This window comes from Spirillospora sp. NPDC046719, assembly GCF_040645715.1.
Lineage (GTDB): Bacteria > Actinomycetota > Actinomycetes > Streptosporangiales > Streptosporangiaceae > Spirillospora.
This window is the reverse complement of record NZ_JBEYYT010000029.1, coordinates 1-45297: the sequence shown is the minus strand read 5'-3', so window position 1 is coordinate 45297 and position 45297 is coordinate 1. Positions and strand designations below refer to the sequence as shown.

Sequence of the window (45297 nt, the reverse complement as noted above, 5' to 3'; positions counted from 1 at the left end):
CCAGGGCCCCTCGGCGTTCGCTCGTCCTCCGGCCGCCGGGCTTCCGGCCGCCGGTCAGTTCTTCGCGGACGTGCCCTTGGCGGGCGCGTCCTTCGCGGGCTGCTCCTTGAGGCGGTCCATGAGCTTCTGGCCGAGGGACCGGTCGTCCCGGGGGCGCGGCTCCGCGGCACGGGGCGCGGGCTTCGCGCCGCCGGACGGGGCGCCGTCCTCCTCCTCGTCCTCGTCATGATCGTGGACGAGCCAGGCGGTGCTCGGCGGGCTCAGCACCGCGACCAGCGCGAGCACCGCGACGATCCCCATCGGCAGGGCGATCTCGGGCCGGTCGCTCTGCCAGAGGGACCAGGCGACGGGCAGCGCGAACAGCTGGGTCAGGACCGTGGGGGCGCGGCTGCCCTGGGCGCCGCGCAGCAGGCCGCGGGCGCAGGCGAGCATGCCCACGCCGCCGGCGAGGGCGAGGACGGTCACGCCGATCGCGCTCACCGGGTCGACGGCGGCGCCCGCGGCGGTCTCCACCCCGGTGTAGACGCCGAACGCGACGGCGCCGAGGCCCTCCGCGCCCTCCAGGGCGGCGGCGGCCCGCACGGTGTTGGGACGATCGGTCACAACGAAACCCTACTCGCCCGCCGCCGCGGCCGATGCGTGGGGAAACGCACGGGAAACGCTCGATACGCTGGCGCCGTGCGCGCCATGCTCATCGCCAATCCCAAGGCGACCTCCACCTCCCGGCGAGCCCGCGAGATCCTCGTCCGGGCCTTCACCGGCGATCTCGACCTCGAGATCGCCGAGACCGCCCACCGCGGGCACGCGACCGAGCTCGCCCGCGCGGCCGCCGACAAGGGCTACGACGCGGTGATCGCGCTCGGCGGGGACGGCACCGTGAACGAGACGGTGAACGGCCTGCTGGCGAACGGCCCGTCCCCGGACCTGCCCGCGCTGGCGGTCCTGCCGTCGGGGAGCGCGAACGTGTTCGCCCGCGCGCTCGGGCTGCCGAACGACCCGGTCGGCGCGACGCGGGCGGTGCTGGAGGCGGTGCGCGCCGGGCGGTACCGGACGGTCGGGCTGGGGGCGGCGTGCCTGCCGGACGGCGTGGAGCGCTATTTCACCTTCAACGCCGGCGTGGGGCTGGACGCGGAGGTCGTCCGGGAGGTGGAACGCCGCCGCGGCGCGGGCGCGAAGGCGGATCCGTCACTGTACGTGCGGGCCGCCGTCCGCCATTTCTTCACGGGCACGGATCGGCGCCATCCGGCCCTGACGCTGGAAGTGCCGGGACGCCCCCCGAAAGCGGGCCTGTTCCTCGCGTTCGTCTCCAATACGGCGCCGTGGACTTTCATGGGACGGCTGCCGGTGAATCCCAGTCCGAAGTCGAACTTCGCGCGCGGGCTGGACGTGTTCGGGATGCGCACGATGGCCGCCGGCCCCATCCTGGGGGCGCTCGCGCAGATGATGCTGGTGCGGACCCGTCCGGTGCAGGGGCGCGACGTGGTCAACGTGCACGACGCGACGGAGGTCACCCTGCGTGCGGACCGTCCGATCGCCTTTCAGCTGGACGGCGACTACCTCGGGGAACAGCGCAGCGTGACGTTCCGGTCGGTGCCGAAGGCGGTCCGCATCCTCATCTGAGACCGCCGTCACGCCATGCTGAGAGCCAAGTAACACGGCCGACCCACAGGTGTGACACATGCGACACCCATACTTTGAGAATCCTTTCTCAAAGGTCTTGCGTCTGCCCGCGCCCGGCTGACACGCTCAAAGTGCGCCAGCCGACAGGGGCCCCAACGTCGTCCGCCTCCTGATCGCAGCGCCGCGGAACAATCACCCTCGGATCGCCGGCCACCGCCGCTCCGGGCGTTCGCGACATGTGAAACCGTTCACAAACGTGGAGTGTCTCACACCACCTGACGAAGGAGTGGACCGCATGGACTGGCGCCACCGCGCTGCCTGCCGTGACGTGGACCCCGAGCTGTTCTTCCCGATCGGCAACACCGGGCCCGCGATCCTGCAGATCGAAGAGGCCAAGCAGGTCTGCCGGCGCTGCGACGTCACCGACGCCTGCCTGCGCTGGGCGCTGGAGTCCGGCCAGGACTCGGGCGTCTGGGGCGGGATGGGCGAGGACGAGCGCCGCGCCCTCAAGCGCCGCGCCAGCCGCGCCCGCGCCCGCGCCAACGCCGGTCTCTGATCCACTCGCACCACCCTCACCCCCCAGCACCGAGCGGCGCCGCCTCCGAACCCCCAGGGCCGGAAACCCCGGCGCCGCCCGCACCGCGCATCGACGTGCCCGCCGCCTGGAGACAGGCCGCGGGCACTCGGCGTCTCCAGGGGCGTTTCCCCAGGCCGGACCACCAGACCGAGCGCTGGACCGCGTCCTATGACTGGGCCGAGCGAGGCGCGTGGAGCCGGTTGCTGTAGTCGAGGGGGACGTCGACGATGACCTCGGTGCCGCCGCCGGGCCGGTCGCGGAAGTCGAGGCTGCCGCCCAGCTCACCGACGATCAGGGTGCGGACGATCTGCAGCCCGAGGCTGTTGCTGCTCTCCACGTCGAAGTCCGGCGGCAGGCCGACCCCGTCGTCGGCGACGATCGTGACGAGCCGCGGGCCGGAGACGGGCTCGCGCACCGCGGGCGGCTCCTCCCGGGCGCGCGGGTCGTGCGCGTCGGAGCCGGGCCACTCGCCCCAGACCGCCACGCCGGCCGGTTCGGGGGCCGCGCCGCCCTCGCCGTAGCGGTGCGCGACGACCTCCAGGGTGCCGAACCGGCTGGCGAGCCCGTGCTCCAGCGCGTTCTGCAGCAGCTCGGTGAGCGCCATCGCCAGCGGCGTCGCGACCTCGGCGGGCAGCACCCCGAAGCTGCCGGTCCGCTTCGGGGCGACCTTGGTCTCCGGGGTGGACACCTCCCCCGCCATCATGATCACCCGGTCCGCGATGTCGTCGAAGTCGATCAGCTCGTCCGGGGTGTGCGACAGCGTCTCGTGCACGATCGCGATCGACCCGACGCGGCGGACCGCCTCGTCCAGCGCCGCCCGCCCCTCCGGGATCCGCAGCCGGCGCGCCTGCAGCCGCAGCAGCGCCGCGACGGTCTGCAGGTTGTTCTTCACCCGGTGGTGGATCTCCCGGATGGTGGCGTCCTTGGTCATCAGCTCCCGGTCGCGCCAGCGCAGCTCGGTGACGTCCCGGCACAGCACGATCGCGCCGATCCGGGTGCCGCCGACCACCAGCGGGATCGTCCGCAGCTGCATGACCGAGCCGTTCGCCTCGACCTCCACCTCGCGCGGCGCCCGCCCGCTGAGCACGACGCTGAGCGCCTCCTCCAGCGGCTCGCCGGTGTCGCACAGGTCGGCGGTGACCTTGCCGAGCGACTCGCCGACCAGGTCGGACGGCAGGCCGAGGCGCCGGTAGGCGGACTGGGCGTTCGGGCTGGCGTAGACGACGCCGCCGCCGCGGTCGAGCCGCATCAGCCCGTCGCCGACGCGCGGCGAGCGGACCATGTTCGGCTCCTCGCCCGGCACCGGGAACCGCCCCTCGGAGATCATCTTCGCGAGGTCGCTGGCGCTCTGCAGGTAGGTCAGCTCCAGCCGGGACGGGGTGCGCGCCGAGCTGAGGTTGGTGCTGCGCTGGATCACCCCGAGGATCTTGGCGCCGCGGCGCACCGGGATCGACTCCTCCCGGACCGGGATGCCGCTGCCCCACTCCGGGTCGCCCTCCCGGACGATCCGCCGCTCCCGCCACGCCACGTCGATCAGCCCGCGCCGGCCCGTCCGGACGACCTTGCCGACCAGGTCCTCGGGGTAGGCGGTGGGGCCGGTCGTAGGCCGCATCTGCGCGATCGCCACCCAGCCCTGCACGGCCGCGCCGGTGTCGATCGTGCCGCCGCCGCGCCGTCCGCCCCGGGCGGGCGGGCCGTCGGCCGGGACCTTCGCGCCGGACCGCAGCGGCACCCACAGCAGCAGGTCCGCGAACGACAGGTCGGCGAGGAGCTGCCAGTCCGACACCAGTGCGTGCAGCCACTCCACATCGGTCTCGGTGAGGTCGGTGTGGTCGCGGACCAGATCGGTCAAGGTAGGCACACGACCATCATCGCCCATCCGTTCCGGTGCCCCGGCGCCGTGCCCGCCGCCCCCGACCTGGCAGGATTCGGGCATGACCGACGACCCCCTCGCCAGGCTCCGGGACGCCGCCGCCCGGCGCGCCGAGGCGGGCCTGCGGCGGACGCTGCGCCCCCGCGCCGCCGACCACGACGGCCTGGCCGACCTCGCGTCCAACGACTACCTGGGCCTGTCCCGCGACCCCCGGCTGGTGGCGGGCGCGGCCGCCGCCGCGCGCGAGTGGGGCACCGGGTCCACCGGCTCCCGGCTGGTCACCGGCACGACCGCGCTGCACGCCGAGCTGGACCGGCGGCTCGCCGCGTTCACCGGCAGCGCCGCCGGGCTGGTGTTCTCCTCCGGCTTCCTGGCCAACCTCGGCGCCGTCACCGCGCTGTCGGGGCCCGGCACGCTGGTGGTGTCCGACCAGGTCAACCACGCCTCGATCGTGGACGCGTGCCGGCTGTCGCGGGCCCGCGTGGCGATCGTCCCGCACCGGGACGCCGGGGCCGTCGAGCGGGCCCTCGCCGAACGTGACGAAGACCACGCGATCGTCGTCACCGACGCGGTGTTCTCCGTGGACGGCGATCTCGCGCCGCTGGCGGAGCTGCACCGCGCCGCGCGGGCGCACGGGGCGCTGCTGGTGATCGACGAGGCGCACGCGCTCGGCGTCGTCGGCGACGGCGGCCGCGGCGCCGCGCACGCCGCGGGCCTGGCCGGCGAGCCCGACGTGGTCCTCACGCTCACCCTGTCGAAGTCGCTGGCCGCGCAGGGCGGCGCCGTCCTCGGCGCGCCCGAGGTGGTCCAGGCGCTGCTGGACACCGGCCGCTCGTTCATCTTCGACACCGGCCTGAACCCGCCCGCCGTCGGCGCCGCCCTCGCCGCCCTCGACGTGCTGGAGGCCGACCCGGGCCTGCCCGGCCGGGCGCGTGCCACCGCCCGCCGGATGGCAAACCTCGCGGCCGGTTCCGGTCTGGAGACCGCCGACCCGGCCGCCGCCGTCGTCCCGGTGTTCCTCGGCGAGCCCGACGACGCGGTCCGCGCCGCCGGGATCTGCGCTGAGCACGGGCTGCGCGTCGGCTGCTTCCGTCCCCCGTCCGTTCCCAAGGGCCGGGCGTGCCTGCGGCTCACCGCGCGCGCTACGGTCGACGAGTCCGACCTCACAAGGCTGCGGACGGCCCTGGCGGAGATCGCCCTCTCTACCGGCCGTAGTCTTCACGCATAACATCGGGGGAAACCGATGATGAACGTGAGGAGATGCCGTGACGGAGGTCAGGGGCGGGCCCCGGCACGGGGACGGATTCGAGCGCGGATTCGATCGGGCGGTACTCGGCGACCTGGGCAAGCACCACACCAACCAGGCGCCGCGCATCCCGAAGTACTACAAGCTCAAAGAACTCCTCGTCGAACTCATCCAGTCGCTGCCGCCGGGCAGCCCGCTGCCTCCTGAGCGGGCGCTGGCGGAGAAGTACGAGACGTCCCGGACCACCGTCCGGCAGGCCCTCGCCGAACTCGTCGTCGAGGGGCGCCTGCAGCGCATCCAGGGCAAGGGCACGTTCGTCGCCAAGCCGAAGGTGTCGCAGGAGCTCCAGCTCGTCTCCTACACCGAGGACATGCGGCACCACGGGCTGCGCCCCGAGACCCGCATCCTGGACGCCGGCTACGTCAGCGCCGACGAGCGCCTCGCGTCGCTGCTGTGCATCCGGCCGGGCGGCCGGGTGCTGCGCGTCCACCGGCTCCGGCTCGCCGACGGGGAGCCGATGTCGGTCGACACCTCGCACCTCCCAGCCCGCCGCTTCCCCGGCCTGCGCCGCGAGCTGCCCCGGCACCGGTCCCTGTACGAGACCCTCGCGACCGCCTACGACGTCCACCTGACGGAGGCGGAGGAGACGATCGAGACGGTGCTGGCGACCCCGCACGACGCGCAGCTCCTCGGCGTCGACGTCGGCCTGCCGATGCTGCTGCTGTCCCGGCACGCGTTCGACACGACGGGCCAGCCCGTCGAGTGGGCGCAGTCCATGTACCGGGGCGACCGGTACAAGTTCATCACCCGCCTGCGCCGGGACTCCTAACCCGGCGGATCAGTCCATGCCGGGGGCGTGCGCCTCGCGGAAGGCGGCGGCGTCGAAGGAGCCGCCGAACGACGGGGCCAGGCCGCGGTGCGCGGCGACCAGGAACTCGGCCGGGTCCAGCGCGGACGCGCCGGCCGGGAGCGCGCCGGACAGCGGCCGCGCCGCGATGGTCTCCAGGTCCCGGATGTTGCTGCGCATCGCCAGGTCCGGGTCGTCCGGCCAGGCCCCGATGACCACGCCGGCGAGCTGCACGCCGCGGTGCGCCATCGCCTCCAGCGTGAGCGCGGTGTGGTTGAGGGTGCCGAGGTCGGGACGGGTCGCGACGACGACCGCGGCGCCGAGCCAGCGGGCGAGGTCGGCGATGGTGGTGCCCTCCTCGTCGTAGCGGACGAGCAGACCGCCCGCGCCCTCCACCAGCACGAGCCGGCGGGTCGCGGCGAGCTCCTGGACGTGCTTGGCGACGTCGGGCAGCCGGACGGGCGGGACGCCGGCGCGGCGGGCCGCGGCGGCGGGCGACAGCGGGTCGGGGAAGCGCGCGGACTCGTGCACGTCCTCGACGCCGGCGAGCCGCCGCACCTCGTCGAGGTCGCCGGGCTCGCCGCCGCCCATCCCGGTCTGCCCGGGCTTGACCACGGCGACCGACGCGCCGCGCGCGGCCGCGACGGCGGCCAGCGCCGCGGTGACGATCGTCTTGCCGACGCCCGTACAGGTCCCGGTCACTACGAGCACACTCACGCCCGGCACCCTAGCGTGCGGAGCGGGAGCCGGCCGGTCGCAGACCCGACAGTCTTTCCGTCATCGGATTTGTAGCCGGGGGGAACCGGTCGGGATGGCGGCGCGTCGAAGACGCATGGCCGGTTCGCACACTCGCACCAGCTTGATCGCCGCGCTCGCCTGCGCGGGCACGGTGGCGGCCTGCGGCGGGGCCTCCGGGGTGGAGAAGCCGCCGCACGCGCTGCCGTCCACCGGCGCCGCCACGCACTCCGCGAAGGACTCGCCGCGCGGCGAGCATCTCGTCCTGCGGATGCGCAGGACCGGCGGCATCGCCGGTCTCGGCGGCGGGCTGCCGGACTTCTCGCTGTACTCGACGGGCCGCGCGCTCGTCGCCGCGCAGGGGAAGGTCACCGAGTACCGGCTCACGCCCGCGGCACTGGACCGCCTGCTGGGCGAGGCGCGCGCCGCCGGGCTCGACCGCTCGCACACCGTCAGCGCCGGGCAGGTCGCGGACGCGATCGTGCTGGAGTTCACCATGGGCGACGCGCACACCAAGATCGTCCAGCCGGAGGCGCAGTCGGACCCGGCGGCGCGGTTCCAGGCGCGTCTCGATCCGGCCCGGTGGCCCGCCGCCGACCTCGCGTCGGGCGCGCGGCCGTACGCGCCGTCCAAGGTCGCGGTGCTCGCGTCGGAGGGCGCGGTGGCCGACGGCCCGGTCCGCACCTGGCCGCTGGCGCCGCTGGGCCGGGGCACGACGCTCCCGGGGGCCGTCTGCACGCTCGCCGCTCCGGCGAAGGTCCCGGCGACGGGTCCGGGCACCGCCTGGCGCAGCGGCGGCAAGACCTACACCGTCCGCCTGCGCCCCCTGCTCCCCGACGAGCACACCTGCGCCGACCTCCGTCCCCGGTGAGTTGCGGCGTGCCGCCCTTTTGCGGCGCGTCATAAGGGCGGCACACCACAGCTCAGCGGGAAAGCTCGGCGGCCACTTCGCGGGTTTCGGCTCGCAGGTCGGGGGCCAGCTGGTCCAGGCGCGCGTCCAGGTCGTCGGCGAAGCGGAGCCGCTCCACGTCGGGTGCAGGGACGGCCTCCGGCATCCACGCGGAGTGGATGAGGAACGGGACGGTCGTGCCGGGCGGCGGCGCCAGCACGGCGAGCGGGCCGCGCCCGACGTCGGCGGCGTCGAACAGTTCGACGCGGAAGCGGTCGTCGTTGTGGACGGCGACGACGAGGTAGCCGTCGTGCCCGCCCGGGTCGGCGCCCGCGTAGCGGCTGCCGCCGCGCCCGCGCGGGACGAACGAGGGCGACGTCGGGTAGTCGTCGAGCGCGAACGTCCATTCGGCGAGCGGCCTCAGGTCGTCGCGGTCGTGGCTGACCAGGACCGCCGGGGTCTCCTCCGGCGGGAACAGGTCGGCGTCGATGCGGCCGGTGTAGTTGCGCAGCGCCCGCTGGTTGATCGCCTCGGGGTGGAAGCCCAGGTAGACGAGGTGGTGCCGGGTCGGGGCGGTCTGCCCTTCGATGCTCCAGTCGATCGCGGACAGCTCCGCCTGCCACCAGCGCTCCGGGTCGCAGGCGCGGGCGCGCTCGCTGACCGTCCCGGTCTCCGGGTCGAACAGCAGGACGGTGGTGAGCGCGGGCGTCATGCCGTGGCAGTACATGCCGCGCAGCGCCGGGTCGACGGGGCGGCCGAACGCGTCGAGATCGTCCTCGCGCAGGTACATGCCGATGTCGACGCCGGGCGTGTGCTCCATGACGACCTGCACGCCGCCGGAGTCGTCGTACTTCGCATAGAAGTGGTTGACCTCGGGGGCGATCCGGAACTCCTTGCAGGCGACGGTGCCGGCGCCGGGGCGCAGGTCGTCCTTGCGGATCAGCAGGACGGGCCCGTCGGGGTTGTTCGCGACGGTGCGCTCCGCGCCGAACACCTCGTCGGTGTCGATCTTGTAGGCGGTGTCGGCGAGCACGAGCCAGTCGCGGGTCTGCGTGATGGTGTGGGTGGCCTGCGGCAGGACGGCGCCCTCCACGTCCCAGCGCTCGACCCGGCTCCCCTCCCCCGCGTACCGGATCACCGCGACCGCGCCGGTCATGACGTCGCGGCTGACCGTCCACAGGCAGCCGCGCTCGGGGTCGATCACCGGGTGCGCGGACGTGGAGATCAGCGGCAGCACCGCCTGGTCGATGGCGGGCCTCCAGTCGTCGCGGTGGCCGACCTCGGCGACGAACCCCAGCGTGACCGGGTCGACCTCGACGGGCCGGCCCGCGTCCCACGTGGCGAACAGCCGGTCGCCCCACGGCAGCGGCGCCGTGTTGGCGGCGTTCACGAACCCCCACGGCGAGCTCGTGCCGACGGGCCCGGCGGTGAACAGCTCGGGACGCCGGCGGCGCAGCCGGACGGACGGGGTGTCGATCACCCGGGCGCGCCAGCGGAACCGGCCGTCCGCGTCCGGCCGGAGCGGGAGCCGCGCGATGATCCCGTCGCCGAAGAACGCGTGCACAGGATGGGTGCGCTGGTCGGAGGTGCTGACGACGAAGTGGCCGCGGACGTCGTCCGGCCACGCACCGGCGACGACCGCGAGCTCCAGGTCGCCGACGTCCTGCGTGCCGAGGATCGAGCGGGGGACCGGCATGGCGCCTCCTGGGGGTTCGGCGGGCCGCCACCTGACGGGCACCCGCCAATCAACACGGCGCCGGGGCTAGTAGTCAAGTACCTAACGACTAGTACGGCGCACCGACCGCCCCGCCGGGCGAGCGTCCCGCCGGGATCCGGATAGCCTGATATGTCGCGGCCGTCCGGTCGCGATGATCCGGCCCCAACGGCTCCCCCGCCTGGAGAAGCACCCGATGCAGCACGTCACCGTCCGCGACGCCCGCCCCCACGAGTACGACCTGATCGGCGAGCTGACCGTCGAGGTGTACGTGCACGGCGGGCTGGTCTCGCCCGAGTCGTCCTACGTGGGCAAGCTGCGCGACGCCGCCGACCGGGCCGCCAAGTCGCAGCTGCTCGTCGCGGAGATCGGCGGGGAGGTCGCGGGCGCCGTCGCCTACTGCCCGCCCGGCAGCCCGTACGCCGAGCTGGCGGGCCCGGACGAGGCCGAGTTCCGGATGCTCGCCGTACTGGCGAAGGCCCGGCGGAGCGGCGCGGGACGCGCCCTGGTCGGCGAGTGCGCGGCGCGCGCCCGCGCCGCGGGACTGACCGGGCTGCGGCTGTCCACGCAGGCGAACATGGAGGCCGCGCACCGCATGTACGAGCGGCTCGGCTTCGTCCGCACCCCGGACCGGGACTGGTCCCCGATACCGGGACTCCGCCTGCTCACCTACGCCCTGACCTTCTAGCCACCGGCCCCGACGCCCCGGCCGGCCTGTCGTCCCGCCGGCCCTGTCGTCCCGTCGGACCGCTGTCGCGCCGGACCGCCGTCCCGCGCCGGAACGCGCGGTTCAGCGGATGCGCATGCGCGCCACCACGCCGGTGTCGTACGTCCCGTCGATGAACTCGCGGTGGTCGAGAAGCTCGGCCAGGAACGGCAGGTTCGTCGCGACGCCCTCGATGCGGAACGCGTCCAGCGCGGCGCGGGCCCGGGCCAGCGCGTGCGCGCGGTCCTCGCCGTGGACGCAGAGCTTGGCCAGCAGCGAGTCGTAGTGGTGCGTGACGGTGTTGCCCTCGTGGTAGCCCGCGTCGATGCGGATGCCGTCGCCGACCGGCTCCTCCCACACCTTGATCTCGCCGGTCGCGGGCCGGAAGTCCCGCGGGTCCTCGGCGTGGACGCGGAACTCGATCGCGTGGCCGCCGGGCGCGGCGGCGGCCGGCGCGACCCGCTCCCCGGCCGCGATCCGGAACTGCTGCTCGACCAGGTCGATGCCGGTGACCAACTCGGTCACCGGATGCTCGACCTGGAGCCGGGTCGTCATCTCCAGGAAGGCGAACTCCTGCGCGACCGGGTCGAGCAGGAACTCGACGGTCCCGGCGCCCCGGTACCCGACGGCCTCGCCCGCGCGGACCGCCGCGGCGAGCATCCGCTCCCGCAGCGCCGGGGCGACGCCGGGCGACGGGCTCTCCTCGACGACCTTCTGGAACCGGCGCTGGACGGAGCTCTCCCGCTCCCCCAGCGCCACGACGGTGCCGTCCGCGAGGCCGAGGATCTGCACCTCGACGTGCCGGGCGCCCTCGATGTACCGCTCCAGCAGGACGTCGCCGTGCCCGAACAGCCGCCGGGCGGCGGCGTGGGCCGCCTCGAACGCGGCGCGCAGCGACGCCTCGTCGTACGCGGCGCCGAGCCCGGCGCCGCCCCCGCCGGCGGCGGGCTTCACCATCACCGGGTAGCCGATCCGTTCGGCCTCCTCCAGCGCGGTCGCCGCGTCCGGGACGGGCTCCCACGCGCCGGGCGAGACCGGGACGCCCGCCTCCTTCATCAGGTTCCGGGCGTTGATCTTGTCGCCCATCCGGGCGACGACGAGCGGCGGCGGCCCGACCCAGACCAGCTCCCGCTCGGCGACCGCCCGCGCGAACGCGGCGCTCTCGGCGAGGAACCCGTAGCCGGGATGGACGGCCTGCGCGTTCGTGCGGTGCGCGGCCTCCAGGACGGCCGCCGCCTCGAGGTAGCTGCGCGCCGGGTCGGCCGGGCCGATCAGCACCGCCTCGTCCGCCTCGGCGACGTACGGCAGGTCGGCGTCGGCCTCGGAGTACACCGCGATCGCCTTCAGGCCCATGGCCTGCGCGGTGCGCACGACCCGGCCGGCGATCTCGCCCCGGTTCGCCACCAGCACGGACTCGAACACTCGCGGACTCCTCCTCGGAGATCTGCTCCCGCCGGCGGCGCCGGCGGACCTGCCCCGCCGACCCTAGCGTCCGCGCCGCGCCGCGTCCGCCCGTACGGGCGACGAACGGCCGGCCGCGCACCCGCGAGCGGGTGGGGAACCGCCGGTCAGGGGCGGGGACGGCGGTCGACGACGCGGCTGAGCGCCTCCACGACCGTCGGGTCGTACTCGGCCGCCGAGTCCAGCCGGAGCCGCTCCAGCACGGCGGCGCCGCGGTCGCGGTCGGCGGAGTCGCCCACCAGGTCGTCGTAGGCGTTCGCGACCTTGATGATGCGCCCGGCCAGCGGCGGCGCCGGGGCGGGCCGCTCGGCCGCCTCGCCGGAGCCCGCGAGCGTCTCCGGGCCCGTCCGGTACGGGTGCGACGACAGCTCGACGATGTGCGCGACCCGGTCCAGCACGCCGGTCTGCTTGATGACCTCGGCGCCGAGCTCGGCGATGCGGCGCTGCTCGGCGGGCGACGCGAGCACGGTCGCGCCGCCGGGGATCGGGTCGCCGAGCGACAGCTGCCCGATGTCGTGCATCAGCGCCGCGTACTCCAGCTCCAGCAGCTCCTCCTCGGACATGCCGAGCTCCCGGCCCATCGCGACCGACAGCCGCGACACCCGCCGCGAGTGGCCGGTCTCGACGTACCCGCCGACCTCGGTGACCCGCGACAGGGCCCGGACGGTCTGCAGGTACGTCGCGCGGATCCCCGCGTACCGGCGGAACGCGAACTGGGTGACGAGGATCGGCACCGTGAAGATCAGCAGCGCGGCCTCGCCCATCGCCGTGGTGGCGACCGCGATCAGCATCGCGGTGGCGCTGGTCGCCGCGCACAGCGCCATCTTCGCGTCGATCTCGTCGCGCAGCGCGATGCCGAACCGGGCCCGCACCGCCTCCGCCCGGATCATCGCGGCGATCAGCACGTCGGTGAAGCAGGACAGCACGACGACCAGGCCCATCACCGCGAGCAGCAGCTGCCAGGGCAGCCCGAGCGACAGCATCGGCCGGAAGCACAGCGCCACGACCGCGACGGTGAACAGCCGGCGCGCCATCGCGTCCGGGCGCGGCGACCGGCCGACCAGGATGTGCGGCAGCGAGCCGACCAGCATCCCGACGGACGTCACCGCGACGACCTGCAGCGGCGAGTGCTCGGCGGGGACGACGCCGAGCGGCGCGTCCGGCGGGGCGCCCTCGGGGCCGATGCCGACCAGCAGCGCGTAGCCCATCGCGCCGGCGCTGGCGATCGGCGCGACCTCCCGGTTGCCGGGCATCACCATCCGGAACAGCTCGCCGAGCGCGATCAGCACGCCGAAGATGATCGCGACGTTGGGCTGCCGGAGCCCGGCCGCGGCGACCTCGGCGATCGCGACGACGACGAACAGCCCGGCGGTCGCGATCAGCAGCAGCTGGCCGGAGTCGATGGTCTGCCATGCGGCCCGCTCGCGGCGGGCCCGGATCTGGGTGCTGCTCATGGGAGGTCCCGTCACCGCCGTGCTTCGTCTCCGGCGACCCGCAGCGGCGCGCTCGGGTCGTCATGGTCCTGCTGGGTGGTCTCGACGACGTCGTCGTCCGGCAGCACGACGGGCCGCGGCGGCTCCCAGCCGTCCCGGTCCAGCGCGCGCAGGAACGCCTCCACCATCACCGGGTCGAAGTGGTCGCCCATGCCGCGGCGCAGCTCCGCGACGGCCTCCGCCACGGTGCGGGCCGCCCGGTAGGAGCGGGTCGAGGTCATCGAGTCGAACGCGTCCGCGACGGAGATGACCCGGGCGAACTCGGGGATCTCGTCGCCGGCCAGGCCCATCGGGTAGCCGCGGCCGTTCACCTTCTCGTGGTGGTGCATGATCCCGGCGAGCGCCTCGTCCAGGAACCCGATCTCGCGGACGATCTCCAGCCCGCGCATCGGGTGCAGCTGGATCGCGGCGAACTCCTCCTCGGTGAGCGAGCCGGACTTCTGCAGCACCTTCGTCGGAACGCCGAGCTTGCCGACGTCGTGCAGCATCCCCGCGTACCGGATCGCCTCGACCCGGTCGGCGCGCATCCCGATCTCCTGCGCGATCATCACCGAGCCGCGGGAGACCCGCTCGGAGTGGCCGCGGGTGTAGTAGTCCTTGGTCTCGACGGCCTGGCAGAGCGCGGCGAGGGTGGCGGCGTGCGCCTGCTGCTGCGCGTACGCCTGGTCCATCGCCCACCGGGCGATGAACAGCGGCAGCAGCACCAGCACGGCGGCGAAGGCGCCGATCCGCGGCCACAGCCCGGCGATCAGCAGCCCGACCATGCCGTAGCCGAGGCAGCCGACGGCGAGCTGGCCGCTCTCGTGCAGCAGCTCGCGCGGCGCGGCCTGCCGGGACAGCAGCAGCACGCCCGCCATCAGCAGCAGGTTCACCAGGACGAAGGTGACGAGGGCGCCGAGGAACGGGCCGATCACGTTCTCCACCCAGCGGGACTGCTCGGGGTGGAAGCGGTCACCGCCCAGCAGGTCGAAGACCGTGCCGGCGCAGAAGCCGCTGAGCGCGAACTGCGCGCCGTTGAAGGCGCGCTTCTCGGGCGCGAAGAACCGCTGCCCGGTGACCAGGGCGCTGAGGCCGAGCAGGGCCGCGCCGGCGGGGCCGAGGAGCACGACCCCCGCCAGGCTGGCGGCGAAGCTCAGCGAGACGCGGGCCCGCTCGACGTTCAGCCGGGCGGGCGCCGAGTCGCAGATGAGGAAGAGCAGGGCCAGTACGGCCAGCTTCGTCCAGTCCACCCCCGTGAAGGACGACGTGGCGATCACCGCGGCCGCGAGCGCGACCACCCCGCACACGTACGCCCAGGCAGCGAGAGGTAGTCCACGCATTGCCGCCCCTTAGGGAGTGACGAACGAGCGGGCCGCCGCCGGGATCGACCGTGCCTGCCGGCACTAGACCCAGGAAACGCCCTCGGGCATCATCAGCGACGATCCCGTGGCGTCCTGGCACCGGCCTCGTCCGGCCGGATTGCCGCACTCGAGCATGGCTTCCGCCTCCCCCCGTCGACCGGGTCCGGCCGGCGCGCGGCGCCGGCCCGCCGGAACCGCTCGGCCCGGTCTCCCAGGTCCGCACATACCCCGAATTCGGGGGCGTGCACCGCGTTCCCGTCGCTGATTTCGGCCCCAGCCTAACGCGAACTGCCCAGGTCACACAGGCATGCCGGGAATCGTGAGCAAAGCGTGAAGCAAGTGTCACTTTAAGTGATCAATTCCCGGGGATTAATGTACTCAGCGTACCCGCACAATGCCGCTGCACAATCTCAATGCACGTGCATCTGCAAATGGCGTTCTTAAACCGACCAGAATCGTCCCATCAATGGCACCAAGCCGCATTCCTCTGCTCTCCGGCACGGACCCCAGCACGGGACCACCGGTCAGGCGGCGCGGCGGTCAGGCGGCGCGGCGGCGGTCGGGCGGTGCGGTCCGGTCAGGCGGTGCGGGCGCGCGCCCAGGCGGCCGTCTCGGCGAGGCCGTCCGCGAGGCTCACCCGCGGCTCCCAGCCAAGCGCCTCCCGCGTGGGGCCCGGGTCCACCGCCATCGCGGGCAGGTCCCCGAGGCGCGGCGGCGCGAAGTCCGGCTCGTCCGGCGCGCCCACCGCGGCGGCGACGAGCGCGTGCAGGTCCCGGTCGGTCGTCTGGAGGCCCGTCCCGACGTTGAAGCGGCCGCCGCCGCCCGCCTCGCCCGTCGCGCGGGCGAACGCGTCCACCACGTCCAGGACGTACACGTAGTCGCGGGTCTGCCGGCCGTCCCCGAACACCTTCGTGGGGCGGCCCGCCAGCAGCGCGTCGGTGAAGATCGAGATCACGCCGGCCTCGCCCTCGGGCGTCTGCCGCGGCCCGTACACGTTCGCCAGCGTCAGCGTCGTGTAGTCGAGGCCGTGCAGCGCCTTGTACATCCCGGCGTACACCTCGCCGGTCACCTTCGAGGCCGCGTACGGCGACGCGGGGCGCAGCGGCGCGTCCGGCGGGACGGGCAGCGCGTCCGGCACCCCGTAGACGGCGCAGCTGGAGGTGAACACGACCTTGCGGCTGCCCGCCGCCCGCGCCGCCTCCAGCACGTTCGCCGTCCCGAGCGCGTTGACCCGCGCGTCGTGCAGCGGGTCGGCCACGCTGGCGCGCACGCTCACCTGCGCCGCCAGATGGCAGACGACCTCGGGGCGGCGGGCCGCCATCCGCTCGGCGAGCGCCGGGTCGGCCACGTCCATCCGCCACAGCTCGATGGCCGGGTTCCGGTTGGCCCCCGACGACAGGTCGTCCACGCCGACGACCTCGTGGCCGTCGGCGAGGAGCCGGTCGACGAGATGGGACCCGATGAAGCCGGCCGCGCCGGTGACGAGAGCGAGCACCCCAGCACGATACCCAGCCGCGGCGCTGCCGATCATGCGCGCCGCCGGGGCCCGGTCAGGCGGACTCCGACGCGCCGGTCAGGCGGGCCCGGAAGGGCCGGTCAGGCGGACTCGGAGGCGCCGGTGCCGCCGGACGCGACGCCGCCGGACGCCTTGATCTCGCCGCAGATCTCCTCGATCCGGCCGAGCACCTTCGAGCGCAGCTCGGCCGGGGCCTGCTCGCACCCGCAGGACTTGTTCACGATCTTCTTGACGGCCTCTTCCAGGCCGTACTCGCGCAGGCACGGCCCGCACTCGTCGAGGTGCTCGCGCACCTCGCCGCAGCCGCCCTGGTCGAGTTCGCCGTCAAGGTAGGTGTAGACGCGCGCGAGGACCTCTTCGCAGGACGTCTCGTGGTGGTCGCCACAGCTCATGGCTCACGCACCCCTCTCGCTCACCGCGCCGCGCCCGGCCGCGGTGTCCGGCATGTCGCTCCGCTCTACGCGTCCGGCGCTTCCCCGGCTCATGCCGGCCCCCCGGTGGCGCGCGTCAGCCCGCGGTCCTGAGCGTAGTCCTCCAGCATCCCGCGCAGCTGCCGGCGACCCCGGTGCAGCCGCGACATCACCGTGCCGATGGGCGTGCCCATGATGTCGGCGATCTCCTTGTAGGCGAAGCCCTCGACGTCGGCGAGGTAGACGGCGATGCGGAACTCCTCGGGCAGCTCCTGCAGCGCCCGCTTCACGTCGGAGTCGGGCAGGTGCTCCAGCGCCTCCGCCTCGGCGGACTTCAGGCCGCTCGAGGTATGCGACTCGGCGCGCGCGAGCTGCCAGTCCTCGATCTCCTCGGTCGCGGACTGCTGCGGCTGGCGCTGCCTCTTGCGGTAGGAGTTGATGAACGTGTTGGTCAGGATGCGGTACAGCCACGCCTTGAGGTTGGTGCCTTCCTTGAACTGGTGGAAGGACGCGAACGCCTTGGCGAAGGTCTCCTGTACGAGATCCTCGGCGTCCGCCGGGTTGCGCGTCATGCGCAGCGCGGCCGAGTACAGCTGGTCCAAGAACGGGAGCACGTCGCGCTGGAACCGCTCCTGGCGCTGCTCAACGGTCTCCGTGGTGCCCGGTACCTGACCCACCCCCTTGACTGTGGCGCCCTTGGCCTTGGCCGGCCTGGTGGCGTCGTATCCCACAGACGATATCGGGCCGCGCTGCCTCATCACGCCCTTGGGGGCGCGCGCGCCGCCGGGCGGGGACACTACCCCCGCGCCGCGCGGGTAATCGGCAACGGCTGTGGTCATCGGCCTGCACCTCCGCTGTGTGCTCGTCCATCGCCTCGCCCGCGAGCGCGGACGGGGCGGTCCGTCCGGTCGTGCCGCACCACGCGTGCGGACGGTTATGAGACGGTGCAACGCCGGGACGCGCCCGCCGATTCCCCGACCGGGAGCCGCACGCGGAAAAGATTCCGGACGTCCCCGAGCGGGCCGGGCCACCCCGCCCGGCCTGCACGGAGGGTGATGACCGGGCCCTGACGGGGAAAGAACTGACGTACACGGCGAGAACAGGAGCAAACCGTTGCTACCGGTGCCGGCGCGACCTCCCGAGCCCACCATCGCCAGCCTGCGCGACTCCCCCACGGAGGGCGACGCCCTGGCGCGCTACTGGAGGTTCTACTGGGCGGTGGCCGACGCGCAACTGGCGCGCTGGCTGCCGCGCAGGCCGTCGCGCGTCCTGGACATCTCCGGCGATCACGGGCGGTGCGCCGAGCGCGCCGCGGAGGCCGGCCACACGGTCGTCGAGGTCCGCGACCCGCTGCTGGAGCGCCGCACGGCCGGCGCGCTCGCGGCCGGGACGTCCGGCGACGGGGCCTCCGGACCGGGCCCCGCGACGACCAAGGTCCTCGGCGACTCGGGCTCGCTCGCCTTCCTCGGCGCCGCGTCCATGGACGCGGTCCTCGCCGAGAACCGGGTGCTGTCGCGGCACCTGGCCACCGAGGAGACCATCGCGGAGATCGCGCGGGTGCTGCGGCCCGGCGGGCGCGTGCTGCTGTGCGTGGACTCGCTGACGCTCGGGATGGCGCTGCTGGCGGAGCAGAGCCACTGGGCGCACCTGTCGGACGTGCCGAGCGCGGAGGTCGTCCTGGTGCCGTGGCCGGACGGGACGATCACCCGCTGCTTCGGCGCCGACCAGCTCCGCGAGCTGCTCGCCGAGGTGGGGCTGGAGGTCTCCTGGATCAGACCGCGCACGGCGCTGTCCCCGTCGACGGTGGAGCACGTGCTGTCCTCGTCGCCGGACGCGCTTCCGCGCCTCGTCCGGACCGAGCTGAACGCCCCGCCCGGGGACGAGTCCCTGGGCTTCCACCTCCTGGCGAGCGCCAGGCGGCTCTAGGACGGCTTCTGAGGCCCGTTCCTACCGTCCGCGGCGGTCGTACCGGGCCTGGCACCGCACGCACCTGGCGGCGTCGGGACGGGCCTCCAGGCGCCCTTCCGGGACCGGGTCCCCGCAGCCCACGCACCGGCCGTAGGAGCCGGCGGCGACGCGGTCGAGGGCGGCCTGGACGGCGGCGCGGTGCCGGCGGAGAGAGTCGAGCGCGGCCTCGACCCGGTCGCGGTCGGAAAGGCCGGAGCCGGCGTCCGCCGCGGAATGGTCGCGCTCCGGGCTCTCCCCCCGCAGAATGGCGATGGAACGATCCAGATCCTCGACCATCGCCTCCAGTCGGGAACGGGCTGCGGCTGCGTCCACGAGGTCCGAACTCCTCCCGGTGGGGGTCTCCGGGCAAAGCCCTCCGGCGAAGGGGAGGCCCGGTTCCGGCCGCCGGAACCGGGAGGGGCCGGGGCGGCGGCGGTCAGAACAGCGCGCCGGAATGGTTGTCGGAACTATCCCCATCACTGGACGGTTCTATGAGTTCCGGCCCGTTGTTTTTCACGCTGTTGACCGCTTTCGACACGGGATAGGCGTCCATCGTGCCGGCCATCGCCGGGACGAGCAGACCGCGCACCCCGTCCGGGTCGGTCAGCTCGGGATCGAGCCAGGCGTCCCACTGGTCGGGCCGGACGACCATCGGCATCCGGTCGTGGATCCGGCCGAGGTCGTCGGGCGCGTCGGTGGTGATCACCGTGCACGTCCACAGCCAGTCGGCGTCCTCCTCGTCGCGCGGCTTCCACAGCTCGTAGAGCCCCGCCATCGCCATGACGCCGCCGTCCTTGGGACGGATGAAGAACGGCTGCTTCCGCGGCTTCTTCTTCGCCTTCTTCTCGCCGTCCGCCGGGTCGTCGGCGTCCTGGAGCGTGTACCACTCGAAGTAGCCGTCGGCGGGCAGCAGGCAGCGCCGCCGAGCGAACGCGCGGCGGTAGGACGGCTTCTCGTGGACGGTCTCGACCCGCGCGTTGATCATGCGGGAGCCGATCGACAGGTCCTTCGCCCAGGACGGGACGAGGCCCCAGCGCAGCGTCCGGAGCTGCCGCACCGCCTCCTCGTCCTCCGGGGCGTCCTTCGGCCGCCGGCTGAGGACCGCCGGGACCTGCTTCGTCGGGGCGACGTTGTAGTCGGGCTGGATCTCCCCGCCGGCCGCGTCGACCTGCACCTGGAACTCGTCCAGGAGCTCCTGACGCGCGCGGGTGGTGGCATATCGACCGCACATGGTCCCCATCCTGCCGCGCTTGAGGCGCATCGTGGCGGGCATGTAGCGGGTCATGCGACCCATCGAGACCCTGGCCCGCCCCCTGGTGGCGGCCCCGTTCATCATGACCGGTCTGGAGGCGGTCCGCGATCCGCGCCCGCGCGCCGAGCAGGTCGGGCCTTCGGTGAAACCGATCGCCGACCGGATCGACTGGATGCCGAAGGACCCCGAGACCCTCGTCCGGATCGAGGGCGCGATCAGCGTCGGGACCGGTGCGCTGCTGGTCATGGGCAAGTTCCGGCGGCTGACGACACTGCTGCTCGCGGCCCAGATGGTGCCCGCGCTGGCGACCGAGCACCGCTACTGGACCGAGGACGACCCGGACCGCCGCGCCGAAGAGCGCTCCCACCTGCTGAAGAACGCCGCGCTGTTCGGCGCGCTGCTGATCTCGGCGACCGAGCCCCGGCGCCCCCCGCGCCTCGCCGAGCTGCGCCGCGCCGCGCGCGAGTCCCAGATCAGGGCGGGCGCCGAGGCCAAGGCCATGCGCCGCGAGGCCGCGGTGACGCTGCGGGAGGCCCGCCGCGAGGCGGCCCGGCAGGTCCGGGTGGCCCGCGCCGAGGGCGGCCGGAAGGCCGCGAGGCGGGCCGCGAAGGCGGCGAAGACCGACGGCGGCGGTGGCGCGCTGCTCGGCGCGAAGCTGGGCAAGGCGTCCGCCAAGGCCGGGAAGGCGTCGGGCAGGGCGTCCGGGATGATGGCGCAGGCCGGCAAGTCCATCAAGGCCGGCGCGGCGACGCAGGCCGCGAAGGCGGCGAAGTCGGGCCGGGGCGGCGGTGCCGCGTTCGGGATGAAGCTCGGCCGGGCGTCCGGGAGGGCCTCCGGGCGGGGCGGCGCGCTGCTGGGCGGGCTGAAGCTCGGCAAGGCGTCCAAGAAGGGCGGCAGGCTCGGGCTGCTGGGCGGCAAGGCCGCCGGGCGGGCCGGGAAGGCGCAGGGCATCGCGTCCCAGGCCGGCAAGACGGTGAAGGCGCAGACCGCCGCGCAGGCCGCGCGCGCCGCGAAGGCCGGCAAGTCGGTCAAGGCGGGCACCGCGACGCAGGCGGCCAAGGCCGCGAAGGCGGGCCGGACCGTCGGGACCGGCACGGCGGTGCAGGCCGGCAAGGTGCTGCAGGCCGTCAAGCACTGAGCCCGCGCCCCCCGAACGCGCCGGTTTCCCGAAGCGAGCCTTAACGCGGCCTCAAATCCGTTGAACCGCGCACCGGGTCGCCCGCGTACTGCCTGGTGACCGCCCGCTACCTGGGTCCTTCGACCGACACGGAGACGCCCGGCCATGGCAGCACCCGGATCGACCCGCCGGACCGGCGGCCTGCGGAGCCTGCTCCGCAGGCCGGGTCCGGGCGGCGGACCGCCCCCCGCGCCGGCCGGCGAGCAGCTGGTGGCGGAGCTGTACCGGGAGTACCAGCGGCCGCTGATGTCGTTCGTGCTGCGGCTGACCGGCGGCGACCGGCAGTGGGCGGAGGACGTCGCGCAGGAGACGATGATCCGGGCGTGGCGCAGCGCGGACCGGCTCGACGTCCGCTCGACCTCGCTGATGCCCTGGCTGGCCACCGTGGCGCGGCGTATCGTGATCGACGACCGTCGGCACCGCGACGTCCGGCCGCCCGAGGTCGGCGACGCCCCCCTGGAGAACCTCCCGATGGCGGACGAGATGGACGCCCTGCTGCGCAAGGTCGTGGTGACCGAGGCGCTGGCCTCGCTGTCGCCCGCGCACCGGCAGGCGCTGACCGAGACGGTCCTGCGCGACCGGACGGTGAACCAGGCGGCGGAGCACCTCGGGATCCCCGTGGGGACGGTGAAGTCCCGGGTGTACTACGCGCTTCGCGCACTGCGCGTCGCCTTGGAGGAGAGGGGGGTGACCTCATGAGTTCGCAGGTCGAGCACACCGATGTCGGTGCCTACGCGCTCGGGCTCCTCGAAGCCGACGATCGGCGGGCCTTCGAGGCGCATCTGGCGGGGTGCGGCGTCTGCCGCGCCGAGCTGCACGAGATGGGCGGGCTGGCGGAGGCGCTCTCCGGGATCGACCCGGCGGAGGCCGAGCCCCCCGGGGAACCCGCGAGGCCGCCCGCGCCGGTGATCGACATGGTCCGGCGCAAGCAGGCGCGGGACCGGCGGACGCGGCGCGTCGCGTACGGGGCGGGCGCGGCGGCGGCAGCGGCGCTGGTGGCGATCGGGGTGGGCGTCGGGACGACGCTGGGCGGCGACGAGGGCAAGCCCCGGCCGCAGCCGCAGCCTCAGGCGATCGTCGGCGAGCGGCACCAGGCGACGGACGCGCGGACCGGCGCGTCCGGCACCGTCGGCCTGGTGGACAAGAAGTGGGGCACGCAGGTGACGTTCGAGCTGACCCACGTCAAGGGCCCGCTGAGGTGCCATCTGGAGGCGGTGTCGACGTCGGGGACGCGGTCGGTCGTCGGCGGCTGGCGCGTTCCCGAGCCCGGGTACGGCGTCGCCGGGTCACCGAAGCCGCTCGCGATGCAGGGCGCGACCGCGCTGTCGCGCAGCGAGATCAGCCGCTTCCAGGTCGTGGTGGACGGCGGGGGAACGCTGCTCACCATCCCGCTCTGACCCGCGAGGCGTCCCGGGCCGGCCCGCGAAAACGTTCGCGCCGCCCCGGCGGCCGCCCGATAACCTTGGGGCATGCCCTCTCCGCACTGGAACGCCCCGGTCGCCGACGGTCCGGTCGACGCCACGGTCCGGCTGCCCGGCTCCAAGTCGATGACGAACCGGGCGCTGATCCTCGCGGCGCTCGCCGAGGACCCGGTGTGCATCACCCGGCCGCTGCACAGCCGCGACACCGAGCTCATGGCGGACGCGCTGCGCGCGCTCGGCGCGAGCATCGGGGAGGACTCGAAGGCGGTCGCCGACGGGTCGTCGCCCCACGCTGACGCCGACTGGCAGACCGTGCCGCAGGAGCTGCGCGGCCCGGCGCGGGTGGACACCGGGCTCGCCGGGACGGTGATGCGGTTCGTCCCGCCCGTCGCGGCGCTCGCCGCGGGCGAGGTCTCCATCGACGGCGACCCCTACGCCCGCAAGCGGCCGATGGGCCCGATCATCGCCGCGCTGCGCGCGCTCGGCGTCGCCATCGACGACGGCGGGCGCGGCGCGCTGCCCTTCACCGTGCACGGGACCGGCGCGGTCGACGGCGGGCCGGTCACGATCGACGCGTCCGGGTCGTCGCAGCTGGTGTCCGGGCTGCTGCTGGCCGCGCCGCGGTTCGGCAAGGGCGTGGAGGTCCGGCACGAGGGGCCGCCGGTGCCGTCCGCGCCGCACCTGGCGATGACCGTCCGGATGCTCCGCGACCGCGGTGTGGCGGTCGAGACGGACACCGACGTCTGGCGGGTCGCGCCGGGTCCCGTCCGCGGCGGCGAGTGGGTGATCGAGCCCGACCTGTCCAACGCCGCCCAGTTCCTGGCCGCCGCGCTCGTCACCGGCGGGCGCGTCACCGTGCCGGACTGGCCGTCGGACACCACCCAGCCCGGCGACGCGCTCCGCGACCTCCTCGCCCGGATGGGCGCGGAGATCGCGCCCGGCCCGGACGGGCTGACCGTCCGGGGGGCCGGCGGGTTCGGCGGGCTGGACGCCGACCTGCACGACGTCGGCGAGCTGACCCCGGTGCTGGCGGCGCTCGCGGCGCTGGCCGACGGCCCGTCCCGGCTGACCGGGATCGCGCACCTGCGCGGCCACGAGACCGACCGGCTGGCGGCGCTCGTCACGGAGATCAACGGGCTGGGCGGGGATGTCCGGGAGCTGCCGGACGGCCTGGAGATCCGGCCGCGCCCGCTGCACGGCGGCGTGTTCCGCACCTACGACGACCACCGGATGGTGATGGCGGCGGCGGTGCTGGGGCTGGCCGTCCCGGGCGTGGAGGTGGAGAATCCCGCCACGGTGGGCAAGACACTTCCAGGCTTCACGGAGCTGTGGGCGTCGATGCTGGCGTCCGCCTGAGAGCGGCGCCGGCCGGAGAACGGAGACCGACCACTGGCACGACGAGTACAGGACTACGACGAGGACGACGTCCGGGTGCGGCCCGGGCGCCGCGGGTCGCGGCCGCGCACCCGCCGCCGCCCGGCGCACGAGGACGCCTCCGCCGGGTTCGTGACGGCGGTGGACCGCGGCCGGTACCGCTGCCTGGTGGACGCCGGGACCCGCGACGAGCGGCCCGTCACCGCGATGCGCGCCCGCGAGCTCGGCCGCAAGGGCGTGGTGGTCGGCGACCGGGTCGCGCTGGTCGGGGACGTGTCCGGCGCGACGGACACCCTCGCCCGGATCGTCCGGGTGGAGCCGCGGGCGTCGTCGCTGCGCCGCACCGCCGACGACACCGACCCGTTCGAGCGGATCATCGTCGCGAACGCCGACCAGCTGGTGATCGTGACGGCGCTGGCCGACCCGGAGCCGCGGCCCCGGATGATCGACCGGCAGCTCGTCGCCGGCTACGACGCCGGGATGGACCCGCTGCTCTGCCTGACCAAGGCCGACCTCGCCGACCCGGACGGCCTCGTCGCCGAGTACGCGCCGCTCGGCGTCCCGTACGTGGTGACGCGGCGCGGCGGCGACCTGGACGAGCTGCGCGGGCACCTGTCCGGCCGGATGAGCGTGCTCGTCGGGCACTCGGGCGTCGGCAAGTCGACGCTGGTCAACGCGCTGGTCCCGGACGCGGAGCGGGCCGTCAGCCGGGTGAACGCGGTGACCGGGCGGGGCCGGCACACGTCCTCGTCGGCGATCGCGCTGGAGCTGCCGGGCGGCGACGGCTGGATCATCGACACCCCGGGGGTGCGCAGCTTCGGGCTGGCGCACGTCGAGCCGGAGAACGTGATCAACGCCTTCGAGGACCTGGCGGAGGGCGCGGCGGAGCGCTGCCCGCCGCTCTGCGACCACCTGCAGGAGTCCTGCGGCCTGGACGGATGGGTCGAGGACGGGCACGCCAGCCGGGCCCGGCTGGACTCGCTGCGCCGGCTGCTCGCCAGCCGGGAGGGCGAGCCGGAGTAGCCGCGTGCCCCGGAAACGGGGCGAAAACGGCGCTTCACGCCGCGTGGTACGTCGGTATCGTCGCCTGCATGCCGCGCACGATCGACGAGGGCCGCTACGAGCTCCTGGAGGAGCTCGGCCGCGGCGGGATGGGCGTGGTCTGGCTCGCCCGCGACACGGTGCTGCACCGCGAGGTGGCGATCAAGGAGGTGTCCCCGCCGCGCGGCCTGGACGGGACGCAGACCGAGCACGTGTACGCGCGGACGATGCGGGAGGCGCGGTCGGCGGCGCTGCTCGACCATCCCGGCATCGTCACGGTGCACGACGTCGTCCGGGAGGACGGGCGCCCCTGGATCGTGATGCGGCTGGTGCGGGCGCCCGCCCTGGACGCGGTGATCAGGCGGGAGGGCCCGCTCGCCCCGGACCGGGTGGCGCGGATCGGGCTGGACCTGCTGGGCGCGCTCCGTGCGGCGCACGCCGAGGGCGTGGTGCACCGGGACGTCAAGCCGGGGAACGTCCTGCTCACCGACGAGCGGGCCGTGCTCACCGACTTCGGCGTCGCCACCATCGCGGGCGATGAGACGCTCACGCAGACCGGCGCGATCGTCGGCTCCCCCGCCTACCTGTCGCCCGAGCAGGCGCGCCGCGAGGACGCCACCGCGGCGTCCGACCTGTGGTCGCTGGGCGCCACGCTGTACGCGGCGGTCGAGGGCCGCCGGCCGTACGAGCGTCCTGACATCTACGCCCTGATGGGGGCGCTGCTGCGGGAGGACCCGGACCCGATGCGCCGGGCCGGGCCTCTGGAACCGGTCCTGCACGGGCTGCTGCGCCGCGACCCGCAGGAGCGGCTCGGCTATGACGAGGCCGAACGGCTGCTGCGCGCGGCTGCGGCGCAGCCCACGCCCGGCCCGGCCACGCCAGGTCCGAATCCGCCAGGCCCGCTGCCGATCCCGGAGCCGCGGGGGCTCAACGCCACCCTGGGTGGGGGCGGAGAAGGGACACAGCCGCCCGGCCCGGCGCCCGGACCCGAGCCTCCGCCGCTTCCCGAGCCTGCGCCGCCCAGGCCCGCGCGGCGGCGGTGGGAGCTGATCGTCCCGGCGGGGATCTTCGCGGTCGCGCTGGTCGCGGCGGCCGTGGTGTTCGCGGTCTTCGTCGACGGCGGCGGGAACGGCGGGCCGCGCGGCACGCCGAGCGCCCATCCGTCGCCGAGCGCGGACTCCGGCGTCCCGCCGGGCTACCACCGGTACGAGGGGTCGGCGTTCGTGGCGGCCGTGCCCGACGGCTGGACGGCCGACGGCTCCGGCGACGACGTCACCTTCACCGCGCCCGGGAAGGGCGCGACGCGCGGCGTGGCCGTGACGCGGGCGAAGCCCGGCCCCTTCGACACCAGCGATCCCGGGGACGCGCTCGCGGCGGCCACGAAGGACTTCGACTACACCGACTACAAGCAGGTGTACTTCAACCGGAAGGTGCCGTACCAGGGCCGGGACGCGGCGGAGATCGAGTTCACGTTCACCAAGAACGGCACGGCCGGACGGGCGCGGGTGCGCGTCTTCCCCTTCGACGGCGCGCTCTACCAGGTGATCCTGGCCGCCGACCAGGCGCACTGGGACGCGACCGTCCCCGTGTACGAGACGTTCCTCGCGAGCTTCCGCTCCTCCGGCTGAACCGGCGCCCGCACGGACGCCCTGGCCCGGCCGGGCAGCGCGGCCGTTCACTGGCCCGGCCGGGCAGCGCGGCCGCTCAGCCGAGAGTTCAGGTGGCCGGACGCTCCTGAGCAGGGTCGCCGAACAGGGCGCGGGCCCGCGCCTCCGCCTCGTTCAGGGCCCGGACGTGCTCGGGCGCCAGCTCCTCCACGCACCGGGTCATCTCCTCGGTGACGTGGCTGAACGCGTTCTCCTCGGCGGCGCGCAGCGCGGCCCGCACGGTCGCGGACCGGGCGCCGAGCGCGGCCCACTCCAGCTCCAGCCGCGCGACGGCCTCGTCGAACGCGCGGGCCGTCCCGGCGCCGGCGTCCTTCAGCTCCTCGGGGATCGGGCCGCGCCCGGCCTTGCGGGCCTGCGCGGACAGGCCGGAGACGCGGTTGGCGAGCGCCAGGCCCTCGCGGGCCAGCGGCAGCACCTCGGTGATCAGGTCGGTGACGGCCCGCGCCAGCTCCTCCACCCGGGTGAGCAGGGTCTGCGTCGCCTCCTCCAGCGCGGCGGACGTCCGCGCGGCGACCCGTTCGGCCACGTCCCGGCGGCTGCGGGACAGCACGGGGACGACGTCGCGGTCGAGGCGGCGGCGCAGCTCCTCCTCGCGGGCGTCGCGCCCGTCGGTCCCGTCGGTCCCGTCGCTCCCGGCGCGCTCCGCCCAGTCCGCCCAGAGCCGTTCGAGGCGCTCGTCGCCGGACGCGGCGATCTCCGCGGTGATCTCCTCCAGCGCCTCGCCGGCGCGGGCCTTGAGCCGCTCGACCCGCCCGTACAGGGCCTCCCGTTTGAACGGGTCGTTCAGCTCGTTCAGCTGCGCCTGCAGCCGGCGGGAGACGTCGATGGCGTGCTCGGCCAGGGGGACGAGGCGGTCGGCGAGCTCGTCGAGCGTCCGCGCGCGGCGCGGATCGGTCAGCTCGGCGACCCACCCGGGTAGGTCGTGGGCCATGCGCCCATGCTGCCAGGTGCCCGCGCGCGGCACCGCCCGCCGCGCCTCGGGGGCGGGCCGAAAAGCCGTTAACGCCGGGGGTGAGTGTGTCGGTGCGGGCCGTGATCGCGGTAGCGTGGCACGCCGTGGCGGGCTATTCCGATGACCTGCGTCTCGCGCACGTGCTGGCGGACGGGGCCGACGACATCACGACCAGGCGTTTCCGCGCCCTCGACCTGAGCGTCGAGACCAAGCCGGACCTGACGCCGGTCAGCGACGCCGACCGCAGCGTGGAGGAGCAGATCCGCGGCACGCTGAAGCGGGCCCGGCCGAGGGACGCGGTGCTCGGCGAGGAGTACGGGCGGACCGGATACGGCAACCGGTGCTGGATCATCGACCCGATCGACGCCACGAAGAACTTCGTGCGCGGCGTCCCGGTGTGGGCGACGCTCATCGCGCTGATGGAGAACGACGAGATCGTGGTCGGGGTCGTGTCGGCGCCGTCGCTGAACCGGCGCTGGTGGGCGGCGCGCGGCGGCGGCTCCTGGACGGGCCGCAGCCTGACCCGCGCGACCCGGATGACCGTGTCGGCGGTGACGGAGCTGTCGGACGCGTCGCTGTCGTTCTCCAGCCTGAGCGGCTGGGAGGAGCAGGGCCGGCTCCCCCACTTCCTCGACCTGACGCGGCAGGTGTGGCGGACGCGGGCGTTCGGGGACTTCTGGTCGCACATGATGGTGGCGGAAGGCGCGATCGACATCTCCACCGAGCCGGAGGTGTCGCTGTGGGACCTCGCCGCCCTCCAGGTGATCGTGGAGGAGGCGGGCGGGATGTTCACCGACCTGTCCGGGGTGCCGGGCCCGGACGGCGGGAGCGTGGTGTGCACCAACGGGCGGCTGCACGCCGAGGTGCTGCGCACGCTGGGCGGCGGGCAGCTGTCCCTCCGCGTCTGACGGCCGGACGGGCCGAACGGGCCTGACGGGCCGGGCCCGGCCCGAGGTCGGGCGGATTCGGCGGTGGCCTCCGGGCGGACTCGCGACATATCGTGGAACAGCGGTCGCGGGACGGCCGTTGTAACAAATGGCGGCCCGTCAACGGAGGTACCAGATGTCGACCAAGACCAAGGTAGTGATCGGTGGAGTCGTCGTCGGCTTCCTGACCCTGTTCGTGTTCCCGTGGTGGCTGAGCGCGCTGATCATCCTGGGCGTCCTCGGGGCGCCGCTCGCCGGCTACCTGATGCTCGACCCGTCGCAGCGCAAGCGCGTCCGCGCGCAGGGCCGCAAGCGGCTGGGCAGCTGATCCCCGCCCGGCCCCGCCACGCCGCGGCATTCGCCGCGCCGTAGCATTCGCCTTGTGGCGGAGATGCGGATCGGTGTCGTCGGGGCCGGGATCCTGGGACTGGCCATCGCGCGGCGGCTGACCGCGACGCGGCCCGGCGCGCGCGTGACGGTCCTGGACAAGGAGGCCCGCATCGCGGCCCATCAGACGGGCCACAACAGCGGTGTCGCCCACGCGGGCCTCTACTACGCGCCGGGGTCGCTCAAGGCGACCCTGTGCCGCCGCGGCATCGGCCTGCTGAAGGAGTACTGCGCGGAGAAGGGCCTGCCGTACGAGGAGTGCGGCAAGGTCGTCGTGGCGCGGGACGCGGGGGAACTCGGCCCGCTGGAGGAGATCGAGCGCCGTGCGACCGCCAACGGCGTCCCCGGCCTTCGCCGGCTGACGGGCGCCGAGCTTCGCGAGATCGAGCCGCACGCCGCCGGGGTCGCCGCGCTGCACTCGCCCACCACCGCCATCGTCGATTTCCCGGCGGTGGCGCGCGCGTTCGCGGACGACGTCGCCGCCGGCGGCGGCGAGGTGCAGCTGGGCTTCGAGGTGGTGCGGCTCGGCCGGGCGGGCGACCGCGTCCGGGTGGGCTCGCCCGGGGGCGAGGAGCTGGTGTTCGACCTGCTGATCGTGTGCGCCGGCCTCCAGTCGGACCGGGTGGCCCGGCTTGCGGGCGACGCCGCGGAGCCGGCGATCGTCCCGTTCCGGGGCGAGTACTACCGGCTCGTCCCGTCCCGGACGGACCTGGTGCGCGGGCTGATCTACCCCGTGCCCGACCCGCGGTACCCGTTCCTCGGCGTCCACTTCACCCGCCGCGTGGACGGAGGCGTCGACGTCGGCCCGAACGCCGTCCTGGCGCTGGCGCGGGAGGGCTACCGGCGCCGCGACGTCCGTCCCGCCGACCTGTGGGAGACGCTGCGCTTCCCCGGCTTCCGGCATCTCGCGCGGCGGCACTGGCGGACGGGCGCGAAGGAGCTGTACGGGTCGGCGGTCAAGCGGGCGTTCGTCGCGCAGGCGCGCGGGTTCGTACCGGAGCTGACCGCGGACGACGTCGTCGCCGCGCCCGCGGGCGTGCGCGCCCAGGCGGTGGACGCGGACGGCTCGCTGGTGGACGACTTCCGCATCGGCCGCGTCGGCCCGGTCGTGACCGTCCGCAACGCGCCCTCTCCGGCCGCGACCTCCTCCCTCGCGATCGCCGAGCACGTCACCGCCCGCCTCTAGGGCCAGAGCTTCCGGTCGTCGCCGCGCGGGTCGTGGACGATCTCGTCGGACGGGTGGTCGAAGAGCTTCACGGCGCGGCCGGACGGCTCGAACCGCTCCCAGCCGGGGTCGCCGCCGGAGGCGAACGCCACCCAGGCGCGGTGCATCCGGTCCGCCAGCTCCTGCGGCGGGTTCGGGCCGGCGAGGCCCTCGGGCTCGGCGGTGAGGTTGTCGAAGACGAAGCCGAGTTCGAGGGCGTGGCAGGCGCCGAGGTCGTGGTTCGGGGACCGCCAGCCGAACTCGTACATCCAGGTGCCGCCGGTGCCGCCGGACGCGGCGTGCCGCTCGGCGAGCCGGTTCGCGGGGATCCGGAACAGGCTGTCGGTGATGATCGTCGCCATCAGCTCGCCGGACGGGACGCCCGGGTGCCGGTCCCGGTAGGCGGCCGCCACCGCCGGCGGCACGCCCATCCCGGCGGTCGCGGCGAACACCAGGTCGTCGGTGAGGGCGGCGGCGATCCCGGTCGGCATCAGGAACAGCCGGAACTCCTCGGAGGTGTAGCCGGTGAGCAGGTCCACGTCGCGTCCGGCGCCGGCGCCGACGGCGTCCTCGGGCCGCCGGGTCAGCAGCTCGCCGTCCAGCACGGGGGTGAGGGACATGCCGCCGGCGGCGGTGGTGGCGCCCCAGCGGCCGGGGTCGGGCAGCGCGGTGACCTCGGCGGCCACGGCGGACTGGACGGGCAGGATCGCCGCCGGGTCGAGCGCGGCGAAGCCCTCGGCGGTGGGTTCGACGCCGAGCCGCGCGGCCATCTCCTTGGTGACGAGCAGCGCGTCCGCCGGGTCCTGCGCGATGGAGCCGGCGCCGCTCTGCGCGATCGCGCGGTGGAACAGGCCGAGGTCGAGGGAGAGCAGGGTGCTGACGCTCATCGCGCCCGCGGACTCGCCGAACACGGTGACGCGGGCGGGGTCGCCGCCGAACCCGGCGATGTTGTCGCGGACCCATTCCAGCGCGAAGATCTGGTCGAGCAGCCCGCGGTTGGCGGGGGCGCCGGGCAGATGCGCGAAGCCCTCGACGCCGAGCCGGTAGTTGACGCTGACGCAGACGACGCCGTCGCGAGCGAAGGTGTGCCCGTTGTAGACGTCGACGGCGCCGGACCCGTTGCGGAACGCGCCGCCGTGGATCCACACCATGACCGGCAGCCCGGAGCCGCCGGGGTCCGGCGTCCAGACGTTGAGGTTGAGGCAGTCGTCGCCGGGGACGACGGGGTCGGGCAGGAGCCGGTCGTAGGGGCGTGGGTAGCCGGGCTTGGGCGCGGTGGGCCCGTACTCGGTGGCGTCGCGGACGCCGTCCCAGGGCTCGTGCGGCCGCGGGGCCTTGAACCGGTTCTCGCCGAACGGCGGCGCCGCGTAGGGGATGCCGAGGAAGGCGGTGACGCCGTCCCGGGTGGTGCCGCGAACCTCGCCGTACGCCGTCCGAACGACCGCCGCCATGGCCCGCCTCCGATTCTAGAACGAAATTCGACAATCAGAGGGTACGGGACGGCCGCCCGGGGCGGAATGGGCGATTCAGCCGGTGCCGTCCCCCGGCCGCAGCATCCGGGTGAGGTAGCCGCGGGCGAACGCGCGGATGTCGTCCTCGTCGTCCAGCGCGAGCCCGCCGCCGGGCACCAGCAGCAGCGACACCGCGACCCGCAGCAGCACCTCGGCGACGGCGTTGTGCTCGTCGGCGCGGTCGGGGCGGGCGCGGCGCAGCCGGTCGGCGAGGACGTCGCGGGCGGCGATCATCACCGCGCCGCCGTTCATGCTGAGCTGCGGCAGGAACGCCTCCGGCTCGCTCTGCAGGACCCGCGTCATCAGCGGGTGCGTGCGGGCGCTCCGCAACCCGGCCACGAAGCCCTCGACCACCGCGTCCTCGGGGGACGCGAGGCCCTCGGTGGCGCGGGCGATGCCGGTGAGGAAGCGGCGGCACTCGCGCAGGATCACCGCCTGGAGCAGCTGCTCCTTGTTGGTGAACCGCCGGTAGATCGTGGTGCGCGCGACGCCGGCCCGTTTCGCGACGTCCTCGACGCTGACCCGGCGCAGCCCGTAGGTCTCGAACTCGCCGAGCGCGGCGTCCAGGATCCGGGCGTCGAGGTCGTCGCCGTCGGCGGCGGGATCGGACAGCCGGGCGAGCAGCCCGCCGTCGCCGCGCTCAGACGGCCGGGCACCGGTCAGCGAGGTCGCGTCCGTGGTCATGGACGCACCTTAACCGCCCCCGGAGCCCCTTCCGTGACATTCCGCGCGACACAGCTACAATTACCGTCGTTCTGTTCCACCCTCGTCCCCCCTCGGCGGTGTCCATGCCCGATCCAGCGCCCACCCCTCTCGGCCCCGGCTCGCTGACCTGGCGGTACTTCGGCGACACCCGGATGCTGCTGGTCGGCCCCCGCGCCGCGGTGCTGCAGAACATGCTCCCGGCGCTCGGCCAGGGCGTCCTGGACCACTCGGTGTTCTTCTCCGAGACGTTCGCGCGGCTGAAGCGCTCCGCCGGCCCGATCCTCGACACCGTCTACGGCGGCGACCGCTCCCCCGAGACGGGACGGCGCGTCCGCGACTACCACGTCGGCATCAAGGGGACGATGCCGGACGGCTCCCGCTACCACGCGCTCGACCCCGAGACCTACTTCTGGGCGCACGCCACCTTCCTCGACAACATGGTCTACGGCATCGAGACGTTCATCCGGCCGCTCGGCGAGGACGAGAAGCGCCGCATCTACGACGAGTCCAAGACCTGGTTCCGGATGTACGGGGTCAGCGACCGCGCCATGCCCGACGACTGGGAGGCGTTCCAGGCGTACTGGAAGCGGATGCTCGACGAGGAGATCGTCGCGCACAAGACCGCCCGGTACGGCGTCGGCTACGTCACCAAGGGCCTGCCCGCGCCGCCGAAGGTGCCGGCGCCGGTGTGGCGGGCGGTGTCGCCGCCGCTGAACGCGGTCGCCCGGTTCATCACGGTCGGCGGCCTGCACCCCCGGATGCGCGAGCTGCTGGAGCTGCCCTGGAGCGCGGCCGACGAGCGCCGGTACCGCCGGTTCGCCGCGGCCGTCCGCGCCGGGAACCGGCTGTGGCCGCTGCTCCCCGAGGCCGTCCGCTACCTCCCGCAGGCCCGCCGCGCCTTCCGCCGCGCGCGCGCCGCCCGCCGCGGTCAGGGGGCGGAGCGGATCCGCCTGTCGTAGGCCCTCCTCGCCTCCGGGTCGTAGTCGAGGAAGAGCGTGTCGAGCCCGTAGCGGCGGGACACGGCCTGCTTCAGCCGGTCCGGCAGGAGGGCGCCGAGCCTGATCTGGCGGCCCAGCGCTTTCGGGACGACGACCTGCGGGCGCGGGCGGGCGATCAGCCCGGCGACGGCCGCGGCGATCTCCTCCGGCTCGCAGTTGCGCATCCCCTTCGGGCTGCGGGTCCCCGCGATCAGGTCGGTGTTGGTGAACGTCGGCAGCACCGCGCTGACGTGCACGCCCTTTCCCCGCACCTCCAGCCGCGCCGCCTCGGTGAACGCCACGACCGCGGACTTGCTGGCGTTGTAGAGCGCGAGGCCCGGCGTCGGCAGCACCCCGGCGACGGACGCCACGTTGATCACATGGCCGCGCCCGCGCGGCAGCATCCGGCCCAGCGCCAGCTTCGTCCCGAGCATGACGCCGTGCACGTTGACGTCCAGGCAGCGGCGGGCGTCGGCGTCGCTCTCGCCGGTGACGGGCCCGATCGGCATGATCCCGGCATTGTTCACCAGCACGTCCAGCGGCCCGGCCGCGTCCTCGGCGTTCGCCAGGAACGCCTCGAACGACTCGCGCGCCGTCACGTCCAGCGGGAACGCGGCCACGCCCAGCGACTCGCCCGCCTCCTTCACGGCGGCCTCGTCGACGTCGCCGATCACGACGGCGGCGCCCCGGGCCTTGAGCGCGCGGGCGGTCGCCAGCCCGATGCCGCGCGCCGCGCCGGTGATCGCGATGACCTTGCTCACGGGGCCTCCTGAAGCCGGTCGAGCCGCACGGGCAGGCCGTCCTTCGGGGACGGCAGCGACGTGGTGTCCAGCGGCCATTCGTACCGCGCGGGCACGCTCCACCGGTACCGCTGGAGGACCTGGTGCAGGATCGTCTTCACCTGCATCCCCGCGAAGTACATGCCGATGCACTTGTGGGCGCCGCCGCCGAACGGGGACCACGCGTACTTGTGCACCTTGTCCTCGCGGCGGTCCGGCGAGAACCGCTCGGGGTCGAACGTGTCGGGGTCCTTCCACCACTGGGACATGTGGTGGTTGCTCAGCATCGGGACGACGACGGTCGTGCCGGCGGGGATGTGGTAGCCGAGGATCGAGGTGTCCTTGACGACCCGGCGCGGCAGCGCGGGGACGGGCGGGACCATCCGCAGCGACTCCTTCATCACCATGTCGATGCCGGTCAGCGCGTCGAGGTCCGCGTACTCCAGCGACGGCCGGCCGAGCCGCTCCGCGAGCGCGAACGTCTCGTCCCGCAGCCGCTCCTGCCATTCCGGGTACTTGGCGAGGTAGTACGCCATCGTGGTGAGCGTGATGGTGGTGGTGTCGTGCGCCGCCATCAGCGCGAAGATCATGTGGTTGACGACGTCCTCGTCGGTGAAGCGCTGGCCGTCGTCGGTCTCCGCCTCGCACAGCGCCGCGAACAGGTCGTCGCCGCCGTTCCGGCGCTTGTCGGGGAGGTGCTGGTAGAAGAACGCCTCCAGCTCCCTGCGCGCCCGCAGGCCCTTGTTCCAGCGCAGGCCGGGGACGTTGAACCGGACGTAGGCCGTGCCGGCGCGGACGGCGTCGATGAACGCGCCGTTGACCCGGTCGGCCTCGGCGCGGTCCAGCTCGACGCCCATGAAGACGTCCGTGGCGAGGTCGAGGGTGAGCTGCTTGACGTGGTCGTAGACCTTGAAGCCGGAGCGGGCGTCCCACGCCTCGACGCCACGGACGATGCCGGGCGCCATCGCCTCCATGTACGCCTGCAGCCGGGGCCGGGTGAACGCCTGCTGCATGATGCGGCGGTGGTGCAGGTGCTCCTCGAAGTCGAGGAGCATGATCCCGCGGCGGAAGAACGGCCCGATGAAGTAGCTCCAGGCCGGGCCGTTCGCGAACGCCTTGTCCCGGTTGACCAGGACGGTCTCGGCGGCCTCCGGCCCCTGGACGGTGCAGGTCCGCATGCCGAGCAGCCAGCCCCACGCGATCGGGCCGTACTCCTCGTAGCGGCGACGGGCCATCCCGATGGGGTCGCGCATCACGCTGAGGGTGTTGCCGACGTACGGGATTCCGGGGACGCCGGGGACCGCCTTGAGTCCGCTGCCCTCCGGCGGCGGCGCGAGCACGCTCGTCATGAACCCTCCGGACGCGCCGCCCGGGCGGGGGCCGGGGCGGCGTGCAACAAAAGTGCAGTTTCTGTCGCTTTGTTGTAACGCAACGGACGGCCGTAAGTCCAGGCTTACGGCAGGTGAGTTACACCGCCGGACGCGGGGGCGCGCAGCAGCCGCCGCCGCGCCGCCTCCGTCAGCGGCCGGTACGCGCCCGCCTTGTCCCGGTAGTACGTCCGTCCGTCCGCCGCCGCGGGGATGCCCTCCGCGCGCAGCGGCGCCGTCCGCAGCCGCCGCCCGGCCGTGACGGGCACCTCGTCCACCACCCGGACGATCGCCGGCCGCAGCCCCGGCTCCACCCGCAGCAGCGCCTCCGACAGGTCCACCGGCTTCAGCTCGGCACCGTCCGCGGCGGGCCGTCCCGCCGCGCCCGCCGTGCCCGTCTCGCCGCGCTTGGCGTCGCGCAGGCTCACGGCCGCGGCGGCGAGCTCGGTGTCGCCGACCGGGATGCCGTAGACCGCGACGATGTCGATGTACGGCAGGTCGCCGAGCGCGTCCCGGATCGGCCCCGGCGGGACGATCCCCTCCGCCGTGCGGATCAGCTCCGCGTCCCGCCCGACCGGCCAGAAGTCGCCGTCGGCGTCACGCCGGAACAGGTCGCCGGTGATCGTCCACGCGTCCTCGGAGCGGAACACCCCGCGCACCGGCCGCGCCGCCGCCCCGAGCGCCGACGGCCGGACCCGCGCGAGCAGCATGCCGATCTCGCCGGGCTCGCACTCGACGCCGAGGCCGTCCGGCCCCTGGACGAGGCGCCCGCTCTCCAGGTCGTACCGGGCCAGCCGCACCTCGGCGCTGCCGGGCAGCGGCCGGCCGAGCGAGCCGGGCTTCTTGCCGCTCAGGTTGACCAGGACCGCCTCGCCCTCGGTCGAGGCGTAGAACTCCAGCACCCGCGCGGGCGCGAACCGGTGCTCGACCCGCCGCCACAGGTTGCGCGGCATCCCCGACCCGATGAACAGCCGCACCGCGTGGTGCCGCTCGGCCGGGTCGGGCGGCGCGTTCACCAGGTCGCGCAGCAGCGTCCAGGTGTAGGACGCGACGGTCACGCCGTAGCGGCGCGCCTCGTCCCAGAACGTCTCCGGGTCGTAGCCGCTGGCGAGGGCGAGCCGCGCGCCGCCCGCGACGGCGCCGCCGAGGCTCATCAGCAGCGCGGACGGGTGCTGCAGCGGCGTGATGCTGTAGACGGTGTCGGCCGGCGACAGCGCGGCGGACGAGGCCGTACCGAACGCCGACAGCGCCCACCGCCGGTTGGTGATCCGGTTCGCGCGCAGGTGCTCGCCGTCCCCGCTGAAGATCACGAACGCGAGGTCGCCGGCCCGTCCCGGGTTCGGCCGGTACCAGCGCGGCAGCTCCACCGCGTCCGGGTCGATCAGCTCCATGTCGGGCAGCGGGCCGCGCCCGCCCGGCCGGTCGCCGCGCCCGGCGCCGCCGAGCACGTGGCCCTCGACCCCGTCCAGGCGGGCGGCCCGCGCCGCGTGCTCGGGGTCGGCGATCACCCGGGTGACCCCGCTCAGCCGGGCCTCCGCCGCCGGGTCGCCGTCCGGGCGCAGCAGCACCGCGACGGCGCCGAGCCGGCTCAGCGCCGCGACCAGCGCCAGCGCCGTCGGCCGCGTGCCCATCAGCACGCCCACCGCGTCCCCGTGCCGGACGCCGATGTGGACCAGCCCCCGCACGATCGCGTCGATGCGCCGCTTGGCGGCGTCGTGGGTGTGCGCGCGCCCCTGGTAGAGGAAGAACACCTCGCCGGGCATGCGCCGGGCCTGCTCGTCCAGGAGCAGGCCCATCGACATCCGGGTGTCGGAGTGGATCCGCTCCAGCCGGGCCAGCCGCGGCAGGTTCTGCGCGGCCTCCCCGCTCAGCTGCCGCGTCCCCTGGACGGCCCGCGCCGCCGTCCGGAACGCCGAGCGCGCCGCGCTCGTCCCGATGCCCATCGCCAGCTGGAGGCCGTAGCCCGCAGGCCCGCCGGGAAGGGACGCCGGCGGCGCCTCCTCGTCCCCCGTCACCGGCGCGACGATCTCCGGGAGCTCCCCGTCGCCCTCGCGCCACCGCACCCACGCCGCGACCGACGGCCACGTCCGGGAGATCGCGAGGCCGCCCACCACGAGCCCGAAGTGCCCGGCCCGCAGGCACGCCTCGTACACCTGGGCGCGCGGCGCGGCCCGCCGGATCCCGCGCACCATCGGCGGCGCCGCGATCTCGTCGACCTCGCCGACGAATGTCAGCACCGGGCAGGTGATGTCGGCCAGCGTGACGAGGCGGTCGCCGATCACGAACCCGCCCGTCAGCATCCGGTTGTGCTGGACGAACTGCCGGATGAACTCCGCGAGTGCCGGGCCGGGCCACGACACCCAGCCCTCCCGCTCCAGGAACCGGCGCTGCCGCTCGCGCGGCGCCAGCCGCTCCCGGTCGTGCAGCTGCATGAGGAACTCGGCCCGCGACCGCACCGACTTCACCGGGCTGAGCAGCTGGAACCCCAGCCGCGTCACCCAGCCCGGCACCGCGAACCCGCCGAGCATCCAGTCCGGGATCCGCTCGGCGCCCTCCGTCGCGATCCAGCTCGGCAGCCCGAACGGCAGCCCGACGCTGGTGTCGGACGGGCTGCCGAACGTCACGATCGACGCCACGCCCTCGCTGCGCCGGTACGCCGCCGCCTGGTAGACGAACATGCCGCCCTGCGAGTACCCGGCGAGGTGGACGTCCCGCCCGGTGATCGCGCGGACCCGGTCGATCGCGTCGCTGACCGCCACCACGTGGTCGGTGACGGTCCGCTCCAGCCCGCCGGGCTCGCGCTCGGGCGCGCCGAAGTCGACCACCCACGGGTCCACGCCGAGGTCCCGCAGCACCCCCACCGCGCTGACCCGCGAGGAGATGTCGTACACCTCGGCGGTGATCATCAGCGGCGGGACGAGCAGCACCACCGGCCCGTCCGCCGCCCGCGGGAAGTAGTGCCGCAGGCGGTACACGCGCTGCTCGGTCACCACCTCGAACGGGGAGGCGTCCTCCTCGGTGTCCAGGCCGCCGAAACGGGCGACCTCGAGGGCGTTCTGGGCGGTGGAACCCAGGCGGGAACCCAGGCGAAAAAGCGTCGTGGCAACAGACGGCATCGTCGACCTCTCAGAGCGTCAACCCATGTTGTCCGTTATCACCGGCTTTAGCAATTGGACGCCCCGTTCAGAGGCTGACCTCACAGCGGCGGCCCTCCCGGCCGCCGCGCGGGCTCAGTCCACGACGCGGGCGCCGTCCAACTTGCCGTCCTTGAGCCGCTCCCACATGTACCGGCGGCGGGGCTTGCCGCTGGACGTGCGCTGGATCAGCCCGGTGCCGACCACGATCGTCACCTCGACGTCCTCGCCGACCCGCCGGCGCAGCATCTCGCGCACCTCGGGCACCCACGCGTCGTCCAGCGTCTCGGCGAACAGCGCGAGGCCCTTCTGCCCGGCGCCCGGCACCCCGACGACCACGATGCGGCCCTTGCCGAGCCCGGACACCTCGGCGATCTTGGATTCGAGGTCCTCCACGTAGACGGACCGGCCGCGCACCTTGATGCTGTCGCCCATCCGCCCCAGCACGAACAGCTGGCCCTCGTGGAAGAAGCCCGCGTCGCCCGTGTGGACCTCGCCGTCGACGAACCGCGTCGACTTGGCCTCGGCGCCCGCGAAGTAGCCCGGGCACGCCGACGCGCCGCCCACGACGATCTCGCCGAGCACGCCCTCCGGCATCGTCCGGCCCTCGTCGTCGACGATCCGGACGGGCACGTCCTCCTCGGGCGTCCCGCAGCCGACGATCCAGCCCGCCTTCGCGCCGATCGACCGCGGCCCGAGCGAGTGCTGCTCCAGGATCCGCACGGGTTTCCCGAACGACAGCGACTCCGGGTCGGGCCGGACGGCCAGCGGGTCGCGCAGCTCCTTGTCCATCGTGACGAGCAGCGTCGTCTCGGCCATCCCGTACGCCGGGCGGAACGCGGTCCGCGAGAACCCGAACGGCTCCAGCAGCTCCGCGAACACCTCCAGCGAGTGCGGGTCGATGGGCTCCGCGCCGATCAGCGCCATCTTCCAGCCGGACAGGTCCAGGCCCTCCAGCTGCTCCGGCTTCACCCGCCGCGCGCAGTAGGCGTACGCGAACGGCGGCGCCGCCGTGTGCTGCGCCTCGGCGAAGCAGCGGATCCAGCGTGCGGGGTCGCGGATGAAGTGGTCGGGGCGCATCAGCCGCAGCTTCCCCTGCCGGGCGATCGGCGTGAGGAAGCAGCCGATCAGCCCCATGTCGTGGTACAGCGGCAGCCACGACGCGACGACGTCGTCGTCCTCGAAGCCCGCCGACCGGGCGATCAGCTCGCTGTTGGCCTCCAGGTTGTCCCAGGTCACCATGACGCCGCGCGGCGCGCCGCTGGATCCCGAGGTGAACTGCAGCAGCGCCAGCTCCCCGGCGGGCTGCACCTCGGCCTCGGCCGCCGCCTGCCGCGGCAGCCACGGCTCGCCGGGCAGGCCGGCCTGCGCCATCGCCCGTCCCGCGTAGTCCGCCAGGTCCGCGGACGCGGCCACCAGCACCGGCTTCGCCTGCCGCAGGATCGCGGCCACGTGCGCGACGTAGTCGTCGCCGTCCTGGAACAGCGGCGGGGTGATCAGGCAGACCGTGGCGCCCGCGGCCCACACGGCGAAGTAGGTCTCGATGCAGGTGAAGTCCGTGGGCAGGATCAGGCAGACCACGTCGCCCGGGCGGACGCCCTCCTCGATCAGCGCTCCGGCCGTGCGGCGCGCGGCGGAGGCCAGCTCACCGTAGCCGCGGAAGTCCCAGCCGCCGTCGTCGGCCGCCAGGTGGACGCCGCGTCCGGTGTTCGGCTTGTCCAGCCAGTCCCGCAGCGCAGATGCCATCGTGTCCCCTTCGACATGCTTGCTCGGTCACCCACGTGACTCGCGGGTAACTTCACCAGCACCCCGCGTCCGGCGTCAACCGGCCGGACCGGCAAACAGACCGCCCGGTCATTTGGAGAGATCCAACAACTCAGACACGCTCGGGTTTGTCACGCCGGAGCGCCGCCGCACCCCGCGCCACGCCCCGCCAGCCGAGCAGCACCAGCCCCAGGAACACGAGCGCGACCAGCACGAACGTGAACGCGATCCCCTGTCCCGAGATCACCCGCAGCACCATCCCCACCGCGACCGCCGACAGCCAGACCCCGATCCCCACCGGCACCACCGCGTCCGCCCGCCGCCGCCACGCCCGCAGCACGGCCCACCCGGCCGCGAGCCCCACCAGGAACGGCCACGCGGTGTTCAGGAACCCCGTCACGCTGGCCGCCTCGTCATGCGAGCTGCGCCCGATCCCCACGAACACGAGCACGCAGCAGACATCGAGCACACCCGCCACCACATTCCGCATACGCCCAGGTTATGTCCGCTTCCCCGCAGCCCCGAGACGCCCCCGTCAGATCGTCCCGCGATGTATCGCGGCCGAGATCATCGACACCGCGCGCTAGCAGCCGCTGTGCTCGCCCTTCAGCGCGGCGGTGAGCACCTTCGCGAGCGTCGCGGCGCTCGGCTCCCGGGCCCGCGGGGGAACGGCGTGGGCGTCGAGCACCTGCTCCACGCAGCCGCGGAAGGTCTCGCTGAACTGCGCGTAGTACGGCGTGACCGGCCGGCGGCGCGCCAGGTCGAGCGCGCCCTGGACGGTGGTGGCGAACGCGGCGAAACGCTTGGCCGAGGGCAGCTCCTCCGGCCGGTACTTCGGATCCCTGCACGGCGCCGGGTTGTGCAGCACCGAAAGCCTGGTCGGGGTGAACCCCCCGCAGGCGAACAGCTGGTGCTGGGATTCGGCGTTGCCGAGGAAGTCGACGAGCTTCCCCGCTTCGGCCCGATGCCTGGACCGCGCGGAGACCGCCAGGTCCCATCCGCCGAGCACGCTGTACCCCGGGGCCGGGAGGGTGGCGACATCGAAGCCGTTGCCGACGCGCGGGTCGGCCGTCAGCGTCCTGAAGGCGTAGGGCCAGTTGCGCATGAGCGTGGCGCGGCCCCCGGCGAACGCGTCGAGGGAGCCGTCCTCCATGGAGGCACGGGAGTCCGCCAGCGCGGGGCCGCCGGTCGCGAGCCGGTCCAGCCCCTGGAGGACGACCTGGGCCGTCCTCACGTCGACCTTGTCGATGGTGCCGCTCAGGACCGCTCCCTTCTGGGTGTTCCAGACGGCCTCCAGCGCGTTCGCGGTGAGCCCTTCGTAGTCTCCGAGCTGCGCCGCGTACCCCTTCTTCAGCAGCTCGTCCCATGAGGCCGGCGTCCTCTCGCCTCGCCGCACGTACAGCAGCCCGGCATCGGTGAACCAGGGCACCGCGTACTGCCGTCCCTTCCACTGCCCGGTCAGCATCGTCACCGGGAAGAAGTCGGCCGGGTCCTCCATCCAGTCGTCCGCGACCTTGGCGAGGAGGCCGCGATGCGCGTATTCGGGGAGCCAGGCGATGTCGACGACGAGCACGTCGTAGGCGCAGCTTCCCGAGTCCAGGGCGGCGATGAGCTGGCTGCGCGTCGCGTCCGTCGACCGCGACACCTCCACGAGCGTCGCCTGCTCGTCCGGGTGCAGCTTGTTCCAGCCCTCCACCAGGGCGCGCCGCTGGAAGTCCGGGCTGATGTCGATGTCCGTGGCGATCGTCAGGCCGCGGTGCTCCCCGCATCCGCGGAAGGCCGGGCGGTAGCCGGCCGACCACCGCGTGCCCGCCGCGGCGCCCAGGACGAGGACGAACGCCACGACGGAGGCGACGAGGCGCCTGTGCCGCGTGACGTAGCCGTTCAGGCCGCCGGCGGGTGCCGCCATCAGTCGTCCCCCCAGAGGATCTGCGCCACCGCGCGGGGCGCCAGGTCCTCGATGTCGCCGCTCGGCCCGCCGATGCACGAATCGCGGCCGAAGGCGGCGGCGATCGACGCGACCGGCTCCGCGGTGCAGTCCGACTGCCCGGTGAGCACGATCAGCACGTGCAGCGCGCGGTCCTCGGACCTGAGCGTCCTGGCGAGTTCGCGGGCCTGGCCGGCCGCGCCGGGATCGCTGGCGGGGGCCTGCCCGTCGGTCAGGACCACCAGGGTCTTCTTGCCGGGCGGCAGGCGGGTCGCGACCGCCTGCCGGATCGCCGTGGTGAGCGGCATGTCCCAGTCGTTCGTGACGGCCCGCTGGAGCGCGGCGGCCACCTTGAGACGCCCCGCCTCGTCGGTGGACGAGGCCACCGGCCCGGCCTGCGGGCTGCTGCTGCGCGAGAAGAAGAACAGCGACGTCGGGGCGGTGGGCCTGGTGTCGGCCAGGATGCGCGTCGCCAGCGCCTGCGCGCGCCCGAGGCTCGGGCCGTTCTGCCCGACGGTGTTCGCCATCGAGCCGGAGACGTCGATCAGCAGGCCCACGGGAGGCTTCGGCCGGGCGTCGCCGTAGCAGCCCAGCAGCGCCTGCAGCGAGGCGAGGCAGGTGCCGTCGCCGCGCAGGGGATGGGGCGGCATGCTCTCGGGGACGGGGTGCTCGGGGTCCCGCAGGCTCCGCACCGCCGTTGCGGCGGCGGAGATCCGGCCGGAGGCGGTGCGAAGGCCGGCTCTCGCGAATTCGTCCTTCCCGAGCCACTTCCGGAAAGCCGCGACCGCCTTGTCCCGCCTGGCGGAGTCCTCGCCCGGCCAGCGTACGTGCACGAACGGATAATCGAGGACGGGAAGGTCATTCGTGTAGTACGGATAGAGCCACCATTGCGAAGAGGGCTTCCTGCCCGGACACCCCGCCCCGAGCGCGTCACCGTGGTCATATCTCGCCAGAACGCTCTCGGGAAGAATGACCGCCGTCCCCTGGGGAGGACGCTCTCCGCCATTGTCCTTCGCCCGGAACCCGCACACCAGCGAAACGGCGTCCCTGCCGGACATATTGCTCTCGTCGAAGATCTTCTCCAACGGCTCCCTGTCGCCGCCCGCCCATCCGGTCCGCAGCGCCTGGTGCAGCAGCGGGGTCGCCAGGAGGGCGGAGTCGGAGGTGTCGGGCGAGGGGCGCGCGACGGAGGTCAGGACCTGTTCGGCGTTGAACTCGTGCACCAGCGACTCCAGGCTCTGCCTTCCCGGGTCGCCCGCCAGGTCGGGCCTGTCGGAGTTGCCGAACACGGCCAGGACCAGGGGGGACGATCCCACCGACGGCGCATGGCCGATCTCCAGGTCGGCCTTCGCCATGAGGTGGCTCGCCTTGCCCGAGCACGGGGTCCGGCCCTCGACGTCGTCCCGCACACCCTTGGCGATCGTCAGGCTGTCGGGGATCCAGACGTCGGGCTGCGCTCCGAGGAGGGTCGCCCGGGACGGCAGGGACGAGCAGTCGCCACCGCCCGATTCGGCGCCCGGGCTCGTCCATCCGCGGGCGAAGCCGTTCTTGATCTCGTCGGTGGGCGCGTCTCCCGCGACGTTGATCGTCACCTCGCGGCAGCCGTGGTCCGCCCTCTCCGCGACGTACCGCCGGGCCGCCTCGGACAGCGGTGCGACGTTCTCGGCGTCCGTGACGACCCGCAGGTCGATCGGCTCCGCGCAGGACCCGCCGGACGTCGCGTCCGCCCACAGCACCGGCGCCTTGAAGATCACCAGGCCGACGGCCAGGGCGGCGACGATCCCGGGCCAGGACCATCGCACGGCCCGGTACAGCAGCCGGAACGCCCGCGCGAGGACGGCCGCCGCCATCGCGGGCACTTTGAGTCCGGAGAGGTCGGACACCAGAACGGACGCGGCGACGAAACCCACGAACAAAAAGCCGAGGAGAAGGAGGGCCAGCCCCCACGCCGGCATACTGAGCAGCCGGCCGCTGAAGACGGTAGTGGCCAGGCCGAAAAAGGTGTAGACGGCCCCGAGCGCCGGAAAGAACTCCCGGCGGCTTTTACCGCGTCGAGCAGGCGGACCCTCCGAGGACATCCCGCTCCCATCGGATGACCAAGAATGCGTCCCCCCGGGTACTCGACCAGTCTAAGCAGAGCGCGCCGCACCGCCCGCAACGTATTCGTAACAGTCGATCATTCTGATTCGGACACAGAAAATCACCTTTAGGCCCCACCCGGCAGTCGCCGATCATGGGAGGATCGGATGGCCTCGGCACCCCTCCTTCCTAGGAAGAGCCCCTCATGACCGACGCCTCACTTCCGGTGGACCTGCGCACGGATGTGCCGCACCCGGCCCGGGTGTACGACTTCTACCTCGGCGGCAAGGACCATTTCGGCGCCGACCGCGCGTTCGGCGAGAAGATCCTGAGCATCTGCCCGCAGCTGCGGCCGCTGGCGCTCGCCAACCGCAGGTTCCTCGCCCGCTCCGTCGGCCTGCTCGCGCGCGACCACGGGGTCCGCCAGTTCCTCGACCTGGGCACCGGCCTGCCGACCTCCCCGAACCTGCACGAGGTGGCGCAGGGCGTCGCGCCCGAGTCCCGGGTGGTGTACGTGGACAACGACCCGATCGTGCTCGTCCATGCCCGCGCTCTCCTGACCAGCCGGCCGGAGGGCAGCACCGGGTACGTCGACTCCGACGTCGCCGACATCGACCGCATCATCGAGCTGGCGTCCGGGACGCTCGACTTCGACCGCCCCGTCTCGGTCAGCGCGCTGGCCCTGTTCCACTTCCTGCCCGATCCCGTGCCGGCCGACCTGCTGGCGCGCCTCCGCGACCGGCTCGCGCCCGGCAGCTTCCTGACGATCAGCCACGTGCTCCCGGCCCTGCGCGAGGTCGCCGACGCATACCAGGGCGCGATGGGCCTCGGCACCCTGCGCGGCAGGGACGAGATCACCGCCCTGTTCGGCGATTTCGACCTGCTGGAGCCGGGTCTGGTCGATCCGCACCTCTGGCGCCCCGACCTGCCCCCCGGCGAGCCGACCCCCACCGACGCGCCGACCGGCCTAGGCGCCTGCGCCGTAGCCCGCAAACCCCTGTCCTGACCCCCCGAGAGGGAGCAGGGGACGAAGCAAAAAACAGAGCGCAGAGCAAAAACCCGCACGACCAAGGAAAGCAAGGGGCAAAGCCCCCAAACGGGGGCAAGGGGCGAAGCCCCAAAACCAGGGCGCAGAGCAAAAACCAGCACTAAAGGCGAGGGCGAAGCCCGAGGGGGGCAAGGGGCGAAGCCCCAATATCGCGAGAAGCGCGCCGGGGTCGTGGGGGCGAAGCCCCCACACCGGGGGGCTCGGGGGGTCGTGGCCCCGATTAAGGGCGAT

General features: G+C 74.0%; 40 protein-coding genes. 18 read left to right on the top strand and 22 right to left on the bottom strand.

What is annotated here, in order from left to right:
- Positions 1–54: 54 nt before the first annotated feature.
- Positions 55–603 (bottom strand): hypothetical protein, encoded by a 549-nt coding sequence (locus ABZ914_RS08120; protein WP_500192327.1) that lies wholly within the window; start codon positions 601–603, stop codon positions 55–57.
- Between the two features lie 75 nt (positions 604–678).
- Between ABZ914_RS08120 and ABZ914_RS08115 the strand changes: the two genes are divergently transcribed.
- Together ABZ914_RS08115 and ABZ914_RS08110 are read left to right on the top strand one after the other, a co-directional pair.
- Positions 679–1620 (top strand): diacylglycerol kinase family protein, encoded by a 942-nt coding sequence (locus tag ABZ914_RS08115; protein ID WP_190852566.1) that lies wholly within the window; start codon positions 679–681, stop codon positions 1618–1620.
- A gap of 295 nt (positions 1621–1915) precedes the next feature.
- On the top strand, positions 1916–2176 hold the full coding sequence (locus ABZ914_RS08110; RefSeq protein WP_151541468.1) for a WhiB family transcriptional regulator: 261 nt from the start codon (positions 1916–1918) through the stop codon (positions 2174–2176).
- Between the two features lie 187 nt (positions 2177–2363).
- Here ABZ914_RS08110 and ABZ914_RS08105 read toward each other — a convergent pair whose 3' ends face one another.
- Positions 2364–4058, bottom strand: coding sequence for a GAF domain-containing sensor histidine kinase (locus ABZ914_RS08105; RefSeq protein WP_500192326.1), 1695 nt, complete (start codon positions 4056–4058; stop codon positions 2364–2366).
- A 73-nt stretch (positions 4059–4131) separates the two neighbouring features.
- Between ABZ914_RS08105 and ABZ914_RS08100 the strand changes: the two genes are divergently transcribed.
- Entirely contained in the window at positions 4132–5298 is a 1167-nt protein-coding gene (locus ABZ914_RS08100) for an 8-amino-7-oxononanoate synthase (RefSeq protein ID WP_500192325.1), read from the top strand.
- A 37-nt stretch (positions 5299–5335) separates the two neighbouring features.
- On the top strand, positions 5336–6145 hold the full coding sequence (locus ABZ914_RS08095) for a GntR family transcriptional regulator (protein ID WP_387026876.1): 810 nt from the start codon (positions 5336–5338) through the stop codon (positions 6143–6145).
- 9 nt (positions 6146–6154) lie between these two features.
- Here the strand turns inward: ABZ914_RS08095 and bioD are convergent, their stop codons facing one another.
- Positions 6155–6880 (bottom strand): dethiobiotin synthase, encoded by a 726-nt coding sequence (bioD, locus tag ABZ914_RS08090; RefSeq protein WP_500192324.1) that lies wholly within the window; start codon positions 6878–6880, stop codon positions 6155–6157.
- A 142-nt stretch (positions 6881–7022) separates the two neighbouring features.
- Between bioD and ABZ914_RS08085 the strand changes: the two genes are divergently transcribed.
- A complete protein-coding gene (locus ABZ914_RS08085) occupies positions 7023–7769 on the top strand; it encodes a hypothetical protein (protein ID WP_500192323.1) in 747 nt (248 codons plus the stop codon).
- Between the two features lie 52 nt (positions 7770–7821).
- Here the strand turns inward: ABZ914_RS08085 and ABZ914_RS08080 are convergent, their stop codons facing one another.
- On the bottom strand, positions 7822–9483 hold the full coding sequence (locus tag ABZ914_RS08080) for a carotenoid oxygenase family protein (RefSeq protein WP_500192322.1): 1662 nt from the start codon (positions 9481–9483) through the stop codon (positions 7822–7824).
- A 214-nt stretch (positions 9484–9697) separates the two neighbouring features.
- Here ABZ914_RS08080 and ABZ914_RS08075 point away from each other — a divergent pair, with 214 nt between their 5' ends.
- Positions 9698–10189 carry a GNAT family N-acetyltransferase gene (locus tag ABZ914_RS08075; RefSeq protein ID WP_433140331.1) on the top strand — a complete coding sequence of 164 codons (492 nt, stop codon included), beginning with the start codon at positions 9698–9700 and terminating at the stop codon, positions 10187–10189.
- Between the two features lie 102 nt (positions 10190–10291).
- Here the strand turns inward: ABZ914_RS08075 and ABZ914_RS08070 are convergent, their stop codons facing one another.
- From ABZ914_RS08070 to ABZ914_RS08045, 6 genes are all read right to left on the bottom strand, one after another.
- Positions 10292–11629, bottom strand: a complete 1338-nt coding sequence (locus tag ABZ914_RS08070) for an acetyl-CoA carboxylase biotin carboxylase subunit (protein WP_500192321.1) — start codon at positions 11627–11629, stop codon at positions 10292–10294.
- A gap of 146 nt (positions 11630–11775) precedes the next feature.
- Positions 11776–13122: an HD-GYP domain-containing protein gene (locus ABZ914_RS08065; RefSeq protein WP_190852608.1), complete on the bottom strand. Its 1347-nt coding sequence runs from the start codon at positions 13120–13122 to the stop codon at positions 11776–11778.
- Between the two features lie 11 nt (positions 13123–13133).
- A complete protein-coding gene (locus ABZ914_RS08060) occupies positions 13134–14480 on the bottom strand; it encodes an HD-GYP domain-containing protein (RefSeq protein WP_190852610.1) in 1347 nt (448 codons plus the stop codon).
- Between the two features lie 598 nt (positions 14481–15078).
- A complete protein-coding gene (locus ABZ914_RS08055) occupies positions 15079–15996 on the bottom strand; it encodes an NAD-dependent epimerase/dehydratase family protein (RefSeq protein WP_190852612.1) in 918 nt (305 codons plus the stop codon).
- A 101-nt stretch (positions 15997–16097) separates the two neighbouring features.
- Positions 16098–16409: a mycothiol system anti-sigma-R factor gene (rsrA, locus tag ABZ914_RS08050; protein WP_151541342.1), complete on the bottom strand. Its 312-nt coding sequence runs from the start codon at positions 16407–16409 to the stop codon at positions 16098–16100.
- Positions 16410–16498: 89 nt separating this feature from the next.
- Positions 16499–17104: a sigma-70 family RNA polymerase sigma factor gene (locus ABZ914_RS08045; RefSeq protein ID WP_151541343.1), complete on the bottom strand. Its 606-nt coding sequence runs from the start codon at positions 17102–17104 to the stop codon at positions 16499–16501.
- Positions 17105–17549: 445 nt separating this feature from the next.
- Between ABZ914_RS08045 and ABZ914_RS08040 the strand changes: the two genes are divergently transcribed.
- Positions 17550–18353, top strand: a complete 804-nt coding sequence (locus ABZ914_RS08040; RefSeq protein WP_500192320.1) for a class I SAM-dependent methyltransferase — start codon at positions 17550–17552, stop codon at positions 18351–18353.
- Positions 18354–18374: 21 nt separating this feature from the next.
- Here the strand turns inward: ABZ914_RS08040 and ABZ914_RS08035 are convergent, their stop codons facing one another.
- Together ABZ914_RS08035 and ABZ914_RS08030 are read right to left on the bottom strand one after the other, a co-directional pair.
- A complete protein-coding gene (locus tag ABZ914_RS08035; RefSeq protein WP_190852617.1) occupies positions 18375–18707 on the bottom strand; it encodes a TraR/DksA C4-type zinc finger protein in 333 nt (110 codons plus the stop codon).
- Between the two features lie 103 nt (positions 18708–18810).
- Complete coding sequence (locus ABZ914_RS08030) at positions 18811–19659, bottom strand: SOS response-associated peptidase (protein WP_433140344.1); 849 nt, start codon at positions 19657–19659, stop codon at positions 18811–18813.
- Here ABZ914_RS08030 and ABZ914_RS08025 point away from each other — a divergent pair.
- The 6 genes from ABZ914_RS08025 (at position 19658) to ABZ914_RS08000 (ending at position 26267) form a co-directional block, all read left to right on the top strand.
- On the top strand, positions 19658–20764 hold the full coding sequence (locus ABZ914_RS08025; protein ID WP_500192319.1) for a DoxX family protein: 1107 nt from the start codon (positions 19658–19660) through the stop codon (positions 20762–20764). The genes ABZ914_RS08030 and ABZ914_RS08025 overlap by 2 nt on opposite strands.
- Before the next feature lie 144 nt (positions 20765–20908).
- A complete protein-coding gene (locus ABZ914_RS08020; protein WP_433140348.1) occupies positions 20909–21502 on the top strand; it encodes a sigma-70 family RNA polymerase sigma factor in 594 nt (197 codons plus the stop codon).
- Positions 21499–22200, top strand: a complete 702-nt coding sequence (locus ABZ914_RS08015) for an anti-sigma factor family protein (protein ID WP_500192318.1) — start codon at positions 21499–21501, stop codon at positions 22198–22200. The genes ABZ914_RS08020 and ABZ914_RS08015 overlap by 4 nt, the downstream gene beginning before the upstream one ends.
- A gap of 72 nt (positions 22201–22272) precedes the next feature.
- Positions 22273–23580, top strand: a complete 1308-nt coding sequence (aroA, locus tag ABZ914_RS08010; protein ID WP_500192317.1) for a 3-phosphoshikimate 1-carboxyvinyltransferase — start codon at positions 22273–22275, stop codon at positions 23578–23580.
- A gap of 75 nt (positions 23581–23655) precedes the next feature.
- Complete coding sequence (gene rsgA / locus ABZ914_RS08005; protein WP_347256528.1) at positions 23656–24621, top strand: ribosome small subunit-dependent GTPase A; 966 nt, start codon at positions 23656–23658, stop codon at positions 24619–24621.
- Between the two features lie 68 nt (positions 24622–24689).
- Entirely contained in the window at positions 24690–26267 is a 1578-nt protein-coding gene (locus tag ABZ914_RS08000) for a serine/threonine-protein kinase (protein WP_500192316.1), read from the top strand.
- Positions 26268–26355: 88 nt separating this feature from the next.
- Here the strand turns inward: ABZ914_RS08000 and ABZ914_RS07995 are convergent, their stop codons facing one another.
- Entirely contained in the window at positions 26356–27237 is an 882-nt protein-coding gene (locus ABZ914_RS07995) for a hypothetical protein (protein WP_500192315.1), read from the bottom strand.
- A 125-nt stretch (positions 27238–27362) separates the two neighbouring features.
- Here ABZ914_RS07995 and hisN point away from each other — a divergent pair, with 125 nt between their 5' ends.
- The 3 genes from hisN to lhgD all read left to right on the top strand — a co-directional run bounded on the left by hisN (position 27363) and on the right by lhgD (position 29757).
- Positions 27363–28166, top strand: coding sequence for a histidinol-phosphatase (hisN, locus tag ABZ914_RS07990; protein WP_190852635.1), 804 nt, complete (start codon positions 27363–27365; stop codon positions 28164–28166).
- Positions 28167–28320: 154 nt separating this feature from the next.
- Positions 28321–28512: a tail-anchor membrane protein gene (locus ABZ914_RS07985; RefSeq protein ID WP_151541353.1), complete on the top strand. Its 192-nt coding sequence runs from the start codon at positions 28321–28323 to the stop codon at positions 28510–28512.
- A gap of 63 nt (positions 28513–28575) precedes the next feature.
- Positions 28576–29757, top strand: coding sequence for an L-2-hydroxyglutarate dehydrogenase (gene lhgD / locus ABZ914_RS07980; protein ID WP_500192328.1), 1182 nt, complete (start codon positions 28576–28578; stop codon positions 29755–29757).
- On the opposite strand, the gene ABZ914_RS07975 is transcribed toward lhgD, so the two are convergent.
- Together ABZ914_RS07975 and ABZ914_RS07970 are read right to left on the bottom strand one after the other, a co-directional pair.
- On the bottom strand, positions 29754–31226 hold the full coding sequence (locus ABZ914_RS07975; protein WP_500192314.1) for a carboxylesterase/lipase family protein: 1473 nt from the start codon (positions 31224–31226) through the stop codon (positions 29754–29756). The two genes, lhgD and ABZ914_RS07975, sit on opposite strands and share 4 nt — an antisense overlap.
- Positions 31227–31301: 75 nt before the next feature.
- On the bottom strand, positions 31302–31970 hold the full coding sequence (locus ABZ914_RS07970; protein ID WP_500192313.1) for a TetR/AcrR family transcriptional regulator: 669 nt from the start codon (positions 31968–31970) through the stop codon (positions 31302–31304).
- 104 nt (positions 31971–32074) lie between these two features.
- Here ABZ914_RS07970 and ABZ914_RS07965 point away from each other — a divergent pair, with 104 nt between their 5' ends.
- Positions 32075–32950, top strand: coding sequence for an oxygenase MpaB family protein (locus tag ABZ914_RS07965; protein ID WP_500192312.1), 876 nt, complete (start codon positions 32075–32077; stop codon positions 32948–32950).
- Here the strand turns inward: ABZ914_RS07965 and ABZ914_RS07960 are convergent.
- From ABZ914_RS07960 to ABZ914_RS07930, 7 genes are all read right to left on the bottom strand, one after another.
- Positions 32920–33729, bottom strand: coding sequence for an SDR family oxidoreductase (locus ABZ914_RS07960; RefSeq protein ID WP_500192311.1), 810 nt, complete (start codon positions 33727–33729; stop codon positions 32920–32922). The genes ABZ914_RS07965 and ABZ914_RS07960 overlap by 31 nt on opposite strands.
- Positions 33726–35096 carry a cytochrome P450 gene (locus ABZ914_RS07955; RefSeq protein WP_500192310.1) on the bottom strand — a complete coding sequence of 457 codons (1371 nt, stop codon included), beginning with the start codon at positions 35094–35096 and terminating at the stop codon, positions 33726–33728. The genes ABZ914_RS07960 and ABZ914_RS07955 overlap by 4 nt, the downstream gene beginning before the upstream one ends.
- 104 nt (positions 35097–35200) lie before the next feature.
- On the bottom strand, positions 35201–38230 hold the full coding sequence (locus ABZ914_RS07950; protein ID WP_500192309.1) for an AMP-binding protein: 3030 nt from the start codon (positions 38228–38230) through the stop codon (positions 35201–35203).
- Positions 38231–38344: 114 nt separating this feature from the next.
- On the bottom strand, positions 38345–39994 hold the full coding sequence (locus ABZ914_RS07945; RefSeq protein ID WP_500192308.1) for an AMP-binding protein: 1650 nt from the start codon (positions 39992–39994) through the stop codon (positions 38345–38347).
- Positions 39995–40124: 130 nt separating this feature from the next.
- Positions 40125–40502 (bottom strand): DUF3054 domain-containing protein, encoded by a 378-nt coding sequence (locus ABZ914_RS07940; protein WP_500192307.1) that lies wholly within the window; start codon positions 40500–40502, stop codon positions 40125–40127.
- Positions 40503–40595: 93 nt separating this feature from the next.
- Complete coding sequence (locus tag ABZ914_RS07935; RefSeq protein WP_500192306.1) at positions 40596–41921, bottom strand: extracellular solute-binding protein; 1326 nt, start codon at positions 41919–41921, stop codon at positions 40596–40598.
- Entirely contained in the window at positions 41921–43855 is a 1935-nt protein-coding gene (locus ABZ914_RS07930) for a vWA domain-containing protein (protein ID WP_500192305.1), read from the bottom strand. Before ABZ914_RS07930 ends, ABZ914_RS07935 begins: the two co-directional genes overlap by 1 nt.
- Positions 43856–44223: 368 nt before the next feature.
- On the opposite strand from ABZ914_RS07930, the gene ABZ914_RS07925 reads away from it, so the two are divergent.
- Complete coding sequence (locus ABZ914_RS07925) at positions 44224–45024, top strand: SAM-dependent methyltransferase (RefSeq protein WP_500192304.1); 801 nt, start codon at positions 44224–44226, stop codon at positions 45022–45024.
- Positions 45025–45297: the final 273 nt, after the last annotated feature.

Coding starts and splice junctions, on each gene's coding strand:
- ABZ914_RS08015 (WP_500192318.1), top strand. CDS start 21,499: ATGAGTTCGCAGGTCGAGCACACCGATGTCGGTGCCTACGCGCTCGGG.
- ABZ914_RS07970 (WP_500192313.1), bottom strand. CDS start 31,970: ATGACCACGGACGCGACCTCGCTGACCGGTGCCCGGCCGTCTGAGCGC.
- ABZ914_RS07975 (WP_500192314.1), bottom strand. CDS start 31,226: ATGGCGGCGGTCGTTCGGACGGCGTACGGCGAGGTTCGCGGCACCACC.
- lhgD (WP_500192328.1), top strand. CDS start 28,576: ATGCGGATCGGTGTCGTCGGGGCCGGGATCCTGGGACTGGCCATCGCG.
- rsrA (WP_151541342.1), bottom strand. CDS start 16,409: ATGAGCTGTGGCGACCACCACGAGACGTCCTGCGAAGAGGTCCTCGCG.
- ABZ914_RS08065 (WP_190852608.1), bottom strand. CDS start 13,122: ATGAGCAGCACCCAGATCCGGGCCCGCCGCGAGCGGGCCGCATGGCAG.
- ABZ914_RS08030 (WP_433140344.1), bottom strand. CDS start 19,659: ATGACCCGCTACATGCCCGCCACGATGCGCCTCAAGCGCGGCAGGATG.
- ABZ914_RS07945 (WP_500192308.1), bottom strand. CDS start 39,994: ATGGCATCTGCGCTGCGGGACTGGCTGGACAAGCCGAACACCGGACGC.
- ABZ914_RS07940 (WP_500192307.1), bottom strand. CDS start 40,502: ATGCGGAATGTGGTGGCGGGTGTGCTCGATGTCTGCTGCGTGCTCGTG.
- ABZ914_RS08060 (WP_190852610.1), bottom strand. CDS start 14,480: ATGCGTGGACTACCTCTCGCTGCCTGGGCGTACGTGTGCGGGGTGGTC.
- aroA (WP_500192317.1), top strand. CDS start 22,273: ATGCCCTCTCCGCACTGGAACGCCCCGGTCGCCGACGGTCCGGTCGAC.
- ABZ914_RS07955 (WP_500192310.1), bottom strand. CDS start 35,096: ATGACGAGCGTGCTCGCGCCGCCGCCGGAGGGCAGCGGACTCAAGGCG.
- ABZ914_RS08080 (WP_500192322.1), bottom strand. CDS start 9,483: ATGCCGGTCCCCCGCTCGATCCTCGGCACGCAGGACGTCGGCGACCTG.
- ABZ914_RS08100 (WP_500192325.1), top strand. CDS start 4,132: ATGACCGACGACCCCCTCGCCAGGCTCCGGGACGCCGCCGCCCGGCGC.
- ABZ914_RS08020 (WP_433140348.1), top strand. CDS start 20,909: ATGGCAGCACCCGGATCGACCCGCCGGACCGGCGGCCTGCGGAGCCTG.
- ABZ914_RS07995 (WP_500192315.1), bottom strand. CDS start 27,237: ATGGCCCACGACCTACCCGGGTGGGTCGCCGAGCTGACCGATCCGCGC.
- ABZ914_RS07935 (WP_500192306.1), bottom strand. CDS start 41,921: ATGGCGGCACCCGCCGGCGGCCTGAACGGCTACGTCACGCGGCACAGG.
- ABZ914_RS07985 (WP_151541353.1), top strand. CDS start 28,321: ATGTCGACCAAGACCAAGGTAGTGATCGGTGGAGTCGTCGTCGGCTTC.
- ABZ914_RS08110 (WP_151541468.1), top strand. CDS start 1,916: ATGGACTGGCGCCACCGCGCTGCCTGCCGTGACGTGGACCCCGAGCTG.
- ABZ914_RS08000 (WP_500192316.1), top strand. CDS start 24,690: ATGCCGCGCACGATCGACGAGGGCCGCTACGAGCTCCTGGAGGAGCTC.
- ABZ914_RS07925 (WP_500192304.1), top strand. CDS start 44,224: ATGACCGACGCCTCACTTCCGGTGGACCTGCGCACGGATGTGCCGCAC.
- ABZ914_RS08025 (WP_500192319.1), top strand. CDS start 19,658: ATGCGACCCATCGAGACCCTGGCCCGCCCCCTGGTGGCGGCCCCGTTC.
- ABZ914_RS07965 (WP_500192312.1), top strand. CDS start 32,075: ATGCCCGATCCAGCGCCCACCCCTCTCGGCCCCGGCTCGCTGACCTGG.
- ABZ914_RS07950 (WP_500192309.1), bottom strand. CDS start 38,230: ATGCCGTCTGTTGCCACGACGCTTTTTCGCCTGGGTTCCCGCCTGGGT.
- ABZ914_RS08075 (WP_433140331.1), top strand. CDS start 9,698: ATGCAGCACGTCACCGTCCGCGACGCCCGCCCCCACGAGTACGACCTG.